Source organism: Geobacter sulfurreducens PCA, from assembly GCF_000007985.2.
Classification (GTDB): domain Bacteria; phylum Desulfobacterota; class Desulfuromonadia; order Geobacterales; family Geobacteraceae; genus Geobacter; species Geobacter sulfurreducens.
Genome location: NC_002939.5, coordinates 1 through 57,671, shown reverse-complemented (window position 1 = coordinate 57,671; position 57,671 = coordinate 1). Strand labels below are relative to the sequence as shown.

Sequence of the window (57,671 nt, the reverse complement as noted above, 5' to 3'; positions counted from 1 at the left end):
CACGAGGTTCACGTTCGACCCCCTGAACCGGGTGACGAAGGTCGATTACCCGAACGATCCGGACATTAGCTACGTCTATGACGAAGGGAAAGTTGGTGCCCTGTCGCGGGTGACCGACGCTCTGGGCACGGTCGCCTACACCTACGACGCGCGGCTGCGCAAGACCGGCGAAACCCGCACAATGGACGGCATGACCTGGACGACCTCGTGGGCGTACGACCCTATGGACCGCCTGACGAGCCAGACCTACCCGGACGGCCAGGTGACGACCTTCTCCTACAACGGCATGGGGAAACTGTCGGCAATCTCCGGAATTCTCAGCGCCATCGATTACAACCAGGCAGGGAGCGAAACGCGGCGTGGCTACATTAACGGCCTCGCGACCCAGTTCAATTACTACCCGGAAAACTTCCACCTGAAGCGGATTCTCACGACGAACATTCAGAACTTCAGTTACGAATACGACTATGTGGGCAATGTGAAGAAGATCGTCAACGCCACGCAGCCTGCATCGCCGCGCACCGAGAACTTCACCTACGATCCGCTCAACCGGCTGCTGATGGCCGAGGATGCCGGCGCCGGCGGCTACCGGAAGGATTACCTCTACAACCCCATCGGCAACATGCTGACCGAAACCAGCGTGCAGAACGGGACCACCAGCATGGCCCAGTACACCTATGGGGAAGCAGGCGCAGGCCCCCATGCGGTGACCGGCAAGACGGACCAGAAACCGATCGTGGCCCTGTTCTCCCTCAACAACGGCCAGCCGTACACCACCACCCGGCAGGTGACTCTCAGCAACGTCACCATCGGCAACCCGAGCGAGTTCTTGGCCAGCGAGTCACCAGAATTCGCCGGAGCCAGCTGGCAGCCATACGGAACCGCCATTTCCTACACACTCACCGGCGATCCGGGGAAGAAGACAGTTTACTTCAAAGTCCGCAGGAACGGCATTGAGTCGACCTACAAAATCGCCGAGATCGAGTATCTGTCGGCCGATGTCGACAGCGACGGCATCCCAGACGCCTATGACAACGACAGCAACAACGACGGCTTCCCCGATGCCTGGGCCAACCGTTATGCCCTGGTAGGCACGATCGATTCCCAGGCTGACCCGGATGGCGATAGCTGGAACAACCAGCGCGAGTACCAGCAGGGAACCGACCCGACCAAGGCCGACAACCCCCAGATGGACAGCAGCAGTGATAATTACGTACTGAAGCGGGCCAGCTTCTCGCAAACTGGTGCGGCACAGCTGAGCGACAGCTACATCCTGCGCGACTCCCTGCAGCAGGTCGGGTTCAACCAGGGGGGCGGGCAACGCGAGAGCGAAAACTATGCTCTGAACGATGCGCTTGGCCGGCAGACAGGTTACCTGGGGCTTGCTGACAGCGATGGCGATGGCATCGCCGATATCGTTGACGATGACGACGACAACGACGGCATGCCCGATGTCTGGGAGGCAGCGAACGGGTTGAATCCCCACGACCGGGCCGATGCCCAGGCTGATCCCGATGGCGACGGGATGGTCAACCTCCAGGAATATCTGAAGGGGACGAAGCCCATTCTGGCAGACTCGGACAGTGACGGTTTGAGTGACTACCTGGAAGTATATGTCTTCCACACAACTGCAAATGGCAGTGATCCTTTTATCAGTGCAGACAGTGACGGCGACGGGCTCCCCGATGCCAGCGACACCGATCCTGCTCATTACAACGTAATCGCGATCAGTGAAGGATACACACTGCGACACGGGAATTTCAGTGCAGGTTCAGCACAGAGGAGCAGCGAAACGTACTCCACAAGGGACAGGCTCGGAAACGGGGAAGCGGGAGTATCGTTATCAGTTAACAGCGGGGCACACTTAAAGCCAATCGCGCTGGATTTCGGAACTTATACTGGCAGTGTTAAAACGATGCGGTTGACTGTTACCAATGCCGGATCAGAAAGCATAGACCTTGGCAGTCTGACAACAACCGGGATTAACCCCTATGAGTTTACTGTAGTCGCGAACGGGTGCTCTGGAAAGAGTATGGCTGCGGCGTCGACCTGCACGGTAGATGTTCAGTTTGTTCCCTCCTATTCCGGCGCCAAAAGTGCACAGGTGGAGATACCAACTTCCGACAGCAATACCCCACTTCTATCGGCACAACTCACGGGTGTCGCCGCTGGTATGAGTGACAGTCAGTCGCCGATTGGTTCTGTAGTCGTAGATGATGGGCGAACGTTTACAAGAAGTACTACAGTTTCACTGAAACTCACTGCAAAAGATGCCAGCGGCGCCTCTGAAATGTGCGTCAGCAATGACAATGTTTGTTCGAGGTGGGAACCTTATATCGGGACAAAGGAATGGGTAATACCGGCAGGGGACGGCCCGAAGACGGTTCATGCCTGGTATCGCGACAAGTTAGGCAATGCTACAACTGCACCGTTGAACGCGACAATAACCCTTGACACAGTAAGCCCGACAGTCAACCTCTCTTTGCGGAGCGGGATATACAACTCTGGCCAAACTGTTACGCTCACGACCAGCGAGCCTGCAACCATCTACTATACGCTCAACGGCACGAACCCGACGACCGCATCGTCAGTCTATTCAAAACCGATACTTGTGAGTGGTAACGCGATACTGAAACTTGTCGCCATTGATCTTGCTGGCAATGCCAGCTCTGTACAAACGGAACAGTTTGTCGTCGATACAACTGGCCCATCCTTGTCGGTGACAGCTCCGGTTGCAGGGTCATGGACAAGCTTGTCGACGGTGGAATTAACAGGCAAGACCACGGACGGAACACGAGTAAGTCGGTTAACGATTAACGGGGTCAGTGTGCCACTTGCTTATGATGGGTCCTTTTCGCAGTCACTTACTCTCTTGCCGGGACTTAACCAGATAAATACTGCTGCGGTGGATGAGGCTGGTAATCAAACAATAGACTCCCGAGTAGTGGGCCTTGATCAGCAGGCACCATCAATAGCCATAAGCCTCCCTGTCTCTGGAGAGACAGTTTGCGGGCCGAGTTATATCATCAAGGGGACAGCTGGTGATGGCAATGGGAGCGGTATCCAGAGGGTTGAGGTGTCAACCGACGGTGGCCAGAGCTGGAGAGTGGCAAGCGGGACGACAAACTGGAGCTTCGACTGGCAACTGCCCGAGCCAGGGGCTGTCAGCATCAAAGCTCGCGCCACCGATGCTGCCGGAAATACCGGCAATGCAACTGGCGCTAACATAACAGTCCGTGCGGGCTATCGCCTTGACATCACTATTAACGGTACTGGTAAGGGTGCAATCACCGGTCCTTCGGTCGGTATTTCCTGTAACAGCACCTGCGGAGGGTTCTACGAAAGCGGCTCAACCATCACCCTTACGGCAGAACCGGACTATTCGTTGTTCACTGGCTGGTCAGGGGCATGCTCGGGTACCGGAAACTGTATTATTTCGCTCCAGTCGAATACCACAGTGACGGCTACTTTCACGAAAGATGATACGCACGTTGTGCGTCTAGATAGTCCGTCGCCCTTGTATTATTCGACTATTCAGGCGGCTTATAATGCTGCTCCATCGAACAGCACTATACAGATATGGGGAATAAACCTGACAGAAGCATGTGTTCTCAACAGGAACATTTCGGTGATGCTAAAAGGCGGTTACGATGACCAGTACTCCGGAAATGCTGGCGTCACAACAATAAATGGAAGCCTCACAATTTTCAATGGATCTGTAGTGGTAGAGAAGTTAGTGATCAGGTGACCAAATATGTGACGATGGAAACACCGGAAAGTTGAGGCAAGCGGCAGTCATATCCGTAGGCTTCCCCTGTTAGTACTAGCGCGGTTATCTCTGGTGTGGCCGCATTGAGGTCTTTCACTAAGGCTACATAGCGTCTTGGCTCTGCATACGGAATCGCAACTCCAAAGTTTTCATCCATCCTACATGGCTGAAGTATGTTGTAGCTGACCAGAAGGAGAACGAGGGTAGCCCAGCCGTTGTGGGTATCCAGATTCAGGGTAACAGTTTCAGATTGAATTTTGAAATCGAGGGAAGCTTACGCGATTAACATAGCGGAACGACTGAAGAATAAAGAGATTTGGTTTGATTTGAATGCCTCTGTCCGTTTGAGTGCTATTAAAGACGAATACCCTAAGGGGCAGAAATGGTTCAACAATTTCGGGAGTTCCTTTTATTACCGGAGCAAGAACCTGCCTCTCACAACTTCTGGGCCTGAATTAGTCGAACCCATCGCGGAGTATGTCGATTTGATCCGTACAAACTTATCGAAAATGGGGGCCGTAATCTTAGAGATGGAGAATAGAACAAAATGATGCAACGATCGTAGACCTTCACCCCTCCGCCACTGGTCGTTGGTGAAAACTTCCAGGCATGCCTGTGCAGTCCATTTTCCATGGCAATGACTTGATTAAGCGGTCCTATCCTCACTTCACCTCCACATTCCTGATCCCCTCCGGCCGCCAGGCCGGGGAGATGACGAAGCTCCCCTTCTCCTCTTCATCAAGGAGGCTCCCGAAGGTGACAGAGAAGTCGCCATACCTGTTGTTCACCGCGTCCATGGCCCCGGTGGCAAGGGCCTTCCTCCGTTCCTTCTCGAAGAGCGGCAACTGTTCCCGCTGGTAGCACAGGTTCGTGATCCGCACCCCCAGAAGACGCACCGGCTGCAGCAGCTCAAAGGTGTCGAGGATCTTCACCGCTTCGGCGTAAATTTCCTCTGTGCTGTTAGTGGCCTGGTTCCGGGTCTGCTGCTTGCCCACGGTGGTGAAGTCGGCATAGCGGATGGTGAGATGGACCGTCTTGCCGGCAACGCCGTAGCGCCGTGCCCGGCGGCCCACCATCTCGGAGAGCTGGAGGAGGTATTTGAGGATGTCCCGTCGAGCGGTGAGGTCCCTGTCCAGGGTCATGGAGTGGCCGACGCTCTTTACCTCTTCGGCCTCCTCGACGGGGACCACGGGGGAATCGTCGATCCCCTTGCCCATGAGGTGGAGCCGGTCGCCGATCACCCCGAATGTGCGCCGCAAGATCTCCACCGGGAAGCGCCCCAGCTCGCCACAGGTCTGGATGCCGAGGCTGTTGAGCTGTTTTCTGGTCTTGACGCCGATGCCGCAGAGGTCCTGGATGGGGATGATCTCCATGAGGCGGGTCACCTCTTCCGGGCGGATGATGGTGAGGCCGTCGGGCTTTTTCATGTCAGAGGCGAGTTTGGCGAGGAGCTTGTTGGGGGCGATGCCGATGGAGCAGGTCAGGCCGAAACGATGGCGGATCAGGGCCTTGATCCGGCAGGCGATGGTTTCGGCGGAGCCGAAGAGCGCCAGGGAGCCGGTGACGTCGAGGAAGGCTTCGTCGATGGAGAAGGTTTCCACCTCCGGGGTGAAGTCCCGGAAGATCCGGTTGATCTGGGTGGAGGTGTGGGTGTATTTGCGGTTGTCACCCACGACCAGGATGAGGTGGGGGCAGGCCTGGAGCGCTTCCCACTTGTTCATGCCGGTCTTGACGCCGAAGGCCCGGGCCTCATAGGAGGCGGTGGTGACCACGGTGCGGCCGGAGCCGACAACGGCGATGGGTTTTCCCTGGAGGCTCGGGTTCGCCTGCTGTTCGACACTGGCGAAAAAGGCGTTCATGTCGATGTGGAGGATGGTTCGCTGCCTGGGCTCTCCCCCGCTCACGGTGCCGCCTCCACCCCATCCAGGGTCCAGTTCTGGTCGCGGGTGTTGTAGGAGAGCTCAAAGAGGGAGCTGCCGTCGGTGACGGCAAAGCGCAGGACGGTCACCTCCCCCACCCGGTCCCGCCAGAAGTAGGTGGTCTGGGTGATGGCGTGCTTCTCCCGGTTCCACTCGAACCAGACGGGTCTGATCCGGCTCCCCGGGGCAAAGACGGCCGCCACCTTGACCTGTTGTGCTACCCGTTCCATGGCGCTCTACTCCAGGGGTCGGTAGATGCCGACCACCTTGCCGATGATCGCCACGTCCCCCTCCCCCGGCCGGATGATGATGGGGTCCATGTTGGGGTTCTCGGGCTGGAGGCGGATCTGGTCCCGCTGCCGGTAGAAGCGCTTGAGGGTGGCCTCGCCGTCCACCATGGCGACCACGATGTCCCGGTTCTCCGCCGTGGCCTGGGGGCGGACCAGGGCCAGATCTCCTTCCACAATGGCGGCGTTGATCATGGAGTCACCCTTGACCCGCAGAAAGAAGGTGCCACCCCGCACCATGCTCCGGTCGATGGCGAAATACTCCTCGATGTCCTCCACGGCCGGCTGGGGGAGCCCGGCCCGGACCACTCCCGCCACGGGGAGGGAGAGCGCTGTGTCTGTCCGACCGACAAGGGCGATCCCCCGCGAGCTGTTGGCCTCCCGGCGCAGGTACCCCTTGCGCTCCAGGGCCTCCAGGTGCTTGGAGACCCCGAGGGTGCCGCTTATCTTGAGGTGGGCGGCGATTTCCCGCAGGGTCGGCGGGTAGCCGTTTTCGGCGATGAAGCCGGTGATGAAGGCGAGGACCTGTTGCTGGCGGGGGGCAAGTTCCTGCATGGCTCCTCCGGGTTGTCATCAGTCATGGTATACATGTGACAACCTATCACCGTACAGGCGACCTGTCAAGGGCGCTCGATCTACGTCCGCCAGGGCGGGGGTTACGGCTCGTTCAGGGGTTCGAGAAGGTCCGGCGAGTCGTTGCGCGGGCTGTTCACGCCGGTTCCCACGGGGTACATGGCGAGAAGGTCCGAGGGGTACGGCTGGAAGAGCGGGGTAAGCTCCTCACTGGTCGCCTCGCGGGACAGCCAGATGTCCCAGTCGCTGCGGCCGAGGATCACGGGCATCCGGTCGTGGAGAGGGCGGATGAGGCTGTTGCTGTACGTGGTGAGGATGGTGCAGGATTCGACGATTGCCCCCTCAGGGGATTTCCAGCTTTCCCAGAGCCCGGCAAAGACCATGGGGCCGCCGTCCTTCATGTGGATATAGAGGGGCTGTTTGCGGTTCCCTTCGGCCTTCCATTCGTAGAAGCCCGAGGCGAGCACGAGACAGCGCCGGGAGCGGAAAGCGTGGCGGAAGGCAGGCTTCTCCGCCACTGTCTCGGAACGGGCGTTGATCATGTGGTTGCCCACGGAGGCATCCTTGGCCCACGGGGGAATCAGGCCCCAGCGGAGGTAGTCCAGATGGCGCCGGCCGCCGGCATCCTGGCGGACCACTGCCACCTCCTGGGCCGGAGCGATATTGTACCGTGGCTGGACGCGGGCAGCCTCGATCTCGCCGATGATCTCGGCCAGCAGGTCAGGCGGGAGCGTGAGGGTGAATCGGCCGCACATGGTGATTAACTTTCTGCGAAGACTTCGCGGAGAAACGCCAGTGCTTTCTCTTGAATACCGGGAAATTTAGATTCCCGCGGTCCAGCGATGTTGAGGACCGGATTTTCTCGTCCGCGATCCACCGCGTTACGGTTGCAAAATCACATTCAGCGTCCAGACGGACTACTAGGCAGGGTCGAGCATATTTTTGGGCGTATTCCACCGTGTGCAAAGTCCCGCCCAAAAGCTTCCCCCTATTGAGGATAAGTGTACCGTCCGAGTCGATAACGTTCTGCTCTGTCCGTGAACTGTAGCTTCGAGATTCCTATTCGATCATTGGGTAGATATCAGGGACTGTGCCGTCTTCGGCTAATCTCCCCTTGGGTCAGGATCCTCCCACAGGGATACCAAACTCCATTGCCGCATCAACAAGCTATTGAATATATTCATCCGTTACGTCGGCATCGGGAGAAGGGTTTTTCCAATATTTTTCAGCCGGAAGAAATCAAGCTCTGCAATCTTCCTTGAACTTGTCATGAATAGGCCCATGAAGCTCACGCAGGTATTTTGTGCACCGCCTTCCTTCCCATCTATTTACTCCTCCTCACCATTACCCAGCATGCTCGATGCCGTTTACTGCAACACTTGATCAAACAGCTAATGTGGTTGCAAGAACTTGATTTTCCGAACTGATTACGGCATCATTGGTCATGACCTTGATCGTCGTCCGCGCTCTAGCAGACTTTATCTCGCGTCGCCGCCAGCAGAAGCAGGATTGATATATTATTCCATGGAGGAGGTTTAGGGGAGGATTTTCGCAGTAGGCCACGGCAGAGGCCACGGAAAGTGAAAAGGGGCTACGGCCTTAGCCGTAACCCCTTGTTTTAATGGCGCGCTCGAAGAGATTCGAACTCCTGACCCCCAGATTCGTAGTCTGGTGCTCTATCCAGCTGAGCTACGAGCGCATTGTTAATTGGCGGGTATAAAATCCACCAACGTAAAACCGTACTTGGGATGGTTGAAGGCATGGGTTGTCGGGTACAGAGAGAACAACCATCCTTTGAAGACTTCTTTCCCTCCCTCCAGAATCCGGATCTGTGCGGCAGGATTCTTCGGCTCATTGGACTGGGAGGTAAGAGTCGTCCCGTCCATCGTGAAGTGAGGCAGGAAATTGTCTACCGCTATCGTGAGATTGCTCTCCGGAATTGCCAGCTCAGCTCCGACGTTGATGGTGTAAACCGACTCCTTGTTGGCAGCCTTATCGGTAACTGCTATCTTTACGGACTTCCACTTTCCCTTAACGTTATCCGGAACAACAACTACTGATTCCTTCTTTGCCGCCTGGCCGTGCTGTGCTCCGGCATCGCCGCCGGCTTTCTGCTCTTCCTTTTTCGAGCACCCGGCAACAGCTACCATGACGGTAAGGGCAACGACCACCAGCCTGAACAACACCTTCACGTGTCCTCCTCGTCTCCAGAACCTTACCGCAATGACACGGGCTGTTAGATATCTGGCGGAGAGAGAGGGATTCGAACCCTCGATACAGGTTTTGCCCGTATACTCGCTTAGCAGGCGAGCGCCTTCGACCTACTCGGCCATCTCTCCGATCGTTGTTTATTAATTATGGCGGAGGGAGTAGGATTCGAACCCACGGAACTTTCGTTCAACGGTTTTCAAGACCGCCGCCTTAAACCACTCGGCCATCCCTCCGAAAGCCTAGCCGATCTTCTGCAGTCCCCCCATGTACGGCCGGAGCACGTCCGGGATTACTACCGACCCGTCTTCCTGCTGGTAATTCTCAAGGATGGCCACCAGCGTTCTACCGACTGCAAGCCCCGAACCGTTCAGCGTGTGGACGAATTCAGGCTTTGATTTTTCGTCTTCCCGGAACCGGATCGAGGCCCGCCGGGACTGGAAATCCTCGAAGTTGCTGCACGAAGAAATTTCCCGATAGGTCTCCTGGCCGGGAAGCCAGACTTCAATATCGTATGTCTTGGCAGCCGAAAACCCCATATCGCCGGTACAGAGTTCAACGACCCGATAGGCCAGTCCGAGCTGGCGCAACACCTCTTCGGCATTGGAGAGCAGTTTTTCCAGCTCATCGTAGGATGTCGCGGGATGAACAAACTTCACCAGCTCGACCTTGTTGAACTGGTGTTGCCGTATGAGTCCGCGGACGTCCTTGCCGTAGGAGCCGGCCTCCTTGCGGAAGCACGGAGTGTAGGCCGTGTAGCTGAGCGGCAGGTCTGCAGCTTTGAGGATTTCAGCGCGATGAATATTGGTGACGGGAACCTCTGCCGTGGGGATGAGGAAATAATCGACCCCTTCCAGGTGGAAGAGGTCGTCCTCAAACTTGGGCAGCTGACCGGTTCCGGTCATGCTTTCCCTGTTTACCACGAAGGGCGGGAGCATTTCAAGATAATTGTGCCGCTCGGTGTGCAGGTCGAGCATGAAATTGACGAGAGCGCGCTCCAATCGGGCACCTGCACCACGATAGAGCGTGAACCGGGCACCGGTAAGCTTCGCTCCCCGCTCAAAATCAAGAATGCCGAGCCCTTCGCCTATCTCCCAATGGGGCTTGGGGTCAAACGCAAAACAGGGAGGCTCACCCCATGTCCGCACCTGACGATTGTCCGCCTCCGACGCTCCGACGGGTACCGTCGGATGCGGCACATTGGGGACCGTCAGCAGTACCATCTGCAGCTCGTCCTCGATGCCGCGCAACTCGTCGTCGAGCCCCTTGATCCTTACCCCCACCTCACGCATCTCGGCGATCTTATCCTGAATCTGGCTCTTGTCCTTGACCTTGCTGATGGCTTCGGACACGGAGTTTTTCAACGCCTTGAGTGATTCGCTCTCCGTGAGGAGCGCGCGCCGACGCTCGTCCAACTCGCGAAACCGGCCGAGACTCACCTCGGAGCCCCGGGTGGCAAGCCGCGCCTCCACCTCTTCCAGATTCTCCCGCAGATATTTGGCGTCAAGCATTGGTTCAAGCCTTTACTTTTGCGACATGAAAGTTATAGTGTTTAGCACTAACCTGCGAATTAGTCAATATTTTTGTGCCTCCGGAGCAGAAATGACCATCTTCCCCGCCGCATTGACCCTAGTGCTCGTACTGCTCGCAGTCCCTGCGGGGGCTCTCGCCGAGCGCATCAGCCTTTCTTTTGTGGGTGATGTGATGCTGGCCGGCAGCGCAACTGACACCCTCCAGCGGTACGGCTACAGCTATCCGTTTTCCGCTACCGCCGCAGAGCTGCGACGTAGCGACCTGGTGGTGGGCAACCTGGAAGCCCCCCTCACCGACGGGGGGCGCGAGTTCCGCGCCAAACGTTTCCGCTTCAAGGCTTCTCCCGTCGCGGCAGCGGCCCTGAAACGGGCCGGCTTCTCGGTCATGACACTGGCCAATAACCACATGATGGACTTTGGCGCCGATGGGTTGAGCGACACGATTCACCATCTCAATCGTAACGGCATCGCCTTCGCAGGCGCTGGGCCGTCAATTGCTGATGCCCGACGCGAAGCATCCGTGACGGTCAGGGGGCAGACCGTCGCCTTCCTGGCCTACTCGCTCACCCAGCCGATCGAATTCTTCGCCACCGAGGGACGTCCTGGCACCGCACCCGGCTACGCAGGCCACTATCTCGCGGATATCCGACGGGTCCGCAGCAGCGCCGATCATGTGGTCGTCTCCTTCCACTGGGGACAGGAGCGCGCCGCGCTACCATCGCCCTACCAGATCGAAACAGCCCATCGCGCTATCGATGCAGGGGCTGACATCGTCATCGGCCACCATCCCCATGTCCTCCAGGGAATCGAAATCTATCGCGGCAGCCCGATCTTTTACAGCCTCGGTAACTTTGCCTTCGGCAGCCGGAGCCCCTCGGCAGACCGGAGCATCATCGCCCGGGTGACCCTCGGCGAAGGACCGCCGATTGTGGAGGTCATCCCTCTCAACGTTCTTTTCCGCGAGGTACGCTTTCAACCGGCCATCCTCACGGGCCGTAAGGCGGCGGACGTAGTGGACCGGCTGAATCGTCTGTCAGCCCCCTTTAGCACGGTCATCACCTCCACCGCTGGCAGCCACCTCGTCGCGCCTGCGGAGGCTAATGCCCGGCTTGCCCGCAGGCAGTGAATGGAGCAGGCTATGTATCGTCTTTTCGTTGCCATTGATCTGCCCGGTTCCGTCAGGGCACAGCTTGCCGATCTCGGCCGGGAACTGGACGGGGTTCGCCTAGTGCCCCCGGACCAGCTCCACCTGACCCTTCGCTTTATCGGAAATGCCGACGACGAATGCTTTCAGCGGATCAAAGACAGCCTGGCTACCGTAACGTCACCACCTTTTACCCTGGCGCTGGCAGGGGTCGGCTGTTTTCCCTCCCCACGACGCCCCCGCGTAATCTGGGCCGGGATTACCCCCAATGAGCGGCTGACCCTCCTGCAGCGCGCGGTGGAAAAGGCCGTTGCAGCGGCGGGTATTCCCCCGGAGGAGCGCCCGTTTTGCCCGCACATAACGCTGGCGCGCCTCAAGGAGGCCATACCGGAGGGTTTCCCCGCTTTCCAGTCCAGACACGGGGGACTCAGTGCGGAGCCGTTCACTGTCGAAGAATTCCTCCTCTATTCGAGCACGCTAACCGCGGGCAGTGCCCTGCACCGTCGCGAGGCGTCCTATCGATTGACCGGCTGACCGAGGGAGAAGAGGGGAGGGGAAGAAATGGAAACGGCCGCCATTTCTCAATGAGGATGGCGGCCGTCACAGGCGAACGGGCACGGCTGTCAGCTGATAAAGTCCATCACTTTATCGAAAAAGCTCTTTTTCATGGGATGGACGTCCTCGCCGCTGATGCGGGCGAACTCCTCCAGAAGTTCCCGCTGGCGCTTATTGAGATTTGACGGTGTCTCCACCTTGATGATGACAAGCTGGTCCCCGCGCCCGTAGCCCTGGAGCTGGGGAACCCCCTTGCCACGCAGCCTGAAGATGCGTCCCGACTGGGTCCCCTCGGGAATCTTCATGGAAACCTTGCCGTCGAGAGTCGGTACTTCGATCTCGCATCCGAGGGCTGCCTGCACGAAACTGACGGGGATCTCGCAGAGAACGTCGTTATCCTCGCGGGTAAAAATGGGATGCTCCCTGACTGCAATAGCCACATAGAGATCGCCGTTGCCACCGCCCTTTATTCCCTGCCCCCCTTCACCGGAGAGCTTGAGCCTCGTCCCGGTTTCGACCCCGGCCGGGACCTTGACCGACAGGGTCTTGGTGTCCCGGATCATGCCGCTGCCGCGACATGAAGTACAGGGGTTCTCCACCACGCGTCCTTCACCGTTGCAGTGGTTGCAGGTCTTGCTGACACTGAAGAATCCCTGCTGGAAACGCACCTGGCCGGCGCCGCGGCAGGTAGGGCAGACCTTCGGCTCGGTCCCCGGCTTGGCGCCACTGCCTCCGCAATCGCCGCAGCGCTTGCCGTAGGGGACCTGAATTTCTTTCTCCGCGCCGAACGCAGCCTCCTCGAAGGAAAGCTCCATGTTGTACTGCAGGTCGTCGCCGCGGCGGCCGCGACTGCCGCGAGGGCGGCCGCCGAAGATGTCGCCGAAGATATCACCGAAAATATCGCCAAAGGGGGTGCCGGCGCCAAAACCGCCGAAGCCGCCGCCCGAAAAGCCCCCCGCCCCGACCCCGGCATGGCCGAACTGATCGTACTGGGCCCGCTTCTGAGGATCCGAAAGAACCTCATAGGCCTCGGTAATCTCCTTGAACTTCTCCTCCGCTTCCTTGTCATCGGGATTCTTGTCCGGATGGTACTGGATGGCAAGTTTGCGAAAGGCCTTCTTTATTTCCGTATCCGAGGCATTCTTGTGGACGCCCAGAACCTCATAGTAGTCGCGTTTGTCTGCCGCCAAGATCGATCCTTTCCAATGCAAAAAGCAGCACTGAGATCCACTCTCCTGCTGCTCCGCATGGTTGATTGGTAAACAGGAGGAGGGGTGCATTCACACCCCTCCTCCCCTTCGGTTATTTCTTGTCGTCCTTGACCTCTTCAAAGTCGGCGTCGACAACCTTCTCATCCTTGGCAGAGGCTTCACCCGCCGCTTCCCCGCCTGGTTGGGCGCCTTCGGCCTGGGCTTTGGCGTAGACCGCCTCTGCCAGCTTGTGAGACGCTTGGGTCAGCTCGTCCGTGGCCTTCTTGAGGACCTCTACGTCGCTTCCCTCCATGGCCTTTCTGAGGTTTGCCAGGCATTCCTCGATCTTGGCTTTCTCGTCGGCACCGATCTTGTCCCCGTATTCCTTGAGAGACTTCTCGGTTGAGTAGCTGAGGGTATCAGCGTGATTGCGGGCTTCCACCAGCTCCCGCTTCTTCTTGTCCTCGGCTGAATGAGCTTCTGCCTCCTTGACCATCTTGTCGATCTCTTCCTTGGAGAGGCCGGAGGATGCAGTGATCCTGATGGATTGCTCCTTGCCGGTGCCCAAATCCTTGGCGGAAACATGAACGATGCCGTTGGCGTCGATATCGAAGGTTACCTCGATCTGGGGGACCCCGCGGGGCGCCGGCGGGATGCCGGTCAGCTCGAAGTTCCCCAATGTCTTGTTGTCGATCGCCATCTCCCGCTCTCCCTGGAGCACGTGGATGGTTACCGCCGGCTGATTGTCGCTGGCCGTGGAGAAGACCTGGCTCTTGCGGCACGGGATGGTGGTGTTCTTCTCGATGAGCTTGGTCATGACGCTGCCGAGGGTCTCGATGCCGAGCGAAAGGGGGGTCACGTCGAGCAACAGCACGTCCTTCACGTCGCCCCTGAGCACCCCGCCCTGAATGGCGGCGCCGATGGCGACCACCTCATCGGGGTTAACCCCCTTGTTGGGAACCTTGCCGAATATCTCCTGAACCCTTTTCTGGACCGCCGGCATCCGTGTCATGCCGCCGACCAGAATCACTTCGTCCACCTCGGAGGGAGACAGACCGGCATCCTTGAGCGCGGTGCGGCAGGGCCCCTCCAGCTTGTTGAGCAGGTCGGCGCACAGGGCCTCCAGCTTAGCCCGGGACAGCTTCATGGTGAGGTGCTTGGGCCCGGTTGCATCAGCGGTGATAAAGGGAAGGTTGATATCGGTCTCCATGGAGGTGGAGAGCTCGCACTTGGCCTTCTCGGCGGCCTCCTTGAGGCGCTGCAGGGCCATCTTGTCGCCGCGCAGGTCGATCCCCTGGTCCTTCTTGAATTCGTCGGCGATCCAGTCGATGACCCGCTGGTCGAAGTCTTCGCCACCCAGGAAGGTGTCGCCGTTGGTGGACTTCACCTCGAAGACGCCGTCACCCAGTTCCAGGATGGAGATGTCGAAAGTTCCGCCCCCCAGGTCGAAAACGGCAATCTTCTCGTCCTTCTTCTTGTCGAGGCCATAAGCCAATGCGGCGGCGGTCGGCTCGTTGATGATCCGCAGGACGTTCAGGCCGGCGATCTTGCCGGCGTCCTTGGTGGCTTGGCGCTGGGAGTCGTTGAAGTAGGCCGGCACGGTGATGACCGCGTCGGTCACGGTCTCGCCCAGGTAGTCCTCGGCTGTCTGCTTCATCTTCTGGAGCACCATGGCCGAGATCTCAGGGGCCGAGTACATCTTGCCGCGGGCCTCAACCCAGGCGTCACCGTTGTCGGCCTTGACGATCTTGAAGGGGGAGATGGAGATGTCCTTGCGCACCTCTTCCGTATCGTACTTACGGCCGATGAGCCGCTTGATGGCGAACAGGGTGTTCTCCGGATTGGTCACCGCCTGACGCTTGGCCTGCTGGCCCACCAGCCGCTCGCCGCTCTCGGCGAATGCGACCATGGACGGGGTGGTGCGGCTTCCTTCGGCGTTGGCTATGACAACCGGCTCACCACCTTCCATAACAGCAACGCAGGAGTTGGTGGTGCCGAGGTCGATACCGATCACTTTGCTCATGAATATAATCCTCCTTGTGGTCTCTCTCTGGAAACAACGTAGTCATCGCCCTCCCCAAAAGCAAGGGGCCGGCGGAATTTTTTACGCGGCATCCTTGGGCACTGTGGCCACGGATACCATGGCGGGGCGAAGAAGCCGTTCATTCAGGAGATACCCCCTCTGAAAGACCTCGACGACCGTATTGGGGGGGAGCTCGGAAACCTCAACCTGGCACATGGCTTGGTGGTACGCCGGATCGAAGACAGTTCCCCGCTCGGCCTCCACGGCGACCACGCCGAATTTCTTCAGGGTGCCCAACAGCATGCCGTGGGTCATCCTGATCCCTTCGATAACCGCGGACAGGCTCTCGCTGTCCGCGTGGCCCAGGGCGCGCTCCATACTGTCCACGACTGGCAGGATGTCTTGCAGGAGGCTCTCGTTGCCGTACTTGAGGAGCTCTTCCTTTTCTTTCTGGGTTCGACGGCGATAGTTCTCCAGGTCGGCCCGCTCGCGCACGAATTTGTCCCAATTCGCAGCGGCCTCGGCCTCCTTGGCCGCCAGTTCGGTCTCAAGCTGCCTGATCCGCTCCTCGGCGGCAACGGATTGCACGTCTTCGCCTTTCCCCTGAGCGGCTTCGCCGGCAAACCCGGCGGCCGCGATGGTTTCATCTGCACTCTGTACGGTGCCGTGTTTCTTTTTATCCACGCTGATAGTTCCTCCCTGCGAATATCTGCCGAACCGCTCCTATTCCCCTTCCAGGAGCCTGCTGACCAGCTTCGCGGTATAGTCGACGATGGGGATCACCTTGGCATAGCCCATCCGGGTCGGTCCGATGACCCCCAGAACGCCGAGAGTGTTCTTTCCCGTGAGGTACGTGGAGGTGATGATGCTCAAACCCTCCATCTGGCTGAGATGGGTTTCGGCGCCGATAAATATCTGCACGCCCTGGGCATTGAGGCACCGGTCCAGGAGCCCCACCAGTTGGTTCTTTTCCTCGAACGCCCGGAAGAGATCCCTCATCCGCCGCGAGTCGGCGAACTCGGGCTGTTCAAGGATATTGGTCTGTCCCTCGATGAAGATCTGGGCGCCGTCGTCATTCAGGCTCTGCTCGGAAAGCTGGAGCGCACGGGCGAGGAGCTTGTCGTAAAGGACCTTCTCGTTTCTCATCTCCTCCAGTATCCGCGTGCGGACCTGGCCCACCGGCACCCCCACCAGAAGCTCATTCAGGTAGTTGGACATCCTGATCAGTTCTTCGGAGGAAAACTCCTCGTCGGATTCGATGAGCCGATTCTGGACGGTGCCGTTGTCGGCCACCAGGATGACGAGGATACGGCGCCCTCCCAGCTTTACGAACTCAATGTGCCGGAAAATGGTGGCGGAGAAGCGGGGGGCGAGGACGATCCCCGTGTAGTGGGAGACCGAGGAGAGCAATCGGCTCGTTTCATGAAGGACTGCGCCAATATCCCGGCCGGCCTCCGCGTAGCGCTTGCGGATCCGCTCCCGCTCCACCTTGTCGATGCGCCGAACCGCCAGAAGCGAGTCCACGTAGAGCCGATAGGCCTTGTCGGTGGGAACCCGCCCCGCCGAAGTATGGGGAGAGACGAGATACCCCATCTCCTCCAGGTCGGCCATGACGTTGCGCACCGTTGCCGGCGAGAGGGTCAGGCCGTGCCGCTTGGTCACGGCGCGGCTGCCGACCGGCTCCGCCGTCGTGATGTAATCCTCGATGATGGCTTCGAGGATAAGCTTGTTGCGCTCGGATATATCTGTCATCTCTCGGCCCCACAAAGCAGATTAGCACTCAAGGGACGTGAGTGCTAACTGGTTGCTAAGGTAACAACCGACCCCCGCTTTGTCAAGGGGGTTTCCCGTTTCTGAAGGGGGGAATACACGAGTTACGCAGGCGGGTCAGAGAAAGGAGGCGAATACCCGGTTGGCGAGGATGACTCCCCGGCGGGAGAGCTTCAACCTGCCCCCCTCGCGCATGAGGAGTCCTGCCGAGCAGAGGCGTTCCATTTCGCGGCCGTACACGTTTTCCATCGTATCGCCGAACTCCCGGACGAAGTCCTCTTCCCGCACCCCGTCCAGCAGCCGGAGCCCGAGGAAAAAAAACTCGGCCATAGCGTCGGCACGGGAAAGGACCGTCCGCTCCTCCCCGGGAAGCTCCGCCGCCGCAAGAGTGTCGCGATAGAGTTCCAGGTCGTCGGTATTCTTCCAGCGCACGCCAAAGGCCGGAGCGCGCAGAAAGGAATGGGCGCCCGCGCCGAATCCCAGGTAGTTTCGGCGGAGCCAGTAAACCTGATTGTGGCGTGAACGCCGGTGCGGACGGGCAAAATTGGCGATCTCATAGTGCTCGAAGCCGGCTGAGACCAGCACGTCCGTCGTCGCTTCGAACATGAGGGCCGACTGCTCTTCGTCGGGCAGCACCAGTTCTCCCCGCTCCTCCATGGCCGCGAAGGGGGTGCCCTCCTCAACCGTGAGACCGTAGGCCGAAACGTGATCAGGATTAAGAGCCACGGCGCAGGCCAGTTGCTCGCGCCATTGGTCGGGCGTCTGGCCGGGAAGCGAGTGGATGAGGTCGATGCCGATATTGTCGAAGCCGGCACGACGGGTCGCCGCAACGGCCTCTCTCGCTTGGCGGGCGGTGTGGAGCCGGCCCAGCAGGACCAGCATCCCGTCGTCGAAGGACTGGACGCCCAGGGAGAGGCGATTCACGCCCGCGGAGCGGAAATCGGCGAGCCGCTGGAAGGTGACGGTGCCGGGATTGGCCTCCAGGGTTATCTCCGCGCCGGGGCCAAGGCCATAGCTGCGCGCTGCCGCATCGATGATGCGCTCCAGGGCCGCCGGCGACAGAAGCGACGGGGTCCCTCCGCCAAGATAGAGGGTAGTCGCTGGAGAGAGGGGGAGGGGATTCGCCGCCGCGACCCGCATCTCCATCTCCCGGGCCACGAGTGATGCGTAGTCGTCGATCGCCAGGGGTGCGTCCGACCGTGAAACGAAAGAGCAATAACGGCACTTCTTCAGGCAGAAAGGGATATGGACGTAGAGATGCAGCGGCTCGTTCATGTCCCCCATGATACGCCACTGCCCAGCCGGCCGTCCACCATCTATTGAGTTGAAATATAAGCGGGTTGACGGTACACTCGTTCGTCATCCACAGGGTTTGTATCCCCTGCACCCGGAGGCTTTCCCATGAATCGGACCGTCAAGGCAGGAGCCGTACAGTTCACTGTCAGGCTCGGCGATATTGACGCAAACGTGGCGTACGTCCAGAAAGCCCTGCGGCGACTGGCATCCCAGGGATGCCGGCTGGCGGTTCTCCCCGAGATGTGGAGTACCGGCTACGCCTACAAGGAGCTCAACGAACTGGCCAAGCGGACCCCTGAAGTGGTGGCGGAATTGGGCCGGCTCTCCAGGGAACTGGAGATGGTCATCGTCGGCAGCATGCCGGAGCCCCACGGTGAAAAGGTCTTCAATACCGCGTATGTTCTTGATCGTGGCGAGTTGCTCGGTTCCTATCGCAAGATCCACCTCTTCTCCCTCATGGGAGAGGACCGCTCCCTAGACGGCGGCGACCGGTGGCTAGTGGTCGATACCCACGTGGGTCGGCTCGGCGTCTTCATCTGCTACGACCTTCGCTTCCCGGAGCTGGCGCGCCGGCTGGCGGTGGAAGGAGCCGAAATCATCGTCGTCCCTGCCGAGTGGCCCAAACCGCGGGAAGAACACTGGCGGGCGCTGTTGCGGGCCCGGGCCATCGAGAACCAGCTCTTCGTGGTGGCCGCCAACTGCTGCGGAGTCCAGGGCAAGCTCGACTTCTTCGGCTCCAGCCTGATCATCGACCCCAAGGGAGAGCTCCTGGCCGAAGGCGGCTACGACCCATGCGAACCAATGGCAACCCTCGACTTCCAGGTGATGGAGACATGGCGCGACCAGATACCCTGCTTCGCCGACCGCAGGCCTTCCTGCTACTGAAACAGTTGACGGGCACAAGGACAAGGTCTAAGCTACCTTGTCGTTCCTATTTCATTATTCCGAGGGCGGACACCCTCAACCGGAGGTTGCATCGTGACACTATTCGCTGGGACCGGGCTGGTGGTCAAGCTGGTACTGGTCGTGCTCATCTTCTTTTCCGTGGTTTCCTGGGCCATCATTTTCTTCAAGCTCCTGCAGATCAACCGGGCAAACGGCGAATCGGACCGGTTCCTTGACTTCTTCTGGAAAACCAAGCGGTTCGACGCCATCAGCTCCCAACTGGACCGGTTCGGAAACTCCCCCCTGTCGGTACTGTTCAACGAAGGCTACGCCGAGTTGCGCCGGCTTCTCGACAAAGGAGGGGAGCAACGGGACGAGCCGGGCGTGGTGAGCACCGACCTGGGGGGGATCGATAACATCGCCCGTGCGCTGCGCCGCGCGACCACCTCGGAGATCACCAGGCTTGAGAAATACGTAACCTTCTTGGCCACCACCGGCTCCACGGCACCCTTTATCGGACTGTTCGGAACAGTCTGGGGAATCATGAACGCATTCAAGGGGATCGGTGAAACCGGCTCCGCATCGCTTGCCGTCGTTGCCCCGGGCATCGCCGAGGCGCTGATCGCCACCGCCATCGGCCTGGTGGCTGCCATTCCGGCGGTCATGGCCTACAACCACTTCCAGCACAAAATCAAGGTCCTCATCGCCTCCATGGACAACTTCTCCACCGAGTTCCTCAACATCGTCCAGCGGACCTTTGCGGGAAAATAGGGAGTCAGTATGGAAGTCGGCAGCAGAAACAGCGGCGACCGCGGCACCATGTCGCAGATCAACGTAACCCCCTTGGTTGACGTCATGCTCGTGCTCCTCATCATTTTCATGGTGACCGCGCCCATGATGCAGCAGGGGGTCCAGGTAAACCTTCCCAAAGCCGAGACCAAGGCCATGACCGCCCAGGACGAGGCAGTAGTGGTCTCCATCGACCGGGCCGGCAAGGTGTTCGTGAACAGCACCGAAGTGGCCTCCGGCGACCTAACGGCCAAGCTGACCGCCATGGTGGCAAACCGGGCCAAGAAAGAGGTTTTCCTGAAGGCTGACCGGGATGTCCCTTACGGTCAGGTGGTCAAAACCATGGCTGAAATCAAAGGTGCCGGCATTGAGCGTCTTGGCATGGTGACGGAGCCCGCGCCGGGAAAATGAACCGCAGTATCGCACATCGAGAACCGGGCCTTGGCTGGGGGTTGGCGGCATCGGCTATGCTCCACTTGGCCCTCGCTGCTCTTGCCCTTGTGGCCCAGTTTAATGTCCCGCGCTACACGGAGGCTCCGGTCTACTATGTGGACGTGGTGAATCTGCCGGTAGCATCTCCGAGAGCCGGAAGCCCGACGGTCGGTGGAGCCCCTCCCGAACTACCCCCTCCCGCCAGCCAAGCCATGGCCACTCCCCGGCTGACACCTCATACTCCGGCTGCTGTCGGCAAAAAATCTCCCACTGCAGCCGACACCGGCAAAGAGTTCGAAGACCGGCTATCCGCTCTCCAACGCAACGTGGACGAACGGCGCCAGGAAGCGGCCCTCGATGCTCTCAGGCGCAAAGTAAACGGCAGCGGCCGGGCCGAACCGGCAGGAATGCCAAGTGCGACCGGCACCCAGGCCGGAAGCGATTACGCCGCATACATCCAGTCACGTCTCAGGGACGCCTTCCGCTATACCATCGCCCACCAGGCAAAGACGCCCGAAGTGGTGATCCGGCTGACCATAGACCCCCGCGGACGCGTAACACGTCAACGGATCGAACGCTCGACCGGCGACCGAATATTCGAAGAATCGGTCATGAAAGCCATCGCCATGGCGGAGAAAACGTTCGCTCCGCCGCCGTCCGGGGGGGAGTTTGAAACCGGTTTCATCTTCAGGCCGGAGGGGGTAGGGAAGAGATAATGAAACACGTAAGAATCTTTGCCACGCTCCTTGCCCTGCTGGTCATCTCCGTCACGCCGGCGGTGATCCATTCCGAGGACGTCTACCGCGAGGTGACCGCCTCGGGGGCCCACAACCTCACCCTTGCCGTCGACAATCCACGGAATCTCGGCGGTGCCGACGATGCCGCCCTGGCCCGTGATGTGGCCGAGGTGCTCAGATTCGACATGACCTTGGCGGGCCCCTTCAGCGTAATGGCTCCGCCGGCGGGCACTTCGCCGGGAGGGATTCGTCCCGGCGAATTTGACTTGGACTCCTGGAGAAATGCCGGCGTCGACCTGCTGGTCAAAAGCGGCTACACCATCACGGGGGACTCCGTTACCATGGAGTTCCGCCTCTACAACGCCACCCAGGGGCGCGAGCTCGCCGCCAAGCGCTATACCGGCAAACGCTCGGATCTGCGACGGATCACCCACACCTTTTCCGATGACATCATGCAGACGATGACTGGGGAGAGGGGTCCTTTCACGGGCAAGATTGCCTTTGTCTCCACCGAGAGCGGCAACAAGGAAATCTACCTGATGGACTACGATGGGCATAACGTACAGCGTCTCACGAAAAACCGCTCCATCAACCTGAACCCCGATTTTTCCCCCAACGGCCGTGAGCTCGCCTATACCTCCTATCGCCGCGGCAATCCGGATCTTTTTCGACGCGAAATATTCACCGGAACGGAAGCGGTGGTATCGTCACACCGGGGCATCAACGTTACCGGAACCTGGTCCCCGGACGGCAAACAACTGGCCCTTGCCATGAGCAGGGACGGCAATTCCGAAATCTACGCTATTTCCCGTGACGGCAGGGACCCCAGGCGGCTCACCACCCATCAGGCAATAGATGTTTCACCCGCCTGGTCCCCGGATGGCAAGCGGATCGCTTTTGTCTCGGACCGGCTCGGCAAGCCCCAGGTATTCATCATGAACGCCGACGGCTCCGACGTACGGCGACTCACAACCAGCGGCGCCTATAATGTCTCGCCCCGCTGGTCGCCCAAGGGGGACAGACTCGTCTACTGTCGTCAGGAAGGGGGCTTCCAGATCTACTCCATTGCGACGGACGGAACCGGTGACACCCGCCTTACCAGCGAAGGGAGCAACGAGCATCCCCGTTGGTCCCCGGACGGGCGATTTCTGACGTTCAGTTCCACCCGCGATGGAGGCGAAGCCATCTACGTCATGCGTTCCGACGGCAGCGGCCAGACGCGGGTCTACCGAAGCAAGGGAAAAGCGTCCCACCCAACTTGGTCGCCACGGTGGTAAGACATCGTTTTTACTTGCAGTTACCATCTAACCCATTGAAAAAGCATCTCCATTATATATAATTGTTCGCGTTGACGCGGCGCGGGTCGTACCCGCCCGACCACTGCATTAACAAAAAGGAGAGGAACCATGTATTCTCGCACACTCGGTGTTGTTGCTCTGGCTTGCTTCGCCCTGTCTCTCGTCGGCGGCTGCGCAAAGAAGGAAATGGTTAAGCCCGACCAGGCCGCTCCGACGACTGCCGCCGCGCCCGTCTCGCCGGCGCCGCAGCCTGCCCAGCCCAAGGAAGAACCGGTCAAAGCCCAGACCATAACTGAAGCCCCCGTAGCGGTGGCTTCGCAGGCATCTGACACCGCCGGCAGAGCTGAGGCTGCCGAAACATCCCTTGAGCGCATCTATTTCGATTTCGACGCCTTCGTCCTCTCCCAGACCGCCCGCGACACGCTCTCCCGCAATGCCGAGGCGTTGCTGAAGAAAATGCCCAACGCCAAGGTATCCATCGAAGGCCATTGCGATGAGCGGGGCTCCGACGAATACAACCTGGCCCTTGGTGAAAAACGGGCAAAAACGGCCATGAACTACCTGATCACCCTGGGAGTGCCGGCCGCACGGCTGTCGATCATCAGCTACGGCGAGGAGAAGCCTCTCGATCCCGGCCACACTGAAGAAGCCTGGGCGAAAAACCGGCGGGACGAATTCGTGATTGTAAAATAGTCCCGAAAGGGCTAGCACGGAGGGGAGCCGGTAACGGCTCCCTTTCTCTATGAAGACACCGTTGCTCCAGCAAAAGGAGACCGATTATCCCATGAAACAGTTGACCATGCCCTTGACGGCCCTCGCCCTTTTCACCCTCGGAGGGTGTGTCACCAACAGTGACCTGGACGTTGTCCGGCGCGATCTAGACGAACTCAAAAACCGCCAGTTCCAGGTAGAGAAAGAGGTCGGCGGCGTCCGGACCGAGGCGACCGCACGCATTGAAAGCTCTTTCAAGGATCTGGATACGGAGCGGGCCGGAGTACGCAAGGGGCTGGCCGACCTGCAGGCGGCCATGGACGGGATAAAGGTGGACATGCAGGTGCTCGCGGGCAAGGTGGACGACGTTGGGCTCGCCGCCAAGAAGCCGGGCGACGATCTGATCCTCCTGCGAGAGGATCTGGAGCGCAGGCTCACGGCCTTTGACCAGCGACTGGCCAAGGCCGAGACAGGGATCGAGGCGCTGCAGAAAAAGGTGGCCGAGCAGGCACCCTCGCCGAAGGAAACGGAAAAGCCGACTCCCGAAGCCCTGTACCAGAAGGGACTCGACGCCTACCGGGCGGGAAATTACGGCGTTGCCCGCGAAAGCTTTACCCGCTTCCTGGAACAGCATCCCAAGCACGAACTGGCGGCCAACGCCCGGTACTGGACGGGCGAGACTTACTACAGCGAGAAGAAATTCGAACAGGCGATTCTGGAATTCCAGGAGGTCATCAAGAACTACCCGGGCAAGGAAAAGGTGCCGGCCGCCATGCTCAAGCAGGCAGCGGCCTTCTCTGAGATCGGCGATGCCAAAAGCGCTCGCTTCGTCCTCCGTAAGCTTGCGGACGACTATCCCTCCTCGGAGGAGGCTAAACGGGCAAAAGACAGGCTCAAGGAGCTAAAATGAAACAAGGCGGGGTTTTCACCCCGCCTTGTTTGTTTCTGTATCCTGACCAACGATGTTCTAGGCTGATTTTTTCTCGGATTCAGGGCTGCCTGCAACCGGGGCCGGTTCGCCCTGATGCACCCCGCTGGCGGCTTGGTCCTCGTAGGCCTTTACCTCGGCAGCCAGGTCCCGCTTGACGGGCTCGGCAGCGGCCTCCCCTTTTTCCGCCTTTTCCTTCTCATCCAGTGTCCGGACCTCTTCAGCCAAGTTCCGCTGGAAATCGTCCGAGGCGCGCTTGAACTCCGCCAGCCCCTTGCCGAGCGAACGGGCGATGTCGGGGAGCTTCTGGGGCCCGATGACGATCAGGGCGATGACGAGTATAACGATAAGCTCCGGCATCCCGATTCCAAACATGCTGTCCTTCCTCCTCTTTTCGGCAGCCGGTGCCTCCGATCCGCCGCATCTGGCAGCACGCGCGACAGAAACCCGACCGCGTGGCTGTGAAAATAATAGGTGTTCTGCCCAGTTATGTCAAGCGCAGCCTGTAGAAGGCGGCCTAAAGGGTTTGACAGCACGGCGAACATTGATTACCATCTACCCCATTTCGCGCCGTATACGGGCGCCTGCGACACGGGAGAGCGCGCCATGCACGCCAACGACATCAGACAGGACATACGGAAGCTCCTGAAGGAGCGTAACGCTGTGCTCCTGGCCCACAACTACATGAGGGACGAGGTGCAGGAGATTGCCGACATAACCGGTGACTCACTCGCCCTCTCCCAGGAGGCGGCCCGCACCGACGCGGACGTCATCGTTTTCTGCGGAGTTCACTTCATGGCCGAGTCAGCCTCGATCCTCTCGCCGGACAAAACGGTCCTTCTGCCGCGCATGGACGCCGGCTGCCCCATGGCAGACATGGTGACCGCCGAGGCGTTGCTGGAGATGAAGGCCCGCCACCCCGACGTACCTGTCGTCACCTACGTGAACTCTTCGGCGGCGGTTAAGGCCGTCAGCGACATCTGCTGCACCTCGGCCAATGCTGTGAAGGTTGTGAATTCCCTCCCGGACCCGGAGGTAATCTTCGTTCCCGACCGCAACCTGGGACAGTTCGTGGCAAAGCAGTCCGACAAGACGTTCCACTTCTGGGACGGCTTCTGCCCCACCCACGAACGGCTGAAGCCCGCCGACGTCCAGAGGCTCAAGGAAGCCCACCCCGACGCTCTCTTCATCTGCCATCCCGAGTGCAACCCCTTGGTCGTGGCCCTGGCGGACCATGTCTGCTCCACGAGCGGTATGTATGACTTCTGCCGCACGAATCCGGCCAAACGGTTCATCATCGGCACCGAGGCGGGGATTCTCTACCGGCTCCGGCTTGAGAATCCGGACAAGGAATTCATCCTCGCCTCGCCGGCGCTTGTCTGCCCCAATATGAAGCTGACCTCCCTGGAAGATGTGCTGGCGAGCCTGCAGACCATGTCGCCGGTGGTGAAAGTCCCCGAAGAAATCCGGGTCCCGGCCAAGCTCGCCCTGGACCGGATGATCGCCATCCCCCGGGACTGACACCGGACCTACCATAACAGCCAGAGGTATCCCATGATTCGCCCCTTCAAGGGAATGAGCCCGCAAATCGATCCGTCCGCGTTCATTGCCGACACCGCCGTTGTCATCGGCGACGTGACCATCGGCCCCGAAAGCAGTATCTGGTACAACGTGGTTGCCCGAGGCGATGTCAATTTCATCCGCATCGGCGCCCGGAGCAACATCCAGGATCTCTCCATGCTCCATGTGACCCATAAAAAGCACGCCGACGACCCGGGAGCCCCCCTTGTCATCGGCGATGACGTGACCGTCGGCCACAGCGTGACCCTCCACGGCTGCACCATCGGCAATGGTGCCTTCATCGGCATGCAGGCAATGGTCATGGACAAGGCGGTGGTGGGCGAAGGAGCACTCGTAGGCGCACGGGCACTGGTGACCGAGGGAACCGTCATCCCGCCCCATACCCTCTGGGTTGGGGCACCGGCAAAGTACAAGCGCGACCTGACCCCCGACGAAATTGCCTGGCTGAAGCGCTCGGCAGGCAACTACGTGCGCTACTCACGGGAATATCTTGAGGAAGACGCGGACCGCTGAAACTAAACGGAGCCGGCCCTTTGGGGACCAGCTCCGTTTAGTTTTCCGACATGGTCAGCGGGGCGATCTCAGAAATTCAGAAGCAGAATACGTCCCTTTTCGCCGCCCGACGGCAGTGCCTTCTCTCCTCCCACAACAGGGACGATGTCATTACGCGTCGCATTCTGTGCCTGTGCAACCGCTGCACCCTGACTTCTGTCGTCGAAGGTCGCCTGGGCAAAATGGCCGCCAACGGTAGTGACGCCCGCCAGACTGGCTCCCCTCAGATTAGCGCACACGGCGTACACGCCCGAAAGGTTGGCCCCCTGAAGATCGGCCCCTTCCAGGTCAGCCTTGAACAGCCCCGCACCGGCCAGGTTGGCTCCCCGGAGACTGGCTCCACGCAGGTTCACCATTTCCAGCGACGTGCCCCGCAGATTCGCGCCGTCGAGATTAGCCCCCGCCAGATTCGCGCCGAAGAGGTCGGCGCCGGCCAGGGTTACCCCTCGCAGATCGAAGCCGGCCAATACGGCTCCGCGCAGTACGGCTCCCGCCAGATTGCGGGAGGTGCGCAGGATCTCGTGAACCTGCTCAGGGGAGGGACGCCATCCGTCCCGGCCGGGCGAAGGCGTTACGGCGCGGCGCGGAGCAGGAGTCGCTGCCATCACCACAGGCTGCTGAACAGCGGCCGGTTTTTCAGCCGCGGCAACCTCAACCTTGGACTTGCGAGACTCTTTACGTGACTCCTTGCGTGCAACTTTGCGGGGTCCACCCGTGATGAGACGGACGTACTCCTCGTAGTCGAGGGGCCTTTTTTTCCCCCCGTTCCCGGATGCGGATGCCACTGATTCAACGGCGGGGCCGCAGATGAGCGCCACCGCCATGAGCGACAGGAATGGCCTGAGCAGATACCTCAGCATAGTCGGATACGCTTCCTTCTCATGGGTTTGAAGCGAGGAGCGGAGCATTATACCACTTTCCCCATTTTCACTTATCGGATCATTCTTCGATCCCTTTAACTATTTTTTACCGCCGCTGAAGGGAAGAACAAGAAGCATCTGTACACATACAATGATGGCATTTCACCAACTGTTATGGTTTAATTCAAGGACGACTGTATCTACCCAGCATATGGAGTTGCGACGTATACTTTTCCTCACCGAGTGTACCGGTCGAAAACGTTCTCGGGGAGACTAGGACCATGACACTAGCGATGAACACGGTGAAAAGCGGAGGCAAAATCCCTCTCTACGAATCGGTGGCCGGCCGCGTGGCCCAACTCATCGGCGAGGGAACATTCCGGGCAGGGGACCGGATTCCGTCGGTCAGGGCACTGGGGCGGCAATTCCAGGTGAGCCTCACCACGGTGATGGAGGCCTACACCCTCCTCGAGGATCGAGGACTCATCGAGGCGCGCCCCCAATCAGGGTACTACGTGAGAGCCCGCTTCCCCGGCTCGACAGCCGAGCCGGAAATGACGGCGCCGCCCCTGAAACCTACAACCGTCGGCACGGCGGAACTCTCCATGATGGTAATGCGGGATACCCGCAACCCGGACCTCGTCCCGCTGGGCGCCGCCATTCCCAATCCCGAGCTGCTGCCGGTGGACCGGTTGAACCGGATGCTCGCCACCGAGAGCCGGAAACATGCCGTGGCCAGCGTCTCCTACGATATGCCACCCGGCTGCGAGCGGCTGCGGGTCCAGATCGCCCGGCGGATGCTGGCCGTGGGGTGCGCCTTGGCGCCGGACCAGATCGTGACCACCTCCGGCTGTATCGAGGCGGTAGTCCTGTCGCTGCGGGCCATCTGCCGTCCCGGGGATACGGTGGCAGTGGAATCGCCGGTGTACTACAACTTCCTGCAGGCGATCGACCTGATGGGGCTCAAGGCCCTGGAGATCCCCACCCATCCGCGCACGGGGATCAGCCTCGACGCCCTGCGCTACGCCCTTGATCACACCCCGATCCGGGCCTGCCTGGTGGTCGCCAACTTCAACAATCCCCTGGGAAGCCTCATGCCCGACGACCACAAGCGCGAACTGGTGGCAATGCTGGCGGCCCGCCGGATTCCCCTCATCGAGGACGATATCTACGGCGATCTGAGTTTCTCCCCGGAACGCCCCCGGGCGGCCAAGGCCTTCGACGAGGCAGGGCTCGTCCTGTACTGCACATCGGTCACCAAAACCGTTGCACCGGGCTACCGGGTCGGCTGGGTGGCTCCGGGGATCTTCCAAAAGGAGATCGAGCGGCTCAAAGCGGTGACCACCATCGCCTGCTCTACGCCCACGGAGCTTGCCGTGGCGGAGTTTCTTGCCAACGGCGGGTATGACCACCACCTGCGGCGCATCCGCAGGATCTACGCCCGCCAGATGTCCCTCATGGCCGAGGCGGTGGGGCAGGCATTCCCGGTCGGTACCCGTGTCACCCGACCCGAAGGGGGGTTTGTCCTCTGGGTCGAATGCCCCGAGCGGGTGGACTCCCTGGTTCTCTACGAGCAGGCGCTCACCAGGGGGATCACCATTGCGCCGGGTCCAATTTTTTCGGCCACCGGCAAGTACCGCAACTGCATCCGCCTGAACGCCGCATGGTGGGACGATCGGGTGGAACGGGCCATCCATACCCTTGGAGAACTGGCCGCCGCCATGATGTGATTGGCGAGCCCGGCGCCTATCTGCTATCCTGTTCCGGCGATCATGGCCACCCGGCAATCCGACAGAACCAAGCAATGACACAGACCGATACCGATCTCTTCAAACGCCTCACCGACCGCCTCACCCCCCCTGCCGCCCGGCTCACCCTTGCCGGGCTCAGGGGGTCGTCGCCAGCCTATCTGCTGGCCCGGCTCATCGGGGAGGCGGGAGCTCCATTCCTCGTGGTCGTCCCCGACGCCGAAGCCGCCGCCGAGCTCACCACGGAACTCCGGTTCTTCACGGGAAGACCCGGCGACATCCTCCTGTTTCCCGCCTGGGACACCTCGCCCTTTGAAAAGGCATCGCCCCATGCCGACGTGACGGCCCAGCGGCTGGCAGTCCTGCGCCGGCTGGCGGACCGCAGGGCGGCTGCCGTGGTAACCACGCCGGAGGCTCTGCGCCAACGGGTAGTGCCGCGCTCCCTTCTGGACAGTGCCTCACTCTACTTTCTGCCCGGCGAAGAGAGCGACCGGGACGATCTCCTGTCACGGCTGGTGACCCTCGGCTACCTCAACGTGCCGCTGGTGGAGGACCGGGGAACCTTTGCCGTGCGGGGCGGCATCGTCGACATCTTCCCGCCGGGTTTCGATCTGCCGGTGCGGATCGAATTCTTCGGCGACTTCGTCGATACCATCCGGAGCTTCGAACCGCTCTCCCAGCGCTCCCTCCAGCCCCTGGAAGAGTTACTGCTGCTCCCGTCGCGGGAGTTGCTCCTGACTGCCGATACCCTGCAGGGGGCGGCGTCCCGCATCAAGACGCGCTGCGACGATCTGGAGATATCCCCCTTGGTCCGCCGCGAGCTGCTGGAACAGCTCCAGAACGGCCTCTACCCGGCAGGAGTCGAATGGCTCCTTCCCCTCTTTCACCAGAATCTGGAGACCCTGCTTGACTACGCCGGCGACGCCGTGCGGGTCCTGGTCGATCCGGCAGCCCAGGAAGAGGAGGGAGAACGACTCTCGCGGGAACTGGAGGAGGCTTCCGACCGCGCCCGGGAGCGGGGCGAGCTCTTTCCCGCGCCGGAAAGCCTCTTCCTCGCCCCGGCGGATACTGCGGCCGCCCTGGCTGCGGGGAGACTGGTGACCATCCCCTTCCTGCACCTGAACGAGGGTGATTCCCCGGAGACCATCGACATTGCCACCGAGACGAACGCCGACCTCAAGGTGGACATCTCGCCCGACAGCGAGGGGGTCCTGCGGCCGCTGGCCGCTCGCCTGACCGGCTGGATCGAGGAGCGGCAACGGGTGATCATAGCCTGCCACCAGCGCGGTCAGGCCCAGCGGCTGTATGAGTTACTGGCCCATTACCCGGTCCCCCTTACCGTCTCGGACCGCCCCTTCCCGGCGGAACGGGAGCGGGACGACGGCAGGGTGGACATCGTAATCGGCGAAATCTCTCGCGGGTTCAGGTTGCCGGAAGGACGGCTCGTGGTCATCGCCGAAGAGGAAATCTTCGGCAAGCGGCAAAAACGGCGCGGCATCACCGAGTTGCGCAAAAAGCAGATCATGACCTCCCTGGCGGAGCTGAAGCCGGGCGATCACATGGTTCACCTGGACCACGGGGTCGGCATTTACCGTGGACTCCAGCACCTTTCGCTCAGCGGCTGTGCCGGCGACTTCCTGCTGCTGGAGTATGCGGGGGGGGACAAGCTCTACCTGCCGGTGGACCGGCTCAGCCTGGTGCAGCGCTACGTGGGCTCCGAGGGGATCGAACCGCGGGTCGACCGGCTCGGCGGCACCTCATGGGAGAAGGCCAAGGGCAAGGCCCGCGCGGCAGTCCAGGAGATGGCCGAAGAACTCTTGCGGATCTACGCGGCCCGCCAACTTCACGAGGGGCACCGGTTTTCCCCCCCCGACGATCTCTACCGGGAGTTCGAGGCCTCCTTCGCCTACGAGGAGACCTCCGACCAGCTGGCTGCCATCGAAGACGTCATCGCCGACATGACCAGCAACCGGCCCATGGACCGGCTGGTCTGCGGCGACGTGGGCTACGGCAAGACCGAAGTGGCCATGCGGGGAGCTTTCAAGGCGGTCATGGACGGCAAGCAGGTGGCGGTCCTGGTGCCGACCACAGTCCTGGCCCAGCAGCATTTGGAGACCTTCAGGGCGCGGCTTGGGGCCTACCCGGTCACCATTGAAATGGTTTCCCGCTTCAGGACTCCCAAGGAACAGAAGGACATCCTGGAGCGGGTGAAAAAGGGGACCGTCGATGTCATCATCGGCACCCACCGACTCCTTCAAAACGATGTGACGTTCAAGGACCTGGGGCTTCTCATCGTGGACGAGGAGCAGCGCTTCGGGGTAACCCACAAGGAAAAGCTGAAAAAGTACAAGGCAGCGGTGGACATCCTGACCCTCACCGCCACCCCCATTCCCCGCACTCTCTACATGTCGCTCATGGGTATCCGCGACCTCTCCATCATCGACACCCCGCCCGTGGATCGGCTGGCAGTTAAGACCTTCGTGGCCCGTACCTCCGACGAGCTCATCCGCGAAGCGGTTCTGCGGGAGCTCCGAAGGGGAGGGCAGGTGTTCTTCGTCCACAATCGGGTCCAGTCCATCGGAGCCTGGTACGAACACCTGCGCCGCATCGTGCCCGAGGCAAAGATCGCCGTGGGGCACGGCCAGATGGACGAAGGCGAGCTGGAGAAGGTGATGCTTGGCTTCATGCACGGGGAAACGAACCTTCTGCTCTGCACCACGATCATCGAGTCAGGCCTGGACATCCCCAGTGCCAACACCCTCATCGTGGACCGGGCTGACACCTTCGGACTGGCCCAGCTTTACCAGTTGCGGGGAAGGGTAGGGCGCTCCCGGCAGCGGGCCTACGCCTATCTCCTCATACCCGGCGAAGGCGCCATCTCGTCCGATGCCCGGGAGCGGCTGCGGATCATCCAAGAACTGAACGAGCTGGGGGCCGGCTTCCGCCTGGCCACCCACGACCTGGAGATCAGGGGCGCCGGCGATCTCCTGGGGGCCAAGCAGTCGGGCAACATTGCCGCCGTCGGCTTCGACCTCTACACAGAACTCCTAGAAGAGGCGGTCCAGAAACTCAAGGGCGAGGAGCCGGTAGAGCGGGTGGAGCCGGAGATCAACCTGCGGGTGCCGGCCTTCATCCCCGAGGACTATGTGCGCGAACCGAATCAGCGCCTCGTCATCTACAAGAAGCTGACCCAGGCCACGGCCGAAGAGGAGGTGGGCGAGGTCATGGAAGAACTGGTGGACCGGTTCGGCACGCTGCCGCTGGCGGCCTCCTACCTGCTGGACGTGATGAAGCTGCGGATCATGCTCAAGCACTTCCTGGTCCGGATGGCGGAGTTTGACGGCAAACGGCTCTGTCTCTCATTTCACGAGAAAACTCCGGTTTCGCCCGACACCATTATCGGTCTCATTAAAGCAAACCCAAAACGGTACCAGTTCACCCCGGACTTCCGTCTCGTGGCGGAACTGGCCGACACCAGCTTCGAGGGGGTCCTGGCCGAAGCCAGAAATCTCTTGAAAAGGCTGGGGTGATATGCTAGCTTCCGTAAGATTGTTCGGTATTTAAATCATTTAGCTAAAAGGAGTTCGTCCGTGAAGAGACACACTATCGTCACCATCCTTTCGGTCTCCCTCTGTCTGGCTGCCCTCGGCGGCTGCAAGGGCAAGACCGAGTCCGGCACGACGGCAGCTCCGGCCAAAAAAGCAGGCCAGGTACTCGTGGAAGTCAACGGTGACGCCATCACCGTGGAAAATTTCAACAAGGAGCTTGAGGGACTGCCTCCTTACCTGAAGCCCATGGCGGATACGCCGGAAGGGAAAAAGGAGCTGCTGGACACCATGGTGGTGCGCGAACTCCTCTACCAGCAGGCTAAGAAGGACGGGGTCGACAAGAGCGCCGAGATTGCCGACCGGGTGGAAGAGCTCAAGAAGCGCGTCGTGGTTGAGGCTTATCTCAAGAAGAAGGTCGAGGAGCAGGTCCAGGTATCCGACGAGGAACTCAAGAAGTTCTACGATCAGAATAAGGACAAATTCAAGTCCGGCGCCCAGATCAAGGCCAGCCACATTCTCGTGCGGGATGAGAAGCTCGCTCAGGAGATCGTGAAGGAGCTCAAGGGCGGTGCCAATTTCGAGGAGTTGGCCAAGAAGCACTCCATCGACTCCGCCGCCGCCAAGGGTGGCGATCTGGGCTGGTTCAGCAAGGGGAACATGGTCCCCGAATTCGAGAAAGTCGCCTTCGGCCTCAAGGAAGGGGAGACCTCCGGCATCGTCAGGACCCAGTTCGGCTACCACATCATCAAGGTGACCGGCAAGCGTCCCGCCGGCGAGCGCACCTTTGAAGAAGTGAAGGACCAGATCAAGGCAGCAGTCCTGCCGGGCAAGCAGCAGGAAGTCTTCCAGAAGCTCAAGGAAGACATCAAGAAGGGCGCGACGATCTCCATCAAGGAAGACGTGCTCAAGGGGCTCGGCGGCCAGAGCGCAGCGGCCGAGCATCCTGCTCCCGCGCAGCCTGCCGCGACACCCGCCGCCAAGTAGTGACGTAATTACCTTCAAGAGGGGGCGGGACCGCACCAGGGGTCGCCCCCTCCTCTTTCGTGCTCAGACAACGGACCATGATCAAACGCCTCATACCTTTATCTCTTGCCGTCGTCCTCACTCTCCCGTCCCTCTCGTCCGCCGAGGTGGTAAGCCGAATCCTCGCCGTTGTTAACGATGAGATCGTCACCTCCTACGCCGTGGACAAGGAGAAGCGGGCTCTTCTCAAGGAGGCCGAGCGCCAGCAGCCGCCTCCCGACCCCAAGTCCCTTGCCAATCTGGACGAGGTCGCCCTCAACCGCCTCATCGACAAAAAGCTCGTGGAACAGAAGATCCGCGAACTCGACATCCGGGTGGGTGAGGAGGAAGTACGTCAAGCAATTGAAGACGTGAAACGGCAGAACAAGCTCTCCCAGGAGGCTCTCGTGGCGGCGTTGGCCAACCAGGGGCTTTCCTTCGACCAGTACAAGGCCCAGATAAAGGAACAGCTGGAGCGGCTGCGGCTCGTGAGCCAGGAGGTGCGTTCCAAGATCCAGGTGGGTGAACGGGAGATGCGGGAGTATTACGAGGCGAACAAGGCAAAGTTCGGGGCCGAGGATATCTTCAGGGCACGGAACATCTATTTCAAGCTCGACGACAAGATGTCCGCCGAGCAGGTGAAAAAGGTGATGACCACGGCCATGACCGTCCTGCATGAGGCCCAGTCAGGCAAGGACTTTGCCGAGTTGGCGCGCCAGTATTCCGACGATCCGGCGGCCAAGGGCAACGGCGGCGATCTGGGGACCTTCCGCAAGGGGGACATCCTGCCGGAATTCGAGGAGCAGTTGACGCGGATGCAGCCGGGCGAGGTGAGCGACCTCATCTACACCGCCACAGGGCTCCACATCGTCAAGCTGGAAGAGCGCTCCCTCGGCACCCCCAAGCCGTTCGAGCAGGTCAAGGCCGAGGTGGAAGATCTGGTTTACCGCAAAAAATCAGAAGACCGCTTCAACCAATGGGTGGCTGACCTGCGCAAGGGAGCGGCCATCGAACTGCGGCAGTAGCCGCCCAACCGAGCAGAGCGTAAAACCCCCCCGGGGCCGCGGCTCCGGGGGGGTTTTATGCCATATCCATCTCCCTGGCGTCGTGATTCAGATGGCACCCCTCGTTACAGCCCCGCCTCACGCAGCTTTTCCAGAATAGCCTTTTGGTCGGCGGAAAGCGACCGGGGAACCGATACATTGATGTGAACGTAGAGATCTCCCTTGGCTGTTTTCCCCATATGGGGGAAACCAAGGCCCTTCAGGCGAATCTTGGTGCCGGACTGGATACCGGCGGGAACCTTGACGCGCTTGGTCCCTTCCAGGGTCGGCACATCAAGGCTCGCGCCGAGTGCCGCGTCGGTGAATTTGATCTCCCGTTCCACCACGATGTCATCTCCTTCGCGGTGGAACTGTGGATCGCCTCCCACCTTCACAACCAGGTAGAGGTCCCCCGTGCCGCCGCTGCCGACCCCTCCCTTGCCCGCAACCCGCAGGCGCGCCCCGGTTTCAACGCCGGCCGGGACCTTGACGGAGATCTCCTCCCGCATGCCGTCCCGCCGGTACGCAACCCGCTTTTCGCAGCCCGCGTAGGCCTCCCGGAAGGTGACGGGAAGCTCCATGGTAAAATCCCCACCCCGCTGCCGTGTCCCTGTGAAGCTGAAGCCTCCCTGACGGAATCCTCCTCCGAATATGCGGGAAAAGATGTCGTCGGTGCCGACCCCCATATCCTTGAACATGTCCCCCACGTCGAACCCCCGGAAAATGTCTTCCTGGGAGAAGCGCTGGTGGAATCCGTTGGAACCGAACTGATCGTACTGGGCCCGCTTCTGGGGATCGGAGAGGACAGCATAGGCCTCGTTGATCTCCTTGAATTTTTCCTCAGCCGCGGCGTCGCCGGGATTTTTGTCCGGGTGATACGTGATGGCCAGTTTGCGGTAGGCCTTCTTGATCTCCTCTTCGGTTGCCCCCTTTTTCAGGCCGAGGGTTTCGTAATAGTCGTGCTGCGCCATGACATAGATCCTTTCACGATGAATGTGGCCCTCAGAATGTAATGGTACTTTGCCCCCCTGTCAATGAACAGGGGTTGACAGGATCAGTTCATCAGTCTAATATTTAGGTATCCGAACATTTCGTATACCGTAACAGGGATGATCGTATGGAACAGATTGAACGGATAGCGCAGTTGTACCCCGTGATCATGCGCGTGATGGGGCGGATCAGAAGCCTCGTCCATGACGGCATGGACCTGACTTACAACCAGTATAAGATGCTCCTCACCATTTACGACAAGGGGAGCTGCCCGCTCAACCTGCTGGCCCGTGAACTTGGAATCGCCATGAGCTCAGCCAGTGAAATGGTGGAACGCCTCGTTAACCTGGGTATCGTGTATCGGGCCGTGGATGAGGACAACCGCCGCCAAGTGATCATCTACACCACCGACCGGGGCGAAGAGCTCATCCGCGAACTAAGGCACGGCATCATCGAAAACTACCGGCAGCTCTTCGCCCGACTGCCTGAAGGGGACCAGGAACGCCTCGCCACCGCTTTCGAGACCATTGCGGACGTTCTCGGCAAACTCGAATAACCGTACAAAGACAGTTTATCCACAGCGGAAGGAGAGAGAACATGAAAAAGGCGATTGTGGCCGGCGGCGGCATCTCAGGGCTCGCCACCGCGTACCTGCTGAAAACCCGGGCCGCGGAGGAAGGACTTGAGCTCGACGTGACCCTGGTGGAGCGGGAGGAACGCCTGGGGGGCAAAATCTGGAGCATCAAGGAGGAGGGGTATCTCTGCGAGTGGGGCCCCAACGGTTTTCTGGACTCCAAACCCCAGACCCTCGACCTCTGCCGGGAACTGGGCGCGTCTGACCTGCTCCTGCGGAGCAACGACAACGCCCGCAAGCGGTTCATCTACACCGGCGGGGCGCTGAACCGCCTACCCGAGAACGGACCCATGTTTCTCAAAAGCGGTCTCATCTCCTGGCCGGGCAAGCTGCGGCTCGCCATGGAACCGTTCATTCCGAAAAAAGCGGGCGACGAGGACGAAACCCTGGCGGCCTTCGGCCGGCGCCGCCTGGGGGACGAAGCGCTGCGCAAGCTGATTGCGCCCATGGTGTCGGGGATTTTTGCCGGCAATCCGGAAACCATGTCCCTGCGGTCGTGCTTTCCCCGCATCGCCGAGTTGGAGGATGAATACGGCAGCTTGGTGCGGGCCATGATCCGTCTGGCGAAAAAGAAGAAGCAGGAGGTCGCTCAAGGAAAGGCGGTGGCCAGCGCCGCCGGACCGGGCGGGGTGCTCACCTCGTTCCGGGACGGCATCCAGGCCCTCACCGATATCCTGGCCGAGCGTCTCGGTCCGGACACTATCGTATCGGGCCAGGAAGTGCTGGAAGTTTCGCGGGGCGGAAGCCTCCCCTGGCGGGTGCGGACCGGAAGCATCGATATGGACGCCGATCTGGTGATCCTGGCGACCCCCGCCTATGCCACCGCCTCCATCATTCAGGGAGTGGACTCCGACATGGCCGGCATTCTCCGGCAGATCCCCTACGCCACCATGACCGTTGTCTGCTTCGGATATGACCGGGAGCGGATCGCCCACGATCTGAACGGCTTCGGCTATCTCATTCCAAAGGAGGAGGGGATGAATACCCTGGGCACGCTCTGGGATTCGAGCATCTTCGAGAACCGGGCGCCGGAAGGTCAGGTCCTCCTGCGCAGCATGATGGGGGGGGCCTGCTTCCCCGAATACGTCAACCTGACCGACGAGGAGGTCACTGGGCGGGTGAAGAACGACCTCGCCACCATCATGGGCATCACGGCGCCTCCTTCGTTCGTCCGCATCTTCCGCCATCACCAGGCCATCCCCCAGTACACCGTGGGGCACTCCACACGCGTAGCCGCTCTGGAGCAGAGAGCCGCCTCCCTGCCGGGACTTTTCCTCACCGGCAACTCTTACCGGGGTATCGGCCTCAACGACTGCGTGGCCGCCGCCAACCGCACCGCCGGCGAGGCCATCGCCCAGCTCACATCCCGCTGAACAGACAGAAAAGGGGGGCGCCATGCCCCCCTTCCATATTTCCTGCCGTTGCCCCGCCCGATCTCATTCCCGCACGTCACGACCCGTCAGTTCGATGAAAACATCCTCCAGGGTCGGCTCCCGGAGGCAGACCTTCCGGATGTCCTCAGTGCCGATGGCATCCATGAGGGGCTTGAGGAATTCCTCGCCCGCAAGCGAGAGGCGGAACAGGTCGCCCGTACGCTGGAGGGACCGGACAAAGGGGAACCCCTTCAGCATTTTCTCGTAACGGTCGGCATGGGCCCGGAACTGGAGTTCGTAGTGGTGGGCATGGGCCATCCGTTCTTTGAGCTGGGAAGCGCTCCCGTCCACCAGAAGCCGGCCGTGGTCCATGATCACGATCCGGTCGCAGAGGGCGTCGGCCTCATCCATGTAGTGGGTGGTAAGAAAAATGGTCATGGTATCCTTGAGGGATGCCACGTAGTCCCACACGGCGCGGCGTGACTGGGGGTCAAGCCCCGTGGTCGGTTCATCGAGGAAAAGGACCTTCGGCCGATGCACGAGGGCACGCGCCACCACGAGCCGACGCTGCATGCCGCCGGAAAAGGTGTCGGGAAAATCGTTGCGACGCCCGGAGAGCCCCACGAGTTCCAGGAGCTCGTCCACCCGCCGGTTGGTCTCCGCCGACGGCATACCGTGGAGCCGGGCCTGCATGACCAGGTTTTCCCGGGCGGTGAGGTAACGATCCAGGTTGTTGTCTTGGGGCACCACGCCGATAAGCCGGCGCACCTCCCGCCCCTGGCGCTGGACGTCGAAATCCTCCACCCGGGCCGTGCCGCTGTCCGGACGAAGGACCGTGGTGAGGATGCGGATGATGGTGGTCTTGCCGGCGCCGTTGGGACCCAGCAGGGCAAAGATGGTACCTCGGTCGACCTTCAGGGAAAAGCGATCCACGGCCGTGAGGGTGCCGTAGTGCTTGGTCAGCTCGTGCAGTGAGAGGGCGGCCGGCACGCGCTCGCTACCTCGCTTCGCCCCGGAGGGGAACGACGCACGTGTTATCCATGGGGAACAGGAGGGAAAAGACGCTCCCGCCGCCTCCCTCGCCCGACGTCACCCAGACCATGCCGCCGTGGGCGTCCATGATCCCCTTGACGATGGAAAGGCCGAGCCCCGACCCCTTGGACATGAAGCCGGTCTTGCCGGAGGAGTGGTACTCGATGTCGCCGACGCCGTAGAATTTCTCGAAGATCCGCACCGCCTCATCGGGAGGGATTCCGATCCCCGTATCGGCCACGTCCAAGCGGTAGAACCCGGGATGCCCCGCGATATTGGCGGGGAAATCCCGGTAGAACGGGCGCAGCAGCTCCTCGTCCGCCGTGAGTTCCTCCATGGTGACCAGCCGGCCGGTAATGGCAATCCGTCCGCCGTCAGGGGTAAACTTGATGGCGTTTTCCGTCAGGTTGCGGACCGCGAGGCGGCAAAAACCCTCGTCCGCCGGCACGCGGCAGGGATCGTCGGCGATTTCCAGGCGGATGTCCCGCTCGGACAGGGGGAGCAGCAGGGTCTGCCGTACCTCCTGACAGAGATCCGACAGCTTCACGGGACGGGTATGGACGGCGAACCCCTTGGCCTCTATCCGTGAGATGGAGAGGAGATCGTCGACGATTCCCTTGAGCTGGGTCACCCCCTCGTATACCGACTGCATCATCTCCTTCTGCTCGGGGGTCATGGGAATGTCGCTGTAGAAGAGGAGGAACTGCAACCCACCGATGATGGAAGTGAGCGGCGTCTTCAGCTCATGGGAAGCCATACCGATAAAGCTGTTTTTGGAGGCATTCAGGCGCCCCAGTTCGATGTTCGCCCGCTTCACCTCCTCCAGGTTCTCCTTGAGGGCCTTGCGGCTACGGACAAGCTCCTCGTTCTTCTCCTTCATCCGATCGTAGAGGGTGTGATTCTCGATGAGGACCGCCATCTGATTGGCGATGGAGTTGAGAAGGAACACCTCCCGGTCAGTGTATTCCCGGTTGGGGCGATGGGCCACGAACAGGGTGCCCAGGACGCCGGAGCCGATCTTGAGGGGGAGGGCGCACCAGGCTCCCATACCCATGGCTTCCGCGGCCGCTTCCGCCTCCGGGCCGAAATGACCGGCGATCTCGGCAGCCTTGAAGCTTTTGCCGTCGAGCACATCCTTGACCCAGGGGAGGCTGCGCGACAGGGAGCCGAAGGACTCGGCAAACTCCCGCGACAGCCCCAGCCAGGCGCTGAGGTTCAGACTTCCTTTCTCCATGAGATGAATGCAGGACCAGTCGATCTGGAGCATCTGGTGCAGCTGGGAGAGGAGATCAACCATGATCCGCTTGGAGCCCCGCTGGGAGTTGAGGCGAAAGGCCACGGCGTAGAGGGTGAGGAGCTCCCGGTCCGTGAGCTTTTTCTCTTCCTCCATCCGCTTGCGTTTGGTGATGTCCTTGATCACGTAGACGTAGCCATGCTCATTTTCGGTGGGGTGCATCGGGTAGCAGGCAGCGTTGTACCACCCGGGCAGCCGGGGAAAGCGGACATCGTCTTCGTCCGCCTTGAGATCGGCGCAGAGGCCGAAGATGCTTTCACCGGCGGGATCGTTGCCGTAAAAGAGCTCAGTGATGTTTGTGCCGATCACATCGTTGTAGGTGGTATCGAAGTACTGAATCAGCTTGCTGTTGCAGCGGATGATGGTACCGGTGGGATCGGTCAGGACCACGATGTCCGACACGGCGTCAAAGGCCGCTTCCCACTCGATCTTGCCTTGGCGGATGGAGCGTTCGGCCCGGCGACGGGTCCGCCGCTCCGATGCCTCGCGGATTTCCCGGTCCACGGCCGGAATGAGGCGGGAGAGGTTTCCTTTCATGAGGTAATCGTGGGCACCGGCGCGCATGGCGTCCACAAGCATGTCCTCACCGATCTTCCCCGACACGATGATGAAGGGTAGATCGAGACCGCTGCGCTTGAGGATTTGAAGCGCTGCCGGCGCGGTGAACTGGGGCAGGCGGTAGTCGGAAATGACAATGTCCCACTCCCGCTTCACCAGTGCCTCGCGCATGGCGGCGGCAGTCTCGACCCGCTCGTGCTCCACGCTGTAGCCGCCGCGCTTCAGGTCGTTCAGGAGCAGCAGGGCATCGTCCTCGCTATCCTCCACGAGAAGCAGTCGCAGTTTCTTTTCGGTCATTGGGTTGTTCCGTCCTCTTTGTCGGAATTCCGGGCGAGGTGCTCTTCCTCGCCCAGGGTGAAGTAGAATGTGGCACCGTGATCCGGGGCTGCCTCGACCCAGACGGTACCGCCGTGCCGCTCCACGATGCGGCGCACCGTGGCGAGACCGATGCCGGTTCCCTCGAACTCGTCGGCACTGTGCAGGCGCTGGAACGGGGTGAAGAGCTTGCCGGCAAAGGTCATGTCGAAACCGACCCCGTTGTCACGGACTAGGTAGACGGGCCGCCCGCTGCCCTGTTCCTCAACGGCAAACTCGATGACGGCATCGGCGCGCTTGCCGGTGTACTTCCACGCGTTGCTCAGGAGATTTTCCAGCACAACCCGCAACAGCCGCGGGTCGCCGAACGCCATGACCCCCTCCGTGATGCGCAGGGTCACATCCTCCCGCCCTTCGATCTGTTTCAGCCCCAGGCCGATCACCTGGGCAAGCGCGCTCAGGTTCACCTGGCGTTTTTCCAGCTCGCTCCGGCTCACATTGGCCAGCTGCAACAGGTCGTCGATGAGACACCCCATCCGCTGGGCAGCCGACCTGATTCTCTGGATGTATCCCTTGCCCGCGGTATCGATCCGCTCCCCGTAATCCTCCACCAGCATCCTGCTGAAGCCGTCGATGTGCCTGAGCGGCGCCCTCAGGTCATGGGACACGGAGTAGCTGAAGGACTCCAGCTCGCGATTCGCCCGTTGCAATTCCTGGGTACGCGCCTCCACCCGCTCCTCCAACTCGGCGTTGAGACGACGGACTTCTTCATCCGCCTTGATCCGCTCGGTTACGTTGCTGGCCAAAACCACTTCTGCGGGCCGACCGCCGAAATCAAGGGTATGAGAGGTAATCTCGACGGCGATCAGGGTCCCGTCCTTTTTCCGGTGGCACTGGATACCGGTCGGCTTCAGGCAGGGACATTCCCGTGCCTGCGCCGCGCCCTCCCCGGGGGCCGGACTACCGGCGGCCGGCCCGATATCACGCATGGTCATGGCGAGGAACTCCTCGCGCGAGTAGCCGTAATGTGTTACCGCGGCGTCGTTTACCTCCAGAAAGGCCTTGGTGTCAAGGTCGCAGACCCACATGGGGTGTGGATTGCTGGCAAACAGAACGCGATAGCGCTCCTCTGACGCGCGCAAAGCCTGGTTCGTCTCGTGCAGCTCAAATTGGCTCTTTTCATACTCGTCCAGCTGCTGGCGCAGTTCTTCTTCCACCATGCACAGCTCTTCGTTGCGGGCGCGTAGTTCGTCTTCGGCCCGTTCAGCGCTCAGTGCGTAGCGGCGGACGAGCCAGTAGAGCAGGCCGGCGGTTGCGGCCACGTAAAACCATCCCTTAGCGGTCTGCAGTCGGGTGAGCTGCGCCGCCTCCGGTGCGATCCCCGTCAGGATGCGGTCGGAAAAAAGAATCCAGAACATCCCCACCACAAGGTAGATGGCCGCAATTTGATGGGGAGCACGGCGATGTTCGTTGCCCATGCCGTTATCCTCCCGTCGCGGCGTACGCTTCGTTCGTGAGAGGGAACAGCATGTTGAAGGAACTGCCTTCCCCTTCGACGCTCTCCGCCCAGATATAGCCGTGGTGGGCGTCCATCACCTTGCGGCAGAAGGCAAGGCCGAGCCCGGTGCCGGTCGATTTCCCCAACCTGCGGTTGCGGGCCTGGACAAAGCGATCGAAGATGCTGACGAGGGAGTCGGCCGGGATGCCGACCCCCGTGTCCCGCACCGTGATGAGCAGATGAGGGTTCAGCGGCGGCAACGGCACATCGGGATAGCTTTCCCGGGGAATGCGGCCCACAAGTTCTGCCGGGTCGTTCAGAAGCCGGGCGCTCACCTCGATCTCTCCCCCCTCTTGGGTAAACTTGATGGCATTGGCAATGAGATTGCCCATGAGCCTGGCGAACTGGTTGCGGTCCAGCGACAGGGCCAGAGGATAGTCGGGGAGCGTCAGAACCAGGGCAATGCCCGCCCGTCGGGCCACTGAGTCGAAACGCCCTAGGGTCCGGGCCATGAGCGGTCCCAGGTCTTCGAGCCGGGCCGCCATGACCATTCTCCCCGCCTCGAACCTGTGGACGTCGAGCAGCGTGTCGATCATATCCACCATCTCGGCACAGCTTTCCATGGCCGAATCAAGGTAGGAGCGCTGCTCTGCGTTGACCGGGCCGATCCGCCCCTCCCGCACCAGGTCGATGGAGCCGACCACGGCGGTGATGGGGGTCTTCAAGTCGTGGGAGAGCATGGAGACGAAATCCTCGCGCTCCCGTTCAAGGGCCTTGAGGGTGGAGATGTCCCTGATGATTTCCACGCATCCCATCATTTCCCCGCCAGCGCCCTTGAGGGGAGTTGCGCTGGACAGGACCGGGATCATGCCACCGCCCGCCTGCACGGCATAGGTCACGTCAAGACAGGGGTCGCCGGTGGCCAGCACCACGCGACAGGGGAGGCGCTCCCCCGGGATATCTGTTTTCAGGAGTAGCTCCACCGGCTGATTCTGTACTCCGTCGGCCGCAATGCCGAAGCGTTCCTCGGCTGCCCGGTTGATGGTGATGATCCTTCCCTCGCGGTCCACCGCCACGAGAAGGTCCGCCATCCCCCGAAGGATCGCCCCCATCTTCCGCCGTTCCTCGTCGAGCACCCGTTGCAGCCGCTCGTTTTCAAGTCTGGTCCGGTTGAACTGGATGGCGCGTTCCACTCGCTTTTTCATATCATCGGAGGAAAAGGGCTTGGAGATGTAATCCACCGCCCCCTTTTTCATGGCCTCTACGGCGATGTCCTCGCTCCCGTGGGCGGTCATCATGATCACCACCAGATCGGGCCACCGGTCCCGGATTCGCTCCAGGACCTCGATTCCGTCCATGCGCGGCATGCGGATATCGAGCAATACCAGGTCGAAGCTCTCCCGTTCGAGAGCGTCCAGGGCCTCGATCCCGTCCCGCGCCCGCATGGTCCGATAGCCGGCATCCTCCAGTTGCAGCTTGAGGATGAGGGCGATATCCGCTTCATCGTCGACGATGAATACCTTGTAGCCGCTCATGGCTCTCCCTCGTGGATGGGAACGGTGAAGGTGAACACGTTGCCTCCGCCGATTCCTTCAGAGTAGAAAATCCTGCCGTGGTGCCGTTCGACGATCTCCTTACAGATGGCAAGCCCCAGCCCGGTGCCGCCATGCTGCCGCCGGTCGCCGCTGTCAATCTGCTGAAACCTCTTGAAAAGTTTCCCCCGGTCGGCCCACTGGATCTCGCGTCCGCGGTCCTTGACCGACACGGCGACAAAGTTGTCGCTCTGCTCGGCAGAGATGGTTACCACTGCTCCCCGTGGTGAAAATTTCACCGCGTTCGCAATGAGGTTGGTCAGAACCTGCCCCAGCCGGTCACCGTCGCCGTATATGGCGGGCAGATCGGCCGACACCTCGTTGACGACCGTTACGCCGTGCTCCCGGGCAAATCCCTCCAGCTCCCGCACCGACCACTCCACCAGCTCAGCCGGCGAGTGGGGCGAAAGGGCAAACTCCATTTTGCCCGATTCGATCTTGGCGATATCAAGGATGTCGTTGACCAGTCGGATGAGCCGCTCGGTATTGCGGAGACATACGCCGAGCAGTTCTTTTTCCACATCGGTGAAGCCCCTGCTCTTGTCCACGATCAGCTGGAGCGAACCCTTGATGGAGGTGAGGGGGGTCTTGAGTTCATGGGAGACGGTGGAAATGAACTCGGTTTTCATCCGGTCCACCTCCTCCTCGGCGGTCACGTCGCGGACGGACATGACCACGCCGGCAAAATGCCCATCACCATCGACCAGGGGCGCCAGGGTGACCTTGAGCTTTTTCCCCCGGGCGTCCAGATCGACTTCCCTGACCGTTGCCTGGTCACGGTTTTCCCCCATGGAGGTGATGTGCTCCACGAGCCGGCAGAACTCCCCCTGGTTGCAGATATCCAGAATAGGCTGACCGACCACGCGGTGGGGCACCATCTCGAAAAGCTGCTGGGCCGCCGGATTGAACAGGATGACGCGCCCGTCCCGGTCGGTCACCGCGATCCCCTCTGCCATGCTGGTAAGGATCGCCTCGAGCCGTCCCATTTCCACCTGCAATGCGGCGGTCCGCTCCTCCACCCGTCGCTCCAGGAATTCGTTCATGTCCGTGAGTTTGAGATTGAGGTTCTCCAGGTCGTGGGCCTTGGTCCGGATGGTTCGGTCGCGCTCGTCAATGGCTGCGGCCATCCGGTTGAATGCCTCGGCCAACTCTCCGATCTCGTCGGAGGAAGTGACCGCGACCCGCTGCTGCAGTTCCCCTTCCTCAATGCGTCGAACCCCGTCCGCAAGCTCGCGAACAGGTTTCGTCAGCCTGAGCGATACCCAGTAGGCGGTGACAAAGGACAACACGAGGCCCAGGATCGCCGACGCCACGATATTGCCCAGGCTCCCCTGCAGAACCCCCTTGTAGTCGTCGCGGGAAAGCGCCACGACCAGGGCTCCGACAAAATCGCCCCTGCTATTGGTAAGGGGATCGAAGGCCGCAGTGAAGACCTTGCCGCCGATCTCCGCATCGCCCCTGAACGGGAGCCCCTGCCTGAGGCCCCCCAGAATCCGCGCAGGAATTGCCTGGGGTCCGTTTTTTCCGAAACTGTCGGGGGGGATGATCTCCTTGCGGGTGATGGTCACATACACCTGTCTGCCGAAAACTTCCTGAACCTGCGACGGGAGCCTGGTGTCGGTTTCGAGGATGTCTCCGGCCACGAAGGCACCGACCATGGCCCCCCTGGTGTCCACGACCGGCACCACCACCGTCTGCATCATGACCTCGCCCGTGTTCCCGGCGTCTCCCCCGCGACAGTAGTTAACCAGCCCTTCGCTGCAGAGGAACTCGGTCGTCACGAGTTCAGTCGAGACGATAGGATGCCTCTCCCTGAGGGCACGCTCCACGACCGGCGTCAACTCAAACGTTCTGTCCATGCGGTACTGGTTCCCGCCGGTGATGACCGTACCCCGGGAATCAACAAACACGATCAACTCCACGAAGGGGAGGATCATCATCCAGCGGCGGGCTGCATCCCGCAGCCAGAGGCTGTCGCGGGCGACCATGCGTTCGCGGACGGGCGGCGCAGAGGCCGGATGCATGAGAGAGTACTGGATCTGCTCGGCCCGGTTTGTGTACTGGTCCTTGGCATACCGGACCTGTTCGGCCAGTTTGCGGGACAGTTCCGCCTCGAGGGAAGAATCGACGGTTCTAATGGTAATAACGACGAGAAAGGAATAGGAAACGAGAAGAATGAGCAGGATGGCGAGAAAAATTTTTGTGCGGATCGCGAGCAACGATTTCATTGCAATCCCTTCAGCGAGACCGTCTCCGGTCTCTTTCGGGCACGGATACACGAACGGTGCTACTCAGTGTGAAGAGACGGCGAGGCCCCATGATCTCTTACCAGCGCTCCGCCTTGAGGTCGCGGGTCATGAGTTCCATTACTGCCTGGCGGGCCGGCTTGTCCTCGTGGAGCACCTGGTAGACCTTCTCGGTTATCGGCATCTCGACCCCTGTCCGGCGGGCAAGACGGTACGCCGACTCGGCGGTTTTCACCCCCTCCGCCACCATGCGCATCTCTCCCAGGACATCAGCCAGCTTCATCCCCTGGCCCAGCTTCATGCCAACGGTCCGGTTGCGCGAAAGGTCTCCGGTGCACGTGAGCACCAGGTCACCCATGCCGGCAAGGCCCGCAAAAGTTTCCGGCTGGGCCCCCATGGAGAGCCCCAGTCGGGTCATCTCTGCCAGGCCGCGGGTGATCAGGGCTGCACGGGTATTGTGGCCGAGGCCCAGACCGTCCGAGATCCCGGCCGCCACGGCAATGACGTTCTTGAGGGCACCGCCGATCTCAACTCCCACCACGTCGGTATTGGTGTAGACCCGGAAGGACGGCGTGGTGAAGAGACGCTGCACTGCCGCAGCCACGGCAGGGTCGCCCGAAGCCGCCACCACCGCCGTCGGCATCTCAAGGGAGACTTCGCGGGCAAAGCTCGGTCCGGACAGGACGCTGAAACACCGGGCGACCTCCGGCGGCAGTACCGCCGCGCAGACTTGGTCCATGGTCATGAGGGTGTCGAGCTCTATCCCCTTGGAGGCGTTCACCAGCACCACGCCGGGACGCAGCAGCGGCGCCAGTTGCGCCAGCACTCCGCGCATCACCTGGGAGGGCGAAACGAGAACCAGGAAGTCCTTCCCGGTGGCCGCCTCCTCCAGGGAGTTGGTGAACGAAAGGGCGGGAGCGAGTTCGATGCCGGGGAGAAAAAGGGAGTTGACCCGCGTTGCACGCATCTCTTCCACCAACTCGGCCTCATAGGCCCAGAGTGTCACGTCAAGCCCCTTTCGGGCCAACAGATTCGCCAGCGTCGTTCCCCAGCTTCCCGCTCCGATCACACCGATACGTTCACTCATGTCCGCCACTCCCAACCGATGATGTGCTCCTGTGCCGAGCACCACTAGTCCCACTCCCCTTCATACTCCTCGTCCCGACGCGTAGGTGGGAACTCGTATCCCTCGGCCCGGGCCTCCCTGACCATCTCGATCAGGTCCAGCAACCAGCGCCTGATGAACGGCTGACGGTGGAGCGGGACCAGTTCCTCCCGGATGCTCCGGGCTGCTGCCAGGCTCTGCTCCACCAGCGAGCACTCCCGGCCGCTGCGCACCATCAGATCAGCGGCAAGCAAGAGGCGCCGGACAAGCCGCTCCCGGCGCGGCGCCACATAACGCCGGCACCAGCTTTCCAGGAACCGGTCAACGGCGGCTTCATCCCCCCGGCCGAAGGGATCCCCCTCCAGCCGGTCCAGGTCATCGGCAAGAAGCCGGACCCGCTCGTTGAAGATGAACCACCCGTCGAAAAACCAATCCCGAATGAGATCGTCTCCCACCGCGATCCGGGAAGGGGTGCAGGCCTTCGCGACCTCATCCTCCCCGAAGGGGGGCTCATAGGCGACCGGCGTCAGATCCACCTCAGCAAAGATCGAACGGCGGACGTAAAATTCGGGGGGGAGGTAAAACCCGCTCCCGATGCTCCTCTGGATGGCATCCCGCACCAACAGCACCGCAAAGGCGGGATCCACCGCCACAAGGGTGTCCTCCACATGGTGTTCCCGCAGCAGATCCTGGAATCCTTCGGAGGAGAGGCCGCTCCATCCCCAGGCGTCGCGCATCCCCTCGCTCTCATGGAGTTCCATGAACAGGGTATCGATAATGCCGGGTCCTGTCCAGCGAGCGACCATCACGCATGAGTAGCCGGACGCATCAGCGGTGCCGGTGAAGGCCGCCGCAAAGGGAAGAGGAGCAGGAGTTTCACCCGCCGGCGTGAACCCCAGAAAAGCAAGCCGACGCAGACTCCGCTCAGCCGGGGCCCGGTATGCGTCCGGCGCGGCGGCGAGAAAATCCCGCAGCAGATCGGCGGCCTCCGGATACCGGACGCGGCCGAGGGTCTCAATGACCGTCGGCAGGGTCTCGGGCTCATCAAAGCCCAGCAGGACCCGGAAGAGCTCCACAACCCTCCGGTCGTCGACGAGCGGCAGCTCACGCACCACGGCCTGTTGGGCCTCGGGCGTGTAGGTGACAAGCCCCTCCATGAACGTGACGAGTCCCCGCTCACCCCTGTCCAGAAGCCGCGGGAGAGTGAGGCGCAGGCCGCCCGCCCGATCCGTGATCGGTGCGAAGAGGGGGGAGGAGACGTCCACGCCGTACTCATTCAGGATGGACAGAAGGGCCGATTTCCCCTCATCGTCCAGGTCGCGGCGGGCAAGGGTGATGGCCACGAGCTGGTCGAGCCAGGCGTCGTCCTCGAAGAATTCCAGCAGTGCCGCGTAGCGGGCGATCATCTCCGGGTCCGTCTCGCGGCGCAGGCACCGGAAGAGAGGGGAAAGGGCCCGGCGTCCCTCCTTACGGAGCGAGGAACCGATCTCGTCCATCTCGGCGGGGGACAGATCCTCTTTCTTTAAGCGCTCCAGAAGGTCGAGAATATCGCGACGCTCCCGCAGGCTCATGTCGATGGTACGGTGACGTTCCATAACGGGGGCCTGGGACCGGAAACCGCGGACCGGAATAAATAATCCGGTTACGGATCGCGGCCCGTCGCGGCTACTCCTCCACGACCTCCGCGTCGGGGAGATCATCGCCTCCGTCGGCGCCGTCGTCCCCTTCATCCTTCTCGGCCAGCTTTGCCACGGCCACGATCCGCTCGTTCTGCTCGGCGGTCATGAGCCTCACCCCCTGGGTGTTGCGGCCGATGACCGAGAACTGGGCCACGGGAATCCGGAGGATCTTCCCCTGGTCGGTGATGAGCATCAGGTCGTTTTCATCGGTTACTTGCATGATGTCCACCACGCAGCCGTTGCGCTCGGTGGTCTTGATGGTGATGATCCCCTTGCCGCCGCGGGACTGGACCCGGTACTCATCCAGTTCGGTCCGCTTGCCGAAGCCATTCTCGGTGACGGTGAAAATGGTGGAGCCAGTGGCGTTGGGATTGATGATCTCCATGCCGATGACCACGTCGTCGTCCTCCAGGGACATTCCCCGCACACCGCGGGAGACCCGGCCCATGGGTCGGGCGTCATCCTCGTGGAAGCGGATCGACTTGCCGTTCTTCGATGCCAGGAGCACGTCCTGCCTGCCATCGGTCAGGGCCACGGCAATCAGCTTGTCCCCATCGTCCAGATTCACGGCAATGATCCCGCCGCTGCGGATGTTGGCATATTCCCGCAGGGGACTCTTCTTCACCACTCCGAGCCGGGTTGCCATGATGATATTGCGGTCGTCGTCGAATCCCTTCACCGAGAGAATGGCGGTGATCTGCTCATTCTCCTGAAGGTTCAGAAGGTTGACAATGGCCTTGCCACGGGTGGCCCGGCCCCCCTCGGGGATCTCGTAGACCTTGATCTGGTAGACCTTGCCGGCGTCGGTGAAAAAGAGCATGAAGTCCTTGCTGGAGGCGACGAAGAGGTGCTCGACGAAATCCTCCTCCTTGGTCTTCATGCCGGTCTTCCCCTTGCCCCCCCTGCGCTGGGAGCGGTACTGGGAAACTGCGGTCCGCTTGATGTAGCCGGTGTGGGAGACGGTGACCACCACGTCCTCCTCGACAATGGTGTCCTCCAGGGAGATCTCGGCGCTCCGGTCCACGATCTCGGTGCGGCGCTCGTCGCCGAACTTCTCCTTCAGCTCCCGCAGCTCACCCACGATGATCTTGAGGATCTCCGCCTCGGAGGCGAGGATTTCCTTGAGCCGGGCGATGTATTTGAGGATGTCGTCGTACTCCTGGAGGATCTTGTCCCGCTCCAGGCCTGTCAGGCGGTGGAGCCGCAGGTTCAGGATCTCCTGGGCCTGGACCTCGGTGAGCCGAACCGGTTTCTGGTACTGGCTGTGGATGGCCGGCAGCGGGAGTCCCATCTTCCGCAGCCACTCCTCGTCGGAGAAGAGGCCCGACATGAGCCCTTCCTTGGCCTCGGCCGGGGTCTTGGACCCGCGGATCAGCTCGATGACCGCGTCGAGCCAGTCCAGGGCGATCTTGTACCCTTCCAGGATGTGGGCCCTGGCCTCGGCCTTCTTGAGATCAAAGATGGTGCGCCGGGTGACGATCTCCCGCCGGTGGTCGATGAAGTGGCCGATGGCATCCCGAAGCGTCAGGACCCGCGGCCGCCCCGCCACAATGGCGAGCATGTTGATGCCGAAGGAGGTCTGCATCTGGGTCTGCTTGTAGAGGTGATTCAGGATCACCTGGGGATTCTCGTCCCGCTTGAGATCAATGACGATCCGCATCCCGTCCCGGTCGGACTCGTCGCGGATGTCGCTGATCCCCTCCAGCTTCTTCTCCCGCACCAGTTCGGCGATCTTGGTGATGAGGTTCGCCTTGTTCACCTGATAGGGGATCTCGGTGACGATGATGGACTGGCGCTCGGTCTTCTTGTGGGTCTCGATGGAGGCCCGGGCCCGCATCTGGACGATGCCGCGGCCGGTCCGGTACCCCTGGAGGATTCCCTCCCGGCCGTAGATGAACCCGCCGGTGGGGAAATCGGGGCCGGGGATGAGGGCCAGGAGCTCCTCGAAGCTGATATTCGGATTCTCGATGGTGGCGATAATCCCGTTGATGACCTCCGTAAGGTTGTGGGGAGGTATGTTGGTGGCCATGCCGACGGCGATGCCGGAGGAGCCGTTCACCAGGAGGTTCGGGAACTTGGAGGGAAGCACCAGGGGCTCCGTGAGGGAGCCGTCGTAGTTGGGCCCCAGGTCCACGGTCTCCTTCTCCAGGTCGTTCAGGAGCTCGTGGGCCAACTGCTCCATCCGGATCTCGGTGTACCGCATGGCCGCCGGCGAGTCGCCGTCCACGGAGCCGAAGTTCCCCTGGCCGTCCACCAGTGGATAGCGGAGGGAGAAGTCCTGGGCCATCCGGACGATGGTATCGTAGGCCGCCGCGTCGCCGTGGGGGTGATACTTACCGATCACGTCCCCGACCACCCGGGCCGATTTCTTGTAGGGCTTGTTGTAATCATTGCCCATGTCGTACATGGCGTAGAGGCAGCGGCGGTGCACCGGCTTGAGCCCGTCCCGCACATCGGGGAGGGCCCGGCCGATGATGACGCTCATGGCATAGTCCATGTACGAGCGCTTCATCTCGTCTTCGATGTTGACGGCTGTCTTGTTCAGGGATTGTTCAAGCATTCATAAACCTCTTTATTTCCAAATACATGTAGGGTCGAGACGATGCCTCGCCCGATAACGGCATGGCACCCGTAGGGGTGTGATTCATTGCACCCGGGCGCGATGAATCACACCCCCACATAATCGTCTAAATGTCCAAATTCGACACGTTCAGGGCGTTCTGCTCGATGAAGTCCCGGCGGGGCTCCACCTGGTCCCCCATGAGGATGGTGAATATGGTGTCTGCCTCGATGGCGTCCTCAATCTTCACCTGGAGCAGGGTCCGGTTGACGGGCTCCATGGTGGTTTCCCAGAGCTGCTCCGGGTTCATCTCGCCGAGACCCTTGTAGCGCTGGATGGAGAGCCCCTTCTTGGCGCTGTCCATGAAGAAGGAGAGGAGGTCGAGCCCGATGGTGGTCGCGAAGAGTTCCTTACCCTCGCTGGAGACCACGGCCCGGCCGTCGCCGAAGATATCCCTGACCTTTCGGTAGCTCTCCACCAGGAGCCCGTACTCGTAGGAACCGATGAGGTCGAGCGTATGCTGATCCAGGGCGATCCGGAGGTTGCCGAGCCGCACGATGACCCGCCCGTCGTCCAAGGGGCTGAAATCGCCGCCGTCATAGACCCGGGAGATGTTCGTCAGGAACGGCACCAACTGCTCCATGTCCTCAATCCCCCCCTTGACGCCGAGCCGCAGGAATACCCGTATGAGCTCCTCGTTGATCCCCTTGCGCACTACCTTATCCAGGATGGTCCGATACTCCACCAACTGCTTGAGGATCGGGATGATCTGCTTGCCGCTGTAGGTCTTCTCGCCGCTCTCCAGAAAAAGGAGCATGTCCTCGGTCCCCTCCTCAAGGAGGTAGGCCTGCATGGCCGCCTCATTGCGGAGATAGAGCTCCTTGCGCCCTCGCTTCACCTTATAGAGGGGGGGCTGGGCGATGTAGAGGTGCCCCCGCTCCACCACCTCCGGCATCTGCCGGAAGAAGAAGGTGAGCAGCAGCGTCAGGATGTGGGAGCCGTCCACGTCGGCGTCGGTCATGACGATGATCCGGTGGTAGCGGAGCTTGGCGATGTCGAAGTCGTCTTTCCCGATACCGGTGCCGAGCGCCGTGATAAGGGTCCCGATCTCCTGGGAGGAAAGCATCTTGTCGAACCGGGCCTTCTCCACGTTGAGGATCTTTCCTTTCAGCGGCAGAATGGCCTGGAATTTCCGGTCGCGCCCCTGTTTGGCGGAACCGCCGGCGGAGTCGCCCTCCACCAGGTAGAGTTCGCACAGGGCCGGATCCCGCTCCTGGCAGTCGGCCAGTTTGCCCGGAAGGTTGGAGATGTCCAGGGCGCCCTTGCGCCGGGTCAATTCCCGCGCCTTGCGGGCCGCTTCCCGGGCACGGGCCGCCTCGATGGATTTGCCGATGATGTCTTTGGCGATCTTCGGGTTCTCTTCCAGGAAGACCGCCAGTTTCTCGTTCATGAGGGATTCCACGTACCCCTTAACCTCCGAGTTCCCCAGCTTGGTCTTGGTCTGCCCCTCGAACTGTGGTTGGGGAATCTTGACCGAGATGACCGCCGTGAGACCCTCTCGCAGATCCTCGCCGGAGATGGCAACCTTCTCCTTTTTGAGGAGTTCGTTGGCGGCGGCATAGGTGTTCATGGTCCGGGTGAGGGCCGCCCGGAACCCCACCAAGTGGGTTCCACCCTCGTGGGTGTTGATGTTGTTGGCAAAAGAGAAAACCTTTTCGTCATAGGAATCGTTGTACTGGAGGGCCACCTCCATCTCGACTCCTGCCTTTTCACCCTTGAAGTAGATCGGCTTCGGGTGGAGGGCGGTCCGGTTGCGGTTCAGGTACTCCACAAAGGAGACGATGCCTCCTTCGTAGTGAAAGTCGTGGTGCTTTCCCTCCTCCCGTTCGTCGGTGATGGTGATCCGGACCCCGGCGTTGAGGAACGCCAGCTCCCGGAGCCGCTGGGAAAGAACGTCGAAGGAAAACTCCGTGGTCTCGAAGATGGTATCGTCGGGGAGGAAGGTTATTTTGGTCCCACGCTTTTTCGTTTCCCCCATCACTTCGAGGGGAGTCTGGGGGTCGCCGCAGGCGTAGGACTGGCGGTACACCTTCCCGTCCCGGCGAATCTCCAGCTCCAGCTTCCTGGACAGGGCGTTCACGACCGAGACCCCGACCCCGTGGAGCCCGCCGGAGACCTTATAGGAGGTGTTGTCGAACTTGCCGCCGGCATGGAGGACCGTGAGGGCCACCTCCGCCGCCGGCTTCCCCTCCGTGGGGTGGATGTCGGTAGGAATGCCGCGGCCATTGTCCACCACCGTCAGGGAACCATCCAGATGGATGGTGACGTTCACCTCGTTGCAGTAGCCGGCCAGGGCCTCGTCAATGGAGTTGTCCACGATCTCGTAGACCAGGTGGTGGAGCCCCTGGGCCGCGGTGGAGCCGATGTACATGGCGGGGCGCTTGCGTACCGCCTCGAGCCCCTCCAGGACCTTGATCTTGTCTGCACCGTAATCGTAGTTCTGTTCGTCGGTCATGCCTCTCCCTCTATACAGGCGTCACCGTTCCACGTGAAACGCGAAACGACGCGTGGGTGTCGATCCCCTCCAGACGGAGGGTTGATACATCGGTGGTGGTTATGAAGACCTGCATCCGTTTTCCCCGGAGAAAGGTCATCAGGTTCGCGTTGCGCTCGGGATCCAGTTCCGATGAGATGTCGTCCAGCAGAAGCACCGGCGGCGCACCGTTGAGCCGCTCCAGGTACTCGATCTCGGCCATTTTTACGGCCAGGACAAAGCTCCGCTGCTCCCCTTGGGAGCCGTGGTGGCGGATGACCCGACCGTTCAGGATGAAATCCACGTCATCCCGGTGGGGGCCTACGCCAGTGGCCCCCCGGCGCAGTTCCTCGGCCTCATGGGCTGCCATGAGCTCCCGGAGGGCCGCTGCACAATCGCGTTCGCCCTCGGCGGATGCCAGTCCGTGGCAGCGATAGGCAAGTCCCACCTCCTGGCCCGCACCGGCAATATCCCGGTAAAACTGCCGTACCAGCGGCTCTATCTGAGAAAGGTAGGCCCTTCGCTTTACCATGAGCCGGGCGCCGGCCTCGGCCAGCTGGATTGTCCAGACCTCCAATCCATCCCGTTCGCCCCGCCTCAGCAGAGCATTACGCTGCTTGAGCAGCCGATGGTACTCATGGTGGAGGAGCAGGTACCCCAAGTCGCCGTTGAAGATGGCCCGGTCCAGGTAGCGGCGTCTGAGTTCTGGCCCTCCGCGGGCCATGCCTATCTCCTCTGGAGAAAATACCACGGCGTTCACGGCGCCGAAAAAATCCGCAAGCTTGGTGACCGGTTTCCGGTCAATGCGGGCCTTACGGCCCTCGCGGCCGAGATAGAGGGCTATCTCACGTCTGACCCCCGCCTTGTCGATATCGCCACGTACCAGTGAGTGGGGGGCGTTCCAGGCGATGAGATCATGGGCCTTGGCCATCCGGAACGATTTCATGGTCCCCAGGAGGTAAATGGCCTCCAACACCGACGTTTTTCCCTGTCCATTGGCGCCGTGCAGGACGTTGAACCGCCGATCGAATGAGATTTCCACATGATCGATATTGCGGAAGGCGCTGATGGCAATTGCGTTCAGGTGCATGAATGACCGGCCTGCAAGAAACGGCAAAAGGCCTCTCCCGGGGAGCGGCCTTTGCCTGTTCGTCTCGGAAATACCTTCTCCTACAGACGCATGGGCATAATTACCGCTGTGAAACCGTCGCCGTCAGCCGGCCTCACGATGGCCGGAGAAAGCTCGTCCTTCAGGTGGAGTGCCACGCTGCTCTCATCCAGCACTGCCAGCACATCGATGAGGTACTTGGCATTGAAGCGGATGGAGATGGCATCTCCGGCAAATACGGCGTCCAGTTCTTCGGACGCCTCGCCCAGTTCCGGGTTGCTGGAAGAGATCACCATGCCGCTTTCCTGAATATCCATCTTGATGCCCTTGAACTTTTCGCTGGAAAGGATGGACATCCTGCGCAGCGAATGGAAGAACGGATCCCGCGCCACGGTGACGATCCGGTCATTGGCCACCGGCACCACCCTGGTGTAATCGGGAAACTCTCCGTCCACCAGGCGCATCACCACGACGGTGTTTCCCTTAACGATCACGGCGCTGTTATCCAGGAAGCCCAGGGAAAGCTGGGTCGACTCCTCCTCGCACATCTTTTTCAGCTCGAAGATGCCTTTCTTGGGGAAGATGACCCCCTTGGCCATCTCGGGGCTTACTGCACCGTTGAATTCCCTCTGGGTGATGGAGAGCCGGTGGCCGTCGGTGGCAACCATGCGAAGTATCGAGCGGCCATCTTCCTCGGACGCCTTCACGAAGGTACCGTTCAGATTGTACTTGGTCTCATCGAAGCAGATGGCATACGAGGTTTTCTCGATCATGTCGGCCAGCAGGCCGCTTTCGATCCTGATGAAGCTCTCTTCATTGACCTTGGGGAAATAGGGGAACTCCTCGGAGGAAAGGCCGACAATAGTGAACTTGGCCTTGCCGCAGCGGATCTCCACATAGTCGTTCGCTTTGGTCAGAAATGATATGGTCTCGTCGGGAAGCTCCTTGACTATTTCATAGAGCTTCTTGGCCGATACGGTGATTTTGCCCTGGCTCGCAACCGTTGTGGGGTAGGAGCTCTTCATGCCGACTTCCAGGTCGGTGGCGGTCAGCTCGATCCGATCTTCCAGTGCCTCGATGAGGACGTTGGAGAGGATCGGCATGGTGTTGCGCTTTTCGACGATCCCCTGGATCTTCTGGAGAGCCCGCGAGAAGGTGTCCCTGTCAATCGTGAATTCCATCGCTCCTCCTTTTCAACAGGTCATCATAGTTATGGTTATGTTTTCTTAAAACATCAGTAGAAACAGTAGGGGCTGTGGATATGGGGATAATCGCCCAACGCCCCTTTGTAGCTCGTTATTTTCAGTATGCCGTCCTGTGGGCACGGCGTTGGTTATCCACGGACGTCCTCGGACAGGGACAACGGCATGTAGATAACTGTTCCTCTGTCCACAGGGTTGTTGCCTCTCAGCTCAACAGCCCCTTCCTCAGGGTGTCGACGGTGTTTCTGAGTTCGAAATCCTGACTGAGGAGCTTTTCCACCTTTTTCACCGAGTGGATGATGGTTGAATGATCTTTGCCGCCGAACCGTTCACCGATCTCCGGATATGAAGATTTGGTAAGATCACGGCACAGGAATATGGCAATCTGGCGTGGTATCACCAGCGCCTTGAGCCGCTTGTCCGATTTGAGATCAGCCACCTTGAGGCTGAAGTGTTCGGCCACGAATTTCTGGATCATCTCAACCGTTATTTCCTTCGACTTGTCCACAATGATGTCCTTGAGGACTTCCCGTGCCATGTCGAGGGTGATGTTCTTGCCGGTCAGGCTCGAAACGGCACCGAGTCTGATGAGCATTCCTTCCAGTTCCCGCACGTTGGTTGTTGAGCTGGATGCCAGAAACAGGGCCACATCGTCGGGGAGCGAGATATGGTCCGCATCCGCCTTCTTGCGCAGGATCGCTACCTTGGTTTCCGTGTCGGGCGCCTGGATATCGGCGATGAGGCCCCACTCGAAACGTGAGCGGAGGCGCTCTTCCAGGCCGGGAATATCCTTGGGGAACTTGTCGGACGTCACTACGATCTGCTTGTGGGATTCGTAGAGCGAGTTGAAGGTGTGGAAAAACTCCTCCTGGGTCCGTTCCTTGCCGGCGATGAACTGGATGTCGTCGATGAGAAGAATGTCCATCTTACGGAACTTGTTTCTGAACTGATCCATCTTCTGGTACCGCAGGCAGTTGATGAGTTCGTTCATGAATTTTTCCGACGTGTAGAAACAGATCCGTGCCTTGCGGTTCACCGACAGCACATGGTTGCCGATTGCGTTGAGGAGGTGGGTTTTACCCAGTCCCACGCCACCGTATATGAAAAGGGGATTGTACTTGCCGGCCGGGCTGTTCGCCACCGACTGGGCCGCCGCGTGAGCGAACTGGTTGCTGCCGCCGCAGACGAACGTGTCGAAGGTGTACTTGGGGTTCAGGTTGGTTGAGTGATCGGGCCCCGAACAGGCTTCCGGTTCCGCGGCGGTGACCTCAGAGGCCGCAGGCTGTTTGGGTTTTTCCGTTTTGGGCTTTGCGATCAGAAGTTCGATCTTGGTCTGGGAATCGGTAAGCGATTGAACCGATTCGAGAATCATGGGAAGATAGCTTTCGCTTACCCGGTCCCTGACGAACTGGTTCGGGGCTTCCAGCAGCAGCACATTCTTCTTGGATCCGAGATACTTGATCGGTTCGATCCAGGTGTTAAAGGTCTGATGTGTGAGAACCTTAGCGAGATTGGATTGTGCCTGGAGCCAAACTTCTTCCATAAACCAGACCTTCTCGGGAAACGCGAAGC

The 57,671-nt window shown here is 60.7% G+C and carries 45 protein-coding genes and 3 tRNA genes (1 of these 48 running past the window's edge); 18 read left to right on the top strand and 30 right to left on the bottom strand.

Annotation, left to right across the window (positions count from 1 at the left end):
• Nucleotides 1–3,748: the 3' portion of a chitobiase/beta-hexosaminidase C-terminal domain-containing protein gene (locus GS_RS00240; RefSeq protein WP_164930410.1), read on the top strand. It extends 2,396 nt beyond the left edge of the window; 3,748 of the gene's 6,144 nt are visible here — the last part of the coding sequence; its start codon lies off the left edge, out of view; its stop codon occupies nucleotides 3,746–3,748.
• A 683-nt stretch (nucleotides 3,749–4,431) separates the two neighbouring features.
• Here the strand turns inward: GS_RS00240 and dinB are convergent.
• The 10 genes from dinB to serS form a co-directional block, all read right to left on the bottom strand.
• On the bottom strand, nucleotides 4,432–5,673 hold the full coding sequence (gene dinB, locus GS_RS00235) for a DNA polymerase IV (RefSeq protein WP_010940720.1): 1,242 nt from the start codon (nucleotides 5,671–5,673) through the stop codon (nucleotides 4,432–4,434).
• A complete protein-coding gene (locus tag GS_RS00230; RefSeq protein ID WP_010940719.1) occupies nucleotides 5,670–5,918 on the bottom strand; it encodes a hypothetical protein in 249 nt (82 codons plus the stop codon). The genes dinB and GS_RS00230 overlap by 4 nt, the downstream gene beginning before the upstream one ends.
• Nucleotides 5,919–5,924: 6 nt before the next feature.
• Nucleotides 5,925–6,530, bottom strand: coding sequence for a transcriptional repressor LexA (lexA, locus tag GS_RS00225; RefSeq protein ID WP_010940718.1), 606 nt, complete (start codon nucleotides 6,528–6,530; stop codon nucleotides 5,925–5,927).
• A gap of 101 nt (nucleotides 6,531–6,631) precedes the next feature.
• The gene (locus GS_RS00220) at nucleotides 6,632–7,303 is read right to left on the bottom strand and encodes an SOS response-associated peptidase (protein WP_010940717.1); all 672 of its coding nucleotides are present in this window, start codon (nucleotides 7,301–7,303) and stop codon (nucleotides 6,632–6,634) included.
• A complete protein-coding gene (locus GS_RS17780) occupies nucleotides 7,269–7,547 on the bottom strand; it encodes a putative molybdenum carrier protein (RefSeq protein WP_235045039.1) in 279 nt (92 codons plus the stop codon). The genes GS_RS00220 and GS_RS17780 overlap by 35 nt, the downstream gene beginning before the upstream one ends.
• A 623-nt stretch (nucleotides 7,548–8,170) precedes the next feature.
• Nucleotides 8,171–8,247: transfer RNA gene (locus GS_RS00210), tRNA-Arg, on the bottom strand.
• A gap of 4 nt (nucleotides 8,248–8,251) precedes the next feature.
• Nucleotides 8,252–8,740 carry a DUF2155 domain-containing protein gene (locus GS_RS00205; protein ID WP_010940716.1) on the bottom strand — a complete coding sequence of 163 codons (489 nt, stop codon included), beginning with the start codon at nucleotides 8,738–8,740 and terminating at the stop codon, nucleotides 8,252–8,254.
• A gap of 53 nt (nucleotides 8,741–8,793) precedes the next feature.
• Nucleotides 8,794–8,887: transfer RNA gene (locus GS_RS00200), tRNA-Ser, on the bottom strand.
• A gap of 19 nt (nucleotides 8,888–8,906) precedes the next feature.
• A tRNA-Ser gene (locus tag GS_RS00195) sits at nucleotides 8,907–8,992 on the bottom strand.
• A gap of 6 nt (nucleotides 8,993–8,998) precedes the next feature.
• Nucleotides 8,999–10,267, bottom strand: coding sequence for a serine--tRNA ligase (gene serS / locus GS_RS00190; RefSeq protein ID WP_010940715.1), 1,269 nt, complete (start codon nucleotides 10,265–10,267; stop codon nucleotides 8,999–9,001).
• 91 nt (nucleotides 10,268–10,358) lie between these two features.
• Between serS and GS_RS00185 the strand changes: the two genes are divergently transcribed.
• Entirely contained in the window at nucleotides 10,359–11,414 is a 1,056-nt protein-coding gene (locus GS_RS00185; RefSeq protein ID WP_010940714.1) for a CapA family protein, read from the top strand.
• A gap of 12 nt (nucleotides 11,415–11,426) precedes the next feature.
• Nucleotides 11,427–11,966 carry an RNA 2',3'-cyclic phosphodiesterase gene (gene thpR / locus GS_RS00180; RefSeq protein ID WP_010940713.1) on the top strand — a complete coding sequence of 180 codons (540 nt, stop codon included), beginning with the start codon at nucleotides 11,427–11,429 and terminating at the stop codon, nucleotides 11,964–11,966.
• 89 nt (nucleotides 11,967–12,055) lie between these two features.
• Here thpR and dnaJ read toward each other — a convergent pair whose 3' ends face one another.
• The 5 genes from dnaJ to hemW form a co-directional block, all read right to left on the bottom strand.
• Nucleotides 12,056–13,177, bottom strand: coding sequence for a molecular chaperone DnaJ (gene dnaJ / locus GS_RS00175; RefSeq protein WP_010940712.1), 1,122 nt, complete (start codon nucleotides 13,175–13,177; stop codon nucleotides 12,056–12,058).
• 112 nt (nucleotides 13,178–13,289) lie between these two features.
• Nucleotides 13,290–15,200, bottom strand: a complete 1,911-nt coding sequence (gene dnaK, locus GS_RS00170) for a molecular chaperone DnaK (protein ID WP_010940711.1) — start codon at nucleotides 15,198–15,200, stop codon at nucleotides 13,290–13,292.
• 81 nt (nucleotides 15,201–15,281) lie between these two features.
• On the bottom strand, nucleotides 15,282–15,884 hold the full coding sequence (gene grpE / locus GS_RS00165) for a nucleotide exchange factor GrpE (RefSeq protein ID WP_010940710.1): 603 nt from the start codon (nucleotides 15,882–15,884) through the stop codon (nucleotides 15,282–15,284).
• 39 nt (nucleotides 15,885–15,923) lie between these two features.
• Nucleotides 15,924–16,952 carry a heat-inducible transcriptional repressor HrcA gene (gene hrcA / locus GS_RS00160; RefSeq protein WP_010940709.1) on the bottom strand — a complete coding sequence of 343 codons (1,029 nt, stop codon included), beginning with the start codon at nucleotides 16,950–16,952 and terminating at the stop codon, nucleotides 15,924–15,926.
• A gap of 135 nt (nucleotides 16,953–17,087) precedes the next feature.
• Complete coding sequence (hemW, locus tag GS_RS00155; protein ID WP_010940708.1) at nucleotides 17,088–18,245, bottom strand: radical SAM family heme chaperone HemW; 1,158 nt, start codon at nucleotides 18,243–18,245, stop codon at nucleotides 17,088–17,090.
• A 126-nt stretch (nucleotides 18,246–18,371) separates the two neighbouring features.
• On the opposite strand from hemW, the gene GS_RS00150 reads away from it, so the two are divergent.
• The 7 genes from GS_RS00150 (at nucleotide 18,372) to ybgF (ending at nucleotide 24,028) form a co-directional block, all read left to right on the top strand.
• Nucleotides 18,372–19,151, top strand: a complete 780-nt coding sequence (locus tag GS_RS00150) for a carbon-nitrogen family hydrolase (protein WP_010940707.1) — start codon at nucleotides 18,372–18,374, stop codon at nucleotides 19,149–19,151.
• 93 nt (nucleotides 19,152–19,244) lie between these two features.
• Entirely contained in the window at nucleotides 19,245–19,922 is a 678-nt protein-coding gene (gene tolQ / locus GS_RS00145; RefSeq protein WP_010940706.1) for a protein TolQ, read from the top strand.
• 9 nt (nucleotides 19,923–19,931) lie between these two features.
• Nucleotides 19,932–20,351, top strand: coding sequence for a protein TolR (tolR, locus tag GS_RS00140; protein ID WP_010940705.1), 420 nt, complete (start codon nucleotides 19,932–19,934; stop codon nucleotides 20,349–20,351).
• The gene (locus GS_RS00135; RefSeq protein WP_010940704.1) at nucleotides 20,348–21,088 is read left to right on the top strand and encodes an energy transducer TonB; all 741 of its coding nucleotides are present in this window, start codon (nucleotides 20,348–20,350) and stop codon (nucleotides 21,086–21,088) included. Before tolR ends, GS_RS00135 begins: the two co-directional genes overlap by 4 nt.
• Nucleotides 21,088–22,386, top strand: a complete 1,299-nt coding sequence (gene tolB / locus GS_RS00130; protein ID WP_010940703.1) for a Tol-Pal system beta propeller repeat protein TolB — start codon at nucleotides 21,088–21,090, stop codon at nucleotides 22,384–22,386. Before GS_RS00135 ends, tolB begins: the two co-directional genes overlap by 1 nt.
• A gap of 129 nt (nucleotides 22,387–22,515) precedes the next feature.
• The gene (gene pal, locus GS_RS00125) at nucleotides 22,516–23,100 is read left to right on the top strand and encodes a peptidoglycan-associated lipoprotein Pal (protein ID WP_010940702.1); all 585 of its coding nucleotides are present in this window, start codon (nucleotides 22,516–22,518) and stop codon (nucleotides 23,098–23,100) included.
• Between the two features lie 91 nt (nucleotides 23,101–23,191).
• Nucleotides 23,192–24,028 carry a tol-pal system protein YbgF gene (ybgF, locus tag GS_RS00120; RefSeq protein WP_010940701.1) on the top strand — a complete coding sequence of 279 codons (837 nt, stop codon included), beginning with the start codon at nucleotides 23,192–23,194 and terminating at the stop codon, nucleotides 24,026–24,028.
• 57 nt (nucleotides 24,029–24,085) lie between these two features.
• Here ybgF and GS_RS00115 read toward each other — a convergent pair whose 3' ends face one another.
• The gene (locus tag GS_RS00115; protein ID WP_010940700.1) at nucleotides 24,086–24,421 is read right to left on the bottom strand and encodes a TatA/E family twin arginine-targeting protein translocase; all 336 of its coding nucleotides are present in this window, start codon (nucleotides 24,419–24,421) and stop codon (nucleotides 24,086–24,088) included.
• Between the two features lie 231 nt (nucleotides 24,422–24,652).
• Here GS_RS00115 and nadA point away from each other — a divergent pair, with 231 nt between their 5' ends.
• Both nadA and GS_RS00105 read left to right on the top strand, forming a co-directional pair.
• Nucleotides 24,653–25,567, top strand: a complete 915-nt coding sequence (gene nadA, locus GS_RS00110; RefSeq protein ID WP_010940699.1) for a quinolinate synthase NadA — start codon at nucleotides 24,653–24,655, stop codon at nucleotides 25,565–25,567.
• Between the two features lie 33 nt (nucleotides 25,568–25,600).
• On the top strand, nucleotides 25,601–26,140 hold the full coding sequence (locus tag GS_RS00105) for a gamma carbonic anhydrase family protein (RefSeq protein WP_010940698.1): 540 nt from the start codon (nucleotides 25,601–25,603) through the stop codon (nucleotides 26,138–26,140).
• Nucleotides 26,141–26,208: 68 nt separating this feature from the next.
• On the opposite strand, the gene GS_RS00100 is transcribed toward GS_RS00105, so the two are convergent.
• The gene (locus GS_RS00100) at nucleotides 26,209–27,039 is read right to left on the bottom strand and encodes a pentapeptide repeat-containing protein (RefSeq protein ID WP_235044934.1); all 831 of its coding nucleotides are present in this window, start codon (nucleotides 27,037–27,039) and stop codon (nucleotides 26,209–26,211) included.
• 293 nt (nucleotides 27,040–27,332) lie between these two features.
• On the opposite strand from GS_RS00100, the gene GS_RS00095 reads away from it, so the two are divergent.
• The 4 genes from GS_RS00095 (at nucleotide 27,333) to GS_RS00080 (ending at nucleotide 34,362) form a co-directional block, all read left to right on the top strand.
• Entirely contained in the window at nucleotides 27,333–28,769 is a 1,437-nt protein-coding gene (locus GS_RS00095) for a PLP-dependent aminotransferase family protein (protein ID WP_010940696.1), read from the top strand.
• A gap of 74 nt (nucleotides 28,770–28,843) precedes the next feature.
• Entirely contained in the window at nucleotides 28,844–32,317 is a 3,474-nt protein-coding gene (mfd, locus tag GS_RS00090; protein ID WP_010940695.1) for a transcription-repair coupling factor, read from the top strand.
• Nucleotides 32,318–32,377: 60 nt separating this feature from the next.
• Complete coding sequence (locus tag GS_RS00085; protein ID WP_010940694.1) at nucleotides 32,378–33,319, top strand: peptidylprolyl isomerase; 942 nt, start codon at nucleotides 32,378–32,380, stop codon at nucleotides 33,317–33,319.
• 77 nt (nucleotides 33,320–33,396) lie between these two features.
• Nucleotides 33,397–34,362 carry a peptidylprolyl isomerase gene (locus GS_RS00080; protein ID WP_010940693.1) on the top strand — a complete coding sequence of 322 codons (966 nt, stop codon included), beginning with the start codon at nucleotides 33,397–33,399 and terminating at the stop codon, nucleotides 34,360–34,362.
• A gap of 104 nt (nucleotides 34,363–34,466) precedes the next feature.
• Here GS_RS00080 and GS_RS00075 read toward each other — a convergent pair whose 3' ends face one another.
• On the bottom strand, nucleotides 34,467–35,351 hold the full coding sequence (locus tag GS_RS00075) for a DnaJ C-terminal domain-containing protein (RefSeq protein ID WP_010940692.1): 885 nt from the start codon (nucleotides 35,349–35,351) through the stop codon (nucleotides 34,467–34,469).
• Nucleotides 35,352–35,497: 146 nt separating this feature from the next.
• Between GS_RS00075 and GS_RS00070 the strand changes: the two genes are divergently transcribed.
• Complete coding sequence (locus tag GS_RS00070; RefSeq protein WP_010940691.1) at nucleotides 35,498–35,926, top strand: MarR family winged helix-turn-helix transcriptional regulator; 429 nt, start codon at nucleotides 35,498–35,500, stop codon at nucleotides 35,924–35,926.
• Between the two features lie 41 nt (nucleotides 35,927–35,967).
• Nucleotides 35,968–37,377 carry a protoporphyrinogen oxidase gene (gene hemG, locus GS_RS00065; protein WP_010940690.1) on the top strand — a complete coding sequence of 470 codons (1,410 nt, stop codon included), beginning with the start codon at nucleotides 35,968–35,970 and terminating at the stop codon, nucleotides 37,375–37,377.
• Nucleotides 37,378–37,440: 63 nt separating this feature from the next.
• Here hemG and GS_RS00060 read toward each other — a convergent pair whose 3' ends face one another.
• The 12 genes from GS_RS00060 to dnaA all read right to left on the bottom strand — a co-directional run bounded on the left by GS_RS00060 (nucleotide 37,441) and on the right by dnaA (nucleotide 57,642).
• On the bottom strand, nucleotides 37,441–38,367 hold the full coding sequence (locus GS_RS00060) for a daunorubicin resistance protein DrrA family ABC transporter ATP-binding protein (RefSeq protein WP_010940689.1): 927 nt from the start codon (nucleotides 38,365–38,367) through the stop codon (nucleotides 37,441–37,443).
• A 7-nt stretch (nucleotides 38,368–38,374) separates the two neighbouring features.
• A complete protein-coding gene (locus tag GS_RS00055; RefSeq protein WP_010940688.1) occupies nucleotides 38,375–40,558 on the bottom strand; it encodes a hybrid sensor histidine kinase/response regulator in 2,184 nt (727 codons plus the stop codon).
• A complete protein-coding gene (locus GS_RS00050) occupies nucleotides 40,555–42,054 on the bottom strand; it encodes a sensor histidine kinase (RefSeq protein WP_010940687.1) in 1,500 nt (499 codons plus the stop codon). Before GS_RS00050 ends, GS_RS00055 begins: the two co-directional genes overlap by 4 nt.
• Nucleotides 42,055–42,058: 4 nt before the next feature.
• The gene (locus GS_RS00045) at nucleotides 42,059–43,609 is read right to left on the bottom strand and encodes an ATP-binding response regulator (protein WP_010940686.1); all 1,551 of its coding nucleotides are present in this window, start codon (nucleotides 43,607–43,609) and stop codon (nucleotides 42,059–42,061) included.
• A complete protein-coding gene (locus GS_RS00040; protein ID WP_010940685.1) occupies nucleotides 43,606–45,894 on the bottom strand; it encodes an ATP-binding protein in 2,289 nt (762 codons plus the stop codon). The genes GS_RS00045 and GS_RS00040 overlap by 4 nt, the downstream gene beginning before the upstream one ends.
• A gap of 97 nt (nucleotides 45,895–45,991) precedes the next feature.
• Nucleotides 45,992–46,999 (bottom strand): NAD(P)H-dependent glycerol-3-phosphate dehydrogenase, encoded by a 1,008-nt coding sequence (locus tag GS_RS00035; protein ID WP_010940684.1) that lies wholly within the window; start codon nucleotides 46,997–46,999, stop codon nucleotides 45,992–45,994.
• 44 nt (nucleotides 47,000–47,043) lie between these two features.
• On the bottom strand, nucleotides 47,044–48,612 hold the full coding sequence (locus tag GS_RS00030; protein WP_010940683.1) for a HEAT repeat domain-containing protein: 1,569 nt from the start codon (nucleotides 48,610–48,612) through the stop codon (nucleotides 47,044–47,046).
• A 70-nt stretch (nucleotides 48,613–48,682) separates the two neighbouring features.
• Nucleotides 48,683–51,256 (bottom strand): DNA gyrase subunit A, encoded by a 2,574-nt coding sequence (gyrA, locus tag GS_RS00025; RefSeq protein WP_010940682.1) that lies wholly within the window; start codon nucleotides 51,254–51,256, stop codon nucleotides 48,683–48,685.
• Nucleotides 51,257–51,383: 127 nt separating this feature from the next.
• Nucleotides 51,384–53,771, bottom strand: a complete 2,388-nt coding sequence (gene gyrB / locus GS_RS00020) for a DNA topoisomerase (ATP-hydrolyzing) subunit B (protein WP_010940681.1) — start codon at nucleotides 53,769–53,771, stop codon at nucleotides 51,384–51,386.
• Nucleotides 53,772–53,781: 10 nt separating this feature from the next.
• Nucleotides 53,782–54,879 (bottom strand): DNA replication/repair protein RecF, encoded by a 1,098-nt coding sequence (gene recF, locus GS_RS00015; RefSeq protein WP_010940680.1) that lies wholly within the window; start codon nucleotides 54,877–54,879, stop codon nucleotides 53,782–53,784.
• Nucleotides 54,880–54,959: 80 nt separating this feature from the next.
• Nucleotides 54,960–56,078: a DNA polymerase III subunit beta gene (gene dnaN / locus GS_RS00010; protein WP_010940679.1), complete on the bottom strand. Its 1,119-nt coding sequence runs from the start codon at nucleotides 56,076–56,078 to the stop codon at nucleotides 54,960–54,962.
• Nucleotides 56,079–56,304: 226 nt separating this feature from the next.
• Complete coding sequence (dnaA, locus tag GS_RS00005; protein ID WP_010940678.1) at nucleotides 56,305–57,642, bottom strand: chromosomal replication initiator protein DnaA; 1,338 nt, start codon at nucleotides 57,640–57,642, stop codon at nucleotides 56,305–56,307.
• Nucleotides 57,643–57,671 lie beyond the last annotated feature (29 nt).

What these genes read in the sequence shown, in the direction of transcription:
- GS_RS00230 (WP_010940719.1), bottom strand. Translation starts at nt 5,918, where the DNA reads ATGGAACGGGTAGCACAACAGGTCAAGGTGGCGGCCGTCTTTGCCCCG.
- mfd (WP_010940695.1), top strand. Translation starts at nt 28,844, where the DNA reads ATGACACAGACCGATACCGATCTCTTCAAACGCCTCACCGACCGCCTC.
- GS_RS00080 (WP_010940693.1), top strand. Translation starts at nt 33,397, where the DNA reads ATGATCAAACGCCTCATACCTTTATCTCTTGCCGTCGTCCTCACTCTC.
- recF (WP_010940680.1), bottom strand. Translation starts at nt 54,879, where the DNA reads ATGCACCTGAACGCAATTGCCATCAGCGCCTTCCGCAATATCGATCAT.
- dnaN (WP_010940679.1), bottom strand. Translation starts at nt 56,078, where the DNA reads ATGGAATTCACGATTGACAGGGACACCTTCTCGCGGGCTCTCCAGAAG.
- GS_RS00220 (WP_010940717.1), bottom strand. Translation starts at nt 7,303, where the DNA reads ATGTGCGGCCGATTCACCCTCACGCTCCCGCCTGACCTGCTGGCCGAG.
- GS_RS00095 (WP_010940696.1), top strand. Translation starts at nt 27,333, where the DNA reads ATGAACACGGTGAAAAGCGGAGGCAAAATCCCTCTCTACGAATCGGTG.
- hrcA (WP_010940709.1), bottom strand. Translation starts at nt 16,952, where the DNA reads ATGACAGATATATCCGAGCGCAACAAGCTTATCCTCGAAGCCATCATC.
- thpR (WP_010940713.1), top strand. Translation starts at nt 11,427, where the DNA reads ATGTATCGTCTTTTCGTTGCCATTGATCTGCCCGGTTCCGTCAGGGCA.
- ybgF (WP_010940701.1), top strand. Translation starts at nt 23,192, where the DNA reads ATGAAACAGTTGACCATGCCCTTGACGGCCCTCGCCCTTTTCACCCTC.
- GS_RS00055 (WP_010940688.1), bottom strand. Translation starts at nt 40,558, where the DNA reads ATGACCGAAAAGAAACTGCGACTGCTTCTCGTGGAGGATAGCGAGGAC.
- pal (WP_010940702.1), top strand. Translation starts at nt 22,516, where the DNA reads ATGTATTCTCGCACACTCGGTGTTGTTGCTCTGGCTTGCTTCGCCCTG.
- GS_RS00185 (WP_010940714.1), top strand. Translation starts at nt 10,359, where the DNA reads ATGACCATCTTCCCCGCCGCATTGACCCTAGTGCTCGTACTGCTCGCA.
- GS_RS00115 (WP_010940700.1), bottom strand. Translation starts at nt 24,421, where the DNA reads ATGTTTGGAATCGGGATGCCGGAGCTTATCGTTATACTCGTCATCGCC.
- GS_RS00135 (WP_010940704.1), top strand. Translation starts at nt 20,348, where the DNA reads ATGAACCGCAGTATCGCACATCGAGAACCGGGCCTTGGCTGGGGGTTG.
- GS_RS00050 (WP_010940687.1), bottom strand. Translation starts at nt 42,054, where the DNA reads ATGGGCAACGAACATCGCCGTGCTCCCCATCAAATTGCGGCCATCTAC.
- gyrB (WP_010940681.1), bottom strand. Translation starts at nt 53,771, where the DNA reads ATGACCGACGAACAGAACTACGATTACGGTGCAGACAAGATCAAGGTC.
- tolB (WP_010940703.1), top strand. Translation starts at nt 21,088, where the DNA reads ATGAAACACGTAAGAATCTTTGCCACGCTCCTTGCCCTGCTGGTCATC.
- GS_RS00150 (WP_010940707.1), top strand. Translation starts at nt 18,372, where the DNA reads ATGAATCGGACCGTCAAGGCAGGAGCCGTACAGTTCACTGTCAGGCTC.
- GS_RS00035 (WP_010940684.1), bottom strand. Translation starts at nt 46,999, where the DNA reads ATGAGTGAACGTATCGGTGTGATCGGAGCGGGAAGCTGGGGAACGACG.
- GS_RS00040 (WP_010940685.1), bottom strand. Translation starts at nt 45,894, where the DNA reads ATGAAATCGTTGCTCGCGATCCGCACAAAAATTTTTCTCGCCATCCTG.
- GS_RS00105 (WP_010940698.1), top strand. Translation starts at nt 25,601, where the DNA reads ATGATTCGCCCCTTCAAGGGAATGAGCCCGCAAATCGATCCGTCCGCG.
- hemG (WP_010940690.1), top strand. Translation starts at nt 35,968, where the DNA reads ATGAAAAAGGCGATTGTGGCCGGCGGCGGCATCTCAGGGCTCGCCACC.
- GS_RS00100 (WP_235044934.1), bottom strand. Translation starts at nt 27,039, where the DNA reads ATGCTGAGGTATCTGCTCAGGCCATTCCTGTCGCTCATGGCGGTGGCG.
- dnaA (WP_010940678.1), bottom strand. Translation starts at nt 57,642, where the DNA reads ATGGAAGAAGTTTGGCTCCAGGCACAATCCAATCTCGCTAAGGTTCTC.
- GS_RS00030 (WP_010940683.1), bottom strand. Translation starts at nt 48,612, where the DNA reads ATGGAACGTCACCGTACCATCGACATGAGCCTGCGGGAGCGTCGCGAT.
- lexA (WP_010940718.1), bottom strand. Translation starts at nt 6,530, where the DNA reads ATGCAGGAACTTGCCCCCCGCCAGCAACAGGTCCTCGCCTTCATCACC.
- dnaK (WP_010940711.1), bottom strand. Translation starts at nt 15,200, where the DNA reads ATGAGCAAAGTGATCGGTATCGACCTCGGCACCACCAACTCCTGCGTT.
- GS_RS00070 (WP_010940691.1), top strand. Translation starts at nt 35,498, where the DNA reads ATGGAACAGATTGAACGGATAGCGCAGTTGTACCCCGTGATCATGCGC.
- nadA (WP_010940699.1), top strand. Translation starts at nt 24,653, where the DNA reads ATGCACGCCAACGACATCAGACAGGACATACGGAAGCTCCTGAAGGAG.
- tolR (WP_010940705.1), top strand. Translation starts at nt 19,932, where the DNA reads ATGGAAGTCGGCAGCAGAAACAGCGGCGACCGCGGCACCATGTCGCAG.
- serS (WP_010940715.1), bottom strand. Translation starts at nt 10,267, where the DNA reads ATGCTTGACGCCAAATATCTGCGGGAGAATCTGGAAGAGGTGGAGGCG.
- GS_RS00045 (WP_010940686.1), bottom strand. Translation starts at nt 43,609, where the DNA reads ATGAGCGGCTACAAGGTATTCATCGTCGACGATGAAGCGGATATCGCC.
- GS_RS00075 (WP_010940692.1), bottom strand. Translation starts at nt 35,351, where the DNA reads ATGGCGCAGCACGACTATTACGAAACCCTCGGCCTGAAAAAGGGGGCA.
- hemW (WP_010940708.1), bottom strand. Translation starts at nt 18,245, where the DNA reads ATGAACGAGCCGCTGCATCTCTACGTCCATATCCCTTTCTGCCTGAAG.
- gyrA (WP_010940682.1), bottom strand. Translation starts at nt 51,256, where the DNA reads ATGCTTGAACAATCCCTGAACAAGACAGCCGTCAACATCGAAGACGAG.